This is a genomic window from Sphingomonas sp. EU05-FHT14C10 (genome assembly GCF_058790595.1).
Genome location: NZ_JBYTEN010000008.1, coordinates 113,102 through 157,661, shown reverse-complemented (window position 1 = coordinate 157,661; position 44,560 = coordinate 113,102). Strand labels below are relative to the sequence as shown.

The window sequence follows — 44,560 nt, the reverse complement described above, 5'->3', positions numbered from 1 at the left end:
CTAAACTACTTCGCCAAGGAGTGTCGCCGGCTCGCCGAAGAAATGGCAGCGGCGGCGCCCGCCGAAGCCGACCGCATACTGGCACTATATCATATCCCGGACGAGGGTGATAAACCCTGGCGGTGGCGTACGCGTCAGCTCCGCCGCACCCTTGCATGGTACATCGCCAGCCAGCCCTTCGGCGTGATCGCGGGCATGATACAATATGGGCACGCGAGCGCCATGATGTTCGAAGGCTATGCGGGCACTTCCCAATCCGGCTTCCGTTCGGAGATCGAAGAGGAACGTCGCCTCGCTCAGCTCAGCGATATCGTCGAGATGTACGAGGACTGGAAGGCAGGGATCAATCCAGGCGGCCCCATGCGCTCGAAACTCGTCGCCGAATTTACAAGCATCAGGAGCAAGATTGGTGATCTGCCCGGCACGGTCGTTGATGATCGGCGCCGCGCAAAAATGCTTTCAAACACTGCCGTCACGCTTCATCCGGGTTATATCAACGACTGCTTCTTCTATGCCGACCACGCCCTCTGCTTGAAGGTGAAAGGAGCTGAGGTGCAGCCGGCATTTACGAGGTGCCAGCCTGCTCGTTGTCCGAACAGCGTGGTGGCGAGGCGGCATGTGCTGGCTCTGCAATCATGCATCGCAGATGCCGAGACCATGAAAAATAGCAAGAACATCAGCCCGATCCAGAAACACGCCATTGAGGCACAGATCGTTATTTACAGACAGTTGCTGGAACAGGTCGAACGATGACGAGGAAAGCGAACCCTCCCCGAAAATCGCAAACCACCGTCGCGCTGCTTGACGCCTATAACCGCTTGCGCGACGGCAAAGGCACCGCGACGAATGGCAAGCTGAGCATAACCAATGTTGCCCGCGAGGCGGGGGTCAGTCGAGCGACGGCCTATCGATGCTCCAAACTTCTCGCTTTGTTAGATGAAGCTCCGAAGCCGCCGAAGGCCAAACCACAAATCACGAGCGGTAAGGCCGAGCTGCGCAACGTGATCAACCAGTTGCTCAATCGTATCATCATGCTGGAGGCTGCGTTGGAAGCCAAAGAGGCGGAAATCCGGCAATTGCGTTCAATGCTGCCAAAACCAGGGGCGGCCAGCTCATGATGCGAGCGAGCCCTGAGGACATTACAATCGACGCCACGTTGCACGCTCAATTCGCTCTACGCTACATGGCGACGCGAGCCCGTCACGGGCGGGATACCCATTGAACGCAGATTCAGTTTAGAACCCTCCCCGCTTGCGCAGCACTGATCCTGCCCTGCACAACGCTTGATGGATTTTGGTTGGGCCCATCGCTCGACGAAAAATTCTCTCAATCAACAGCCTGCCTGCGACCAGCAGCTTGAACGGGTATCTCGCATGTAAATGACCGCGATGGGCCGCTTGCTGTCCGACCGGTTCTGGTTTGAAAAACGAAGAAAGCTGCCGTTGGCGAAGTGATGTCGAGCAGGCGCAACTGCTGTGTCTGTGCCGAGAGGGCTATCGTTGAGAGATCTCGGCGCAGACAACAGTTCGCGAACTCAGGCTCAGGTGGACGCGCGCGCCCGCTGTGGCACAGTGTCAGGGAACCAGCGCCGTCCAAACCAGAAGGCAACATTGACCAGCAGGATCAGGACCGGCACCTCGACCAGCGGCCCAATCACTGCAGCGAACGCAACCGGCGACGAAAGCCCGAAAGCCGCAATGGCAACCGCGATGGCGAGTTCGAAGTTGTTGCCTGCCGCTGTGAAGGCAACGGCCGTCGTGCGCGGGTAATCGCTCTCGACGAGCTTCCCCATGAAGAACGCGATCGTGAACTGGACGACGAAATAGATCGTCAACGGGACCGCCACGCGCAGGGCATCACCGGGCAGCGCGAGAATTTCGCTTCCCTTGAGGCTGAACATAGCAACGATCGTGAAGAGCAGCGCGACCAGCGTCACGGGCCCAATCTTCGGCAGGAACGTGTGCTCATACCACTCGTTGCCCTTGGCCTTCGTCAGCACCTTTCGGGTCACGAAGCCGGCGAGGAACGGAATGCCAAGGTAGATCAAGACAGCTTGGGCAATCGTCCAGAAACTCACGTCGATCACGCTACCTTCGAGCCCGAACAACGGCGGCAGGAAAGCCAGGAAGAACCAAGCGTAGACGCTGAAGAACAAGATCTGGAAGATCGAGTTGAACGCGACCAGCGCTGCAACGTACTGGTTGTTGCCCTTCGCAAGTTGGTTCCAGACGATAACCATGGCGATGCAACGCGCCAGACCGATCAGGATCAGGCCGGTCATGTATTCCGGCTTGTCGCGCAGGAACAGGACCGCGAGGGCGAACATCAGGACTGGTCCGATAAGCCAGTTCTGGATGAGCGAGATCACAAGGATGCGCTTGTCGTCGAGGATATGAGGCAGTTCCTCATACCGTACCCGCGCAAGCGGCGGATACATCATGAGGATCAGGCCGATTGCGATGGGGATGTTTGTCGACCCCCAAGACAGGCTGTCGATTGTCTTTGGTAGGCCGGGGAACACGGAGCCCAAGCCTACGCCCAGCGCCATGGCCAGGAATATCCAGAGGGTCAGATAGCGATCAAGGAACGAGAGACGTTCCGGCTTGGGCTCGATGGTCATGGGTCCTGCTCGCTCAGCCAGCTACGCGATTGCCGGCCGCATCGACCACCTGTTCGCCGTCTTCCTTCGCGAAAGCGCCTTGCTGCGCAGCGGGAATGAGGTCGAGCACTTCTTCGGACGGACGGCATAGCTTAACGCCGAGCGGTGAGACGACCAGCGGCCGGTTGATAAGGATCGGATGCTCCATCATCGCATCGATCAATTCGGCATCGGTGAGGTCGGCATTACCCAGGCCCAGTTCGGCATAAGGCGTGCCTTTCTCGCGAAGCAGCGCGCGAGGGGTCATAGCCGCACGCGAGATCAGGCTTTCCAGCAATGCGCGCGAGGGCGGCGTCTTCAGATACTCAATGACGTGCGGCTCGATGCCGGCATTGCGGATCATCGCGAGGGCATTGCGCGACGTGCCGCACTCCGGGTTGTGGTAGATGATGATGTCGGTGGTCATACTGTTTGCTCCAGCTTTGAGGCTCGCACCTTCGCTTTGGCCGATTTCGAGAAGTTTTTGCTGCATCGCCATCTTGTCGATGCTGTCGTGCGGGAGGGTGAGGAACAGCGAGATGCGGTTGTGAAGATAGCGCAGCGCCTTCAGGAACGCCTCGCGCTGGCCTTCGCCTTCAACTGCGGCCGGGTCCTCAATACCCCAATGCGCCGTGATCGGATGTCCGATCCACACCGGGCATGTCTCACCGGCGGCGTTGTCACAGACGGTGAAGATAAAATCGAACTTAGGAGCGCCGGGCTTCGCGAACTCGTCCCAGCTCTTGGAATACATGCCCCGCTTGTCGATCCCCATTTCATCGAGAACCGCAAGAGCCATCGGGTGAACCTTGCCCTTGGGCTGGCTGCCGGCGCTGTACGCCACGAAGCGATCGCCACCGAGCTGGTTCATGAGCGCTTCGCCCAGGATGGAGCGCGCGCTGTTACCGGTGCATAGGAACAGGACGTTGTAGGTTCTGTCGGACATGGAGCACCCTCAAGCTGATGTATCGCAGCGAATCTTGGCGATCAGGTCCGAGCACATCTCCGGCGCCCCCTGGCAGCAATCCTGCATGAGGAACGTGAGCAGCCGCTGCATTCCGGCATAGTTGGCGCGGTAGCGGATGAGGCGGCTTTCCCGTTCGGATTGAACGAGGCCTGCGCGCTCAAGCGTGCTCAAGTGGTGGGACATCGTCGACTGCGGCACGCCCGCGCGCTCGGCAATGGCGCCCGCGACATGGCCTTCCGGCCCTGCCTGGATCAGCATGCGGAACACGGACAAGCGCGTTTCATGCGCCAAAGCGCTCAATGCATCGACTGCCCACACCTGGGAGTTGAGGTCATTCATGATTCGTCGATCCTTCTAGGATTATCGAAATATGGGCGCGCCGAAGGCTCGTCAATCGATATTTCCAAAACCGTGGAAATATGGATTCACCGTGCTATTGCGGTCCTTAGAGGAATGCACGTCGTTCAAAGTTATGCGAGCTCAAGCAAGCTGCTGCGGCGCCAATGCTTTCTCCAGCACTGCCTCGATCCTCGGAATGGGAGCGACCGAATGAAAACGCACGACATCGTCATAGTTGGCGGCGGGCAAATGGGGCTGTCGTTGGGCTATTATCTACGCCGTTCCGGGGCAGATTTCGTGATCGTCGATTCAGAAACCGGTCCTGGCGGCGCGTGGCGGCATGGCTGGGATTCGCTGCGGCTGTTTTCTCCAGCGGGATACAGTTCATTGCCCGGTTGGCTGATGCCCCCGCCCTCACACAAGGGGTATCCGACCCGCGATGATGTGCTCGATTACCTGAGCCGCTACGAGGAACGCTACAAGCTGCCCATCCAAAGGCCCGTACGCGTAGAGACCATCCGCCGGTCCGGCGCTCATCTGGAGGTTGTGACGGAGGATGGGCCCTATTTTGCTCGCTTCGTTGTCAGCGCGACCGGTACTTGGTCGCACTCCTATGTGCCTGAGTATCCCGGTCACGATCTGTTTGAGGGGACGCAAGTCCACTCCGCGCTGTACAACCGCCCGGAGGCCTATGCCGGGCAATCGGTGCTGGTTGTCGGGGGTGGCAACAGCGGCGCGCAAATCATGGCGGAGATTGCTCCGATTGCCAGCGCGACCTGGGTTACAACACATGACCCACTGTTTCTTCCCGATGATGTCGACGGGCGGGTACTCTTCGAAAGGGCCGTGGCTCGGATGAAAGGGCCGCCAGATGGAGAGCCTGTCGGCGGTGTCGGCGACATCGTGATGGTTCCTCCTGTCAAAGCGGCGCGCGATCGCGGCGACCTCTCCTCGGTGCGGCCATTCACCCGAATGACGGCAACAGGCGTAGTTTGGCCCGATGGATCGGAAACAGCCGTGGATGCGGTGATCTGGTGCACCGGATTCAAGCCGGCGCTCGACCACCTGCAATCGCTGAACGTGGTGGAGGCCGATGGCAGGGTCCACGTTGAGGACTATCGCTCGATCAAAGAGGAACGCCTCTGGATGGCCGGATACGGCGATTGGACGGGGCCTGGCTCCGCGACCCTGATGGGCGCTGCACGAACCGCACGCGATGTGTCCGCGCTGCTCACTTCGGCGCTGGCGGAGGCTGCCGACAGCTGAGGCACCGGCCGGCTTTTTATCGGGAATTTCCGATTCAATATTGACGATCGCAATCCAATCGGTAAATTACGATGAATGAACACCGAAGAAGCCCTCGCTCTGCTTTCAGCGCTCGCGCACCCTACGCGACTGGAGGCCTTCAGGCTGTTGATCCGGCATGAGCCCGGTGGGCTTTCCACGGGTGAATTGGTCGAGGCATCTGGGCTGAGCCAGAGCACATTTTCGACGCACCTCGCCGTCATGGTGAAGGCGGGTCTCGTCATCGCCGAAAAGCGCGGGCGACAGCAAATTCAGCGCGCCAACCTGGATTCCTTGCGCGGCGTGATGGTCTTTCTCGCCAAGGATTGCTGCCAGGGTCGAACCGAACTCTACGAGCCGCTGCTGGCTGAGCTGACCTGCATCTGACGGGACGCGAGTGAATCCCGTTCCTGTAAGTGCGCCCGCAGTGCAGCGAACCGGCCAGCGTTTGCCTGCCATGTTGAACCTTAAAAGCCCACTTGGAGTACGCCAGTGACGATCTCTGTTCGAAGCGTGACCGTCGATGACGCGGAAGCCATCGCTGCCATCTACGCCCATCACGTACTGCACGGCACGGCGACCTATGAGATCGTTCCGCCCACGGTTGCCGAGACCACCGTCAAGATTGAGACCATCACCGACCGGAATTGGCCTTTCCTCGTCGCCTGCGAGGGAACGGAAGTTGTCGGCTATGCATACGCGACGCAGTTCCGAGATCGTCCTGCCTACGCTTTTGCTTGCGAGAACAGCATCTACATCGCGCATGATCGACGGGGCTCCGGGATCGGCAAGCGACTTCTCACGGCTTTGCTTGATGCTGCGGAAACTTACGGCTTCCGGCAAATGGTCGCTGTGATCGGAGGCGGCGAACCTGCTTCCGTTGCGCTGCACGGATCCTGCGCCTTCGAACACGTCGGCCGACTGACAGGCATGGGCTGGAAGGCGGGCCGATGGCTCGACACCGTCTACATGCAGATCGCGCTTGGCGGCGGCACGGCTTCTGCGCCGACAGCGGATCGACCGGCCTAGAGCCCAAATACCTGTGCGGTCGGTCAGTGCCGCCCGGTTCTTCGACCGCGATGCCCTGCGATCGTCCCGCGAAGAAGTGGACCGCAGTCGTGCCGGGCGAGGTTCGAACAGACATTTTGCCGCCGAAATGAAGCGGCGTGCAGCCGACTTGAGAAAGGTATTCGAGAATGAGATTGCGTGAACTCGCAGCCCCCGACCATTTGCCGGCGTTGGACAAGGCGTTCGCATTCGAGCGTCCAGCCACCGGCCTCGGCTCAGACCAGCCTCCGCCCCGCATTCTGTTGCTTTATGGTTCGCTCAGGGAACGCTCGTTCTCGCGCCTCGCCGTGGAGGAGGCTGCTCGCCTGTTGCAGTTCTTCGGCGCCGAGACGCGGATCTTCGATCCCAGCGACCTGCCGCTGCCCGATCAGGTGGCCGGAGACGACCACCCGGCCGTGCATGAGCTGCGCGAGCACGCGCTCTGGTCCGAAGGCATGGTCTGGTGCAGCCCGGAGCGACACGGCCAGATCAGCGGCATCATGAAGATGCAGATCGACCACCTCCCGCTTCAGATGCGCGGGATGCGGCCGACGCAAGGACGGACACTTGCCGTCATGCAGGTGTCCGGCGGCTCGCAATCCTTCAATGCCGTCAATTCACTGCGCCTGTTGGGTCGGTGGATGCGGATGTTCACGATCCCCAACCAGTCGTCGGTAGCAATGGCGTACAAAGAGTTCGACGAAGACGGCCGGATGCGGGCGTCGAGCTATTACGATCGGATCATCGACGTCATGGAGGAGCTGGTCCGCTTCACCGTGCTGATGCGTCCGCATGCGGTGCAACTTGTCGACCGCTATTCCGAACGCAAGGAGGCGGGTGTTCCAGTCGATGCCTCCACAGACCATTCTGCGATCGCCATCGCGCCTCAAAGCTGAATCGAAGGTCCTCTTGGCCTGACTGTCAAATGGGAGTGTCGATGAAGCGGTACTCCCAACGCACCAAGTATCCGGAGGAATGGCAGGTTTCGGGGGCGGCACGGCTTGGCCCAAACGGCCGATTTGGGCGCGTACCAGACATTTCCCAATCTGTCGGCGCAATGATCAAGGCCGCATCAGCAACCCGACAGGCAATGGCAAGTTAGTTTCTTCCGCTCAGCAAAGTCATTCCGGATGCCCCCGCGACGAGTCGCGCCGCCTTCGGCGGTTGCGCTCGGGACAGTTGCAAAGTGCAGTAGCGCTTTGCAACTGTCCCGAGCGCTTCAATGGTCTCGAATCGTCTCAAACGGCGGTTAATTTTATAGCGCATAAATAAAGGGTTGTGATGAGACGAGACACCATCTGCAAACATAAGAAGAAGCAGGATGATTTGACGGGGACCGGCAAGCCTTCGCGCTTGATCCGTGCAATGCAATCGTCTCGTGACCAGCCCCATTCCCTGAGCGGATAGCGAAAGGTGAAGCGCGGATCGTCATGACCTTCGCGATGTGCATAGCGCCGGTTGTCAGCGGGTGAACAATCATAGCCGATGAGCTTGACCACGCGTTCACCCCGCGCCCACGCGGCGAGCGCCGGCGGCCAGGTCTCTGCCCACCGATCCTGAGGCGAAATCTTCCACTTCGCCGAGCAAGAATGGCGGTTGAAACTGATTGACGGTAATGTGCCGTTCGTCAGCAGGTTTTCGAGCAACGACCTATAGGGCGGCCAGTGCTTGAAGCGCTTGGGTTCGTAGCGAACGATGTGGTTTTCGACGCCGTATCGGTCGAGCCAATCGCGAAAGAGCGGGATATAGGCAAGTGTCTCGGGACGCTCGCTGCCGGTGTCCGCCATGAGAACGGCGTCAGGCGCCTCACCTCGGGCAACAAGTTCGATAAGCATCTCTGAGCGGAACCGATTAACGCCCTTTGCGGAAGCAGTTATACTGATCCGGCAATTCGAGTCGTTCCCATAAGGAGAATAGCGAATGTCGGCGTGACCGACAAATCAGCCCGTTTGCGTTCTGACGCAACGGTGCGGTTCGCCCGAAACCCGGCAGACCGGCCAGGCCGAAGATCGTGCACGGGTTGGTATCAGTCGATCAAGGCTGGCGATGCGCTGCCTTATGAGAGCCTGCTCGAGCGCGATGCGCTGTTACTTCTCGACTTCGATCCCGATGTTGCGCAGTTCGGGGTGCAACCGGAAACCTTCGTTTGGACGGATGCGGGCCGACAGCGGCGTTACACCCCCGATATCCGGCTGGAGACGGTGGGCGGCGAGGTCATCTACCGGCAGGTGAAACTGGCCACGCGATTGGCGGCTGACCCGACATTGGGCGGACGGTTGCCAGCAATCGAAGCCGAGTGCGCCGCGCGTGGGGCCCGGCACGAGATGTGGCTCGATACCGATATCCGGCGACAGCCACGCTTGTCGAATGCGCGACGCCTGCGCGCAACGGTGGCGGTGCTAGCGGCAGAAAACCTCCACGCGATCCACACCACAATCACCCGCCTCCCCTTTCCGTCGAACCTGGGCGCAGCCGCCGAGGCGCTCGGCGGCCGCCCCGTGCATGTCAACATCGTGCTCGGCCTCGTGGCAGTCGGCGAGTTTGCGATGGATCTCGAGCGACCGCTCGATGACGATACCGTCCTCATGCGGGGGAGGAATGCGAAATGAACGCAACGCCGATGCGCTTCCAGCAAGGCGACACGCTCTCGATCCGAGACGATCAAGGTCAGGTGGCGCTCTGGTTGGTGATTGAGCGCAAGCGCCGTGGCTATCTGATGCGACCGCAGAGCGGCAGCGATGCGCGAACATGGAGCGACGATGAAATCGACATCGTCTATGGTGCCCGGCGGCTGACGCATCATCCTTGCAATGCGGACGGCCTGCCCAAGGCCATCGCCGAGACGCTGGAGAAAACCTGGGAGTTCTGGCCCGAAGAAATCCGCCGCGAGGCCGAGCGCAGGGACACCTATGTACGCATGGTCGACGCGATTCGCGGCGAGCACCCAACACTTATGGGCGCCTATGCCGCTGCTGCTGAGGCCGTGTTCGACGCGCATCATGAACAATGGGAACGCGAGGATACCGCGCTTGCGGCCCGGATGGTCGCGGAGCGGCGAAAAGGGAACGGCGAACCGCGCCGCACCAAGGCAGTGGCCCGGCCCAATCCTTATACAGTACGGGCGTGGTATGGCATATGGAGTCGGCACGGTCGCGATATCCGGCTCCTGATCCCGCACTATCATCGGCGCGGGGCACGCCAACCCCGCTATGCGCGCGCGAACGGCGATTATCCCGATACCTACAAGCTCATGCGGCAAGCCGTCGAAGTCTGGTATCTGGGCATGCCGCGGCGGCGGAAGAACTATGCCTATCGCCGCTATGTCGATCTGTGCCGCGAACAGGATGTTCCTGCGGTCAGCGACCGCACCTTCCGGGTGTTTATCCGCGACAATTATACCGAGCGACAGGAATATGAGCGTCGCTTCGGCCGGCGTGCCGCCTGGCTGAAGTTCGGCATCTTCGAGCGGCGGCGCCCGCCAGAACGGCCGCTCGAAGAAGTGGAGGTGGATCATTGTCTGATCGATCTGGTGGTGGTGCATCCGGAGAGCGGCCGCGCCTTGGGGCGGCCCTGGCTCACCGCGCTTCTCGATCGCGCCACCCGCATGATCATAGGGGTCCATCTGAGCTTCGAGGCGCCGTCCTATGCCTCACTCCAGAGAGCGCTTGCCCATTCCTTGTGGAAGAAGGATCTCTCCGGGTTCGCCGATATCGAGCATGACTGGCCGTGCCACGGCGTGCCCGAATGGCTGATCTGCGACAACGGCAAGGAGTTCCGGTCGCAATCGCTGCAGACGGCCGCCAGGATGCTCGACATCGGCATCGTCAATCTGCCGGTGAAAATGCCATGGTTGAAGGGCGCGGTCGAGCGCGTGTTCCAGACCATCGGCGTGCAGGTGTTCAGCCATGAGGAAGGCACGACATCGTCGCGGACCATGGATCTCTATGATCCGGTGGCGCGGGCAAGGCTGTCGCTCGAGGATGTGCGCAGTCGTATCCTCAAGTGGATCGTCGACGACTATCATCACAGCGTCCACGATACGTTGAAATGCACGCCCTATGAGCGCTGGCGAGAACTCAGCGCACTTTACCCAGTGCGCCCGGTTCCCGACTTCGACCATATTGTACGGCTGACCGGAGAGACCTTCTTCCGGCGCATCTCCAACATCGGCATCCAATATGAGGGGCTACTCTATGCTGATCGGGAGAAGCTCGAACCCCTGCTGGCGCGCCGCGGCGGGTTGGAGAAGGACTGGGAGTTACGCTACGATCCCTATGATCTGGGTGAGGTCTGGCTGCTCGACGACGAGCGTGGCGAATGGCTGATGATCCCGTGTGTCGACCAGTGCATATCGCGGGGCGTCTCCAAATATCAGCACAAGATCCATCGCTCGATCGCAAAGCGAAGCCTGCCGAAGAATGCGCCGGTGACGGTCGCCGATCTCGAAGCGGCGCGCAGCCTTGCCGAACAGACGGCGGGAGATCTGCAAAGTGAGGCGAGTAAAGTCCGCAGCAAGACGCGGGCGGCGCGGTATGAGACCGACGGTCGCTACTTCACGCCGATCGAAGGCCAAGAGCGACCGCCTGAAATAGAAACGCCGGCACCGGCGGTAGAAACCGCACCACGTGCGGCGAAACAGGCACCGGTGCCGTCGCCTCCCGTCATCGATCTCGACGCGGACATCGAGGCTCTGGTTGCACAATGGTCGGACCCGAGGCGATGACACATCGTCGTCGCGCCGCGACGTTACCGGCACGGCCAGCGGTGCCCGACGCCGTGCTTGCGTTCGAGACCACGGTGATCCCGCATACGCGGCACATGGGCGCGAAGGCGGCGATCCGCGAGTTACATGGCCGATACCGCCCGCGCGAGGACGGCCGACGCTTCAAGGCCCGGGCCCTGCTCATCATCGGCTCTGCTGGGTCCGGCAAGACGACGGCGCTCGAGGACTATATGGCCGACTATCCCGATAGCGCGACGGAGGATGCCGATATCCGCCGCATCGTTTATGTTGAAGCACCGGAACGGACGACGCGACGGGCGCTGGTGGGGGCGATCCTCGGCGCCTACGGCTATCGTGCGCGGGACCATTGGAACGCCAGCGAGGTGATCGAGAAGATCGCCTTCTATGCCGAGGAGACGGGCACCGAGATGATCTTCATCGACGAAGGGCATCACATGGTGAACGAGAATAATCCCGACATGACGGCGGAAGTGACCGAGTTCATCAAGTCGTTGCTCAACCGGGTAAAAGTCCAGATCGTGATCGCGGGTCTTCCCCGGTTGCTCGACATCTCCGTGGCGGGCGAGAAGACGATGCAACTGCGCCGCCGGTTGCAACCGACGATCATCCTCAAGCCCTATGACTGGGCGACGCGGAGCGGCCGCACGATGTTCTCTGGCGTGCTCGGCGTCATGGAGAAGATGATGGGGTTGCCGGATGCGTCCGGCCTCGCGAAGCACGAGATGGCAAAACGCATCTACGTCGCGACGGGCGGCGAGATCGGGATCGTCTCCAAATATCTGAGCCAGGCGCTGAGCGTGGCACTGGCGATCAGCCAGCGGTCGATCGATCTGAACCTGTTGGGAGAGGTTCATGCGGGCTGGCATCCGATTTATGAGCCCGACGTCAGGGATATGCTGGACTTCGATGCGATCCTTGAGGATGTACCGTCAGTTCCGAGCGGCGGCCCGGCTCACCACGACAACCCCTTCCTGTGTTCGGCCGAACGCCTGCGCGAGATCTGGCTGCGCGACGCCGTACCTCCGTCGCCCAAGAACATGAGCCGCGTCACAAAGCTGCGCGGAAGGGGCGCGCAACCCCTGCGGCCCTTCGTGCGCGAGGGATTATGACAGCATCGGCAACTCGACTTGCGTTGCGGGTGCGGCCGGCAACGTTCGAGCCAGGCTGGGCACTGTTCAACCGGCTTGCCCTGCGGCATGGCTGTGAAACCCAGCTGGAATTTGCGCGTCAAGTGCCGCTGGTCGACCGGACCGACTTCGTTCGGGATATGGAGCGTGGGCGACGCTTTCACGATATCGCGCGGCTCAGCGGCGTCCCGCTCGAAACATTGCTCCGTAACTCGATACTGCAGACCGAGGGTGGGAGCGTCCTTGCAGGTGAGCTTGTGAGCCGCAGCGGCAATATCAGCTATAGTTGTCACTTCGCCCGTATCTGCCCGGACTGCATGCGATCGGATATCGAGCGGGGTCACGGGCCGGTCGCCTGTCGGCCGTGGCGGCGCTCCTGGTGGGACCTGGCGAAGGTATCGAGTTGTCCTCATCACGGTCGGGCGCTGCTGGCGATATGTCCTGCCTGTCGGCACGTGTTCCGCCGTTCGGACCTCTCACCAGCGCGTTGCACATGTGGGCACGATCTGACGCAGGAATATACTGAAGCGATCACGTCGGACGGCAAGATCGGCGATGCCTATCTTGTCGGCAGGCTTGGTGATGGACCCCGTATCTCCCACGCGTTCCTCGACAGCCTGGCGTTCGCGGACGCCGCCGAGATCATGCAATGGGTGGGCTCGGTCGCACGCTGGGGCAGATCGATCATCAGCTGGCGCCGGCAGGAGCCGGCGGAACGTGCCCGCACCATGGCGGCGGGCTTTGCGGTCTGCGAGGACTTCCCCAACCAGTTCGAAAAGATGCTGGACGGGATGCTGGCGGCATGTCCGCTCAAGCGTCTGACGCCTGTGGGTGTCTATGGGCGTCTGCAATACTGGCTCGGCCTGTCCACCAATCCGACTCTCGACCCGATCCGGGAGGTCGTCAGGAATCATGTGGTGAAGAATGTGCCGATAACAGCAGGCACGATGTTGTTCCGCCAACCCGCAACAGAAGGCGATCTCACCACGCTAGGCGGTCTGGCGAAGCTCTGCGGCGTATCCGCTGAACGGGTCGCGACCGTAGCTGCGGCATTGAGGTTGATCGACTCGCTGCCGAGCAACGCCCGGGGTATGGTCGTGCCGAAATCCCTCGAGGAGCCGTTGACGGCCTTCTTCCGCGAGTCCTGTTCTCCCGAGGACGCACGGCGTTATCTCGGCGTCGGTCTCGGGCTGTTCAAGGCGCTCATAGCGCGACATTATCTTCCCCGCGCCTTCCCGCTTGGTGGAGCGTCGATCCCGGCGCAGTATCGTCTGGCAGATCTCGACCGCTTCCTTATGGCTTTGCACGGCGATGCGCCGTTCGTCACAGCGCCGCCGCCAGGCAGCGAGACGATCCTGCGGGCCGTGCGCATCTGTTATCGCTCTTCGGAGGCGATTATCGGCGGGCTGCTGCGTGGCCAGATCAGGGCTACGGGCCGCTTGCGCGGCGAACGGGGCTTTGCGCAGATACTGGTCGATACCGACGCAGTGATCACCGGCCTCGAATATGAGGACGATCCGATGTTCATGCTCATGGCGCAAGCTGCGCGGCACCTCGGCGTGACCATCCCGACGGTCGCAAAGCTCAAGCAAATGGGATGGCTGACAATCGACAGGAAACAGACACCCCTCAGGATCATGCCCGCCTTACGGCGAGCAGAGGTCGAAGCGTTCGGCGCGCGCTTCGTCAGCGCTGCCGAGTTGGCGCGCATCCCCGGCAAAGCTACGCATGCCGTGAGGGTTCATCAACATCTGCGGAGCGCCGGTCTGGTGCCGGCGATCGCTGGAAGCCGAAAGCTGCAGCCCTTCTATCACCGCGAGAGCGCCGAAAAAGTGATCCGCGGAGTCTACCGTGATCGGTTGCCCGAAACGACTGCAGCAATGTGAACGGATCTGCCGGCACGGATGAAGCGGCGCGGCTGCGGGCCCGGCTCAAGGCGCTGGATGACGAGCGGGCAGCGGTGATCGCAGCGCTGGACGCCGTCGCGACGCAACAATCGACCGAGCACCGAAAAGCTGATGCGATCTCCCTGTTCTCCGACGCTCCGGTGACCGCGACATCGCCGACAGATAAGAAGGTCGCGTTGTTCCGCAGGCTGTTCGCCGGTCGCGAGGATGTCTTCCCACTGCGCTGGGACAATCGCAAGACCGGGCGCGGTGGCTATGCACCCGCCTGCGGCAACGAATGGAAACGCGGACTCTGCGACAAGCCACAGGTCAAATGCGGCGAGTGCGCGCACCAGGCTTTCCTGCCCGTGACGAACGAGGTGATCGACAAGCATCTGCGCGGCGGCGCATCCTCGCGATCGGATGCCGGCGACTTCGTGGCAGGCGTTTACCCGCTGCTTTCCGATGAGAGTTGCCGGTTCCTCGCAGCCGACTTTGACAAGGCAAGCTGGGCCGAGGACGCGCTGGCCATGATGGAAACCTGCCGCCTGCGAGGGGTGCCTGCGGCACTTGAGCGATCCCGTTCCGGCAATGGCGGGCATGTCTGGATCTTCTTCGCCGACGCCGTGCCGGCACGAACCGCCCGCGCTCTTGGCGCATCGCTGTTGACTGACACGATGGAGCGACGTCCGGAGATCGGGTTCGGCTCCTATGATCGCTTCTTCCCGAGCCAGGACACCATGCCGCTCGGCGGGTTCGGCAATCTGATCGCGCTGCCGCTGCAGGGGCACGCCCGTCGGCGGGGAAACAGCCTGTTCGTGGATGAGCAGTTGCGCCCCTATCCCGATCAATGGGCGTTCCTGTCTTCGCTGTCGCAGCTGGATGCGCACGACGCCGCGCGCATGGTGGCCGACGCGGAAATGCGCGGGCGGGTGCTGGGTGTGCGGATGCCGGTGGAGGACGAGCATGCCGCCGAGCCCTGGCGGATGACACCGTCCCGGCGGCCGCCCTTGTTGCCTGTGGCCGAACCGCTGTCTGGGACACTCGATATCGTGCTGGGCGATCAGGTCTACATCGACCGGACTGGGTTGCCGGCGGCGCTAACCGCGCAGATCGTCAGGCTCGCGGCGTTCCAGAATCCCGAGTTCTATCGGGCGCAGGCGATGCGCCTGCCGACGTTCGGCAAGCCGAGGATCATCTCCTGCGCGGAGCTTCACCAGAAACATATCGGGCTGCCGCGAGGATGCCTCGACGAACTGGTCGCGCTTATCGCTGCTCATGGAAGCACTGTCAGGATCGACGACCAGCGAATGGCAGGGACTCCGCTCCCGGACGGTCTGTCGTTCCAGGGTGATCTCGAAGAACCCCAGCAAAAGGCGGTCGACGCGCTCGATCCGCATGATGATGGGGTGCTGGCCGCGACAACGGCGTTCGGCAAGACGGTGGTAGCCGCACACCTCATCGCAAAGCGGCAGGTCAATACACTCGTGCTCGTCCATCGCAAGGAACTGCTCAGCCAATGGGTCGAACGGCTGCGAACGTTCCTCAATATCGATCCGAAGCTGATCGGGACGATCGGCGGCGGCAAGCGGAAGCCTACAGGCGTGATCGACGTGGCGCTGATACAGAGCCTCGTAAGGCACGGCGAGGTCTCGGATCTGGTTGGCGATTATGGTCACCTCATCGTCGATGAGTGCCATCACCTGTCCGCGGCGAGCTTCGAGCTTGTGGCTCGGCGCGCCAAGGCCAGGTTCGTGCTCGGCCTGTCCGCAACGGTTGCGCGCAAGGATGGGCATCAGCCGATCATCTTCATGCAGTGCGGCCCGATCCGCTATCGGGTGGATGCGCGAACCCAGGCTGCCCGCCGCGGGATCGCCCATCGCACACGGCAACGACGCACGGCATTCCGGCTGCCGCAGCCGCTCGCGATCATGGACAGACCGCCGATGCCGGCGGTTTATGCCGCGCTGGCGCAGGACGTGGCCCGAAACGATCTTATCTTCGATGACGTGCTGCGTGCCTTGGAGGCGAAGCGGTCGCCGGTAATCCTGACAGAGCGCAAGGACCATCTCGAATATCTGCAGGGCCGGTTATCCCGGTTCGTGCGGAACCTCGTGGTGTTGCGGGGTGGAATGAGCGCGGCGGAACGCAAGGTAGCGGACGCCGCACTGCGTGTGCCTGACAGCGAGGAGCGGCTTATTCTCGCAACGGGCCGCTACATCGGCGAAGGGTTCGATGACGACCGTCTCGACACGCTGTTCCTGACCATGCCGATCTCCTGGAAAGGGACGCTCGCCCAGTATGTAGGGCGCCTGCATCGCCGGCACGCGGGGAAAACTGACGTGCTCGTCTATGACTATATCGACGATGCGGTCCCGATGCTCTCGCGCATGGCCGCCAAGCGCCAGGCCGGATATCGCGCGCTCGGCTACAGCATCGAGTAATCTGGGGGTGGAATCATTTATCGATTCTCGGAAGCCGCCGGCGAATCGAGAACCGATTCTGCGAATGAGATTAATGGTTCTCGACGGTCGCCGGACGCCGCCCGCAACCGTCAACGTCATATGCGCTTATCGATTCTCCACAGAGCATCGCGGTCGAGTCCACGCCTGCGCCCCAGGCGGCGAGGACAGGAGCGGTGTCGGCTGATCTGGACATCAGACCACCAGCGCCAAAAGCTGGTCGCTCGACGCAGGAGCGAGCGGGGTCACCTTCACCGGCTGGAGGGGATCGCCAGTACGCACGACAAACTGGTGGTGACCGGTCTCAGTGCGACGGCGGATCGCGACCACGTAGGCGTGTTCGAAGCATGTGAGGCGCGCGCGGAGGGGCGAGAGCGTCTGCATGAGGTCTTCCCATCGGTTCAAGGTTGAGGGGACCGGAGGTGGTCGCCCGGTCCGTTGATCGCGCGCATGATCATGAGGAGCGCCGCTGCGAGATGTTGCTCGACCTCGGCCGCGTTCATCTCGAGGCGGTCGGCGATTTCGGTGATCGACAGGTCGTGGACGCGGTGAAGCGTGAAGACGGTGCGCTGTTCCGGCGGCAGCGCGTCGACGGCGTCCCGATACCGCTGACGACACGAATCGACCGGATCATCGCCGCTCCGGCGGCCAAGATCGATAAACGGGAGCAGACGTGAAAGCGGACCGCGCAGGGATGTAAAGCGAGGAAGGAGCATGGTTGAAAGCCTGAAGGACCGTGGGAGCGCATCGCTGCCGATGCCCTACCCCACTCCCTGCTCCGCTTCCTCCGATCGCTACCAGGGAAAGGTCGGAAGATCGTTTTCCATGGGGCCATCGGAATCGAGCAGCACATAATCGCAGTTATTGACCCGACCGAGTGCCAGGATCGCGGGCAATTCCCTGGGAAGGTGGCGCTGGGCTTCGGTCGGCAATTCGCGGGTGCCGAGGAACCAGCCATAATGGGTCGGGGCGACCAGCAGAGGCTGCTTGTGAGGTGCAAGGTCCGCCCAGGCAGTAAGGATGGTGCCGGTCGCACAGCGGATATGGGCGGTGCTGAGCACCAGATATTGTCCGGTCTCCATGGCGATATCGTCCTTTCGACGTCAGAATTGGGGGATGGCGGCGGCGAACGCGCGAAGCATGACGGTCATTTCGCGGCGCAGGTGGTGGCGGTTCGAGATGACCTGCTCGGGCGCCAGCGCATTGCCACGGACTGTTGCGAACCCGGTGGCGGGACGGCCATCGGGCAGTTCGATCAAGATGATGTGGCCGCGCGGTTTCGCAGGGCCGCCATAACGCGCGGTGAACTCGCCAAGCCGGCCGGTCAGTCCCCGGGCAACCTTGCCCCATCGGATGTGGCCGGCGCCGCGCATGTCGTCGCCGTCCAGCCCGCGCGCCAACCAGAGGCGGAATTGGGACCGTTGCTGGATGGCCGAATTGCGCGTCCGCTCCATGGTCCGGCTGAGCGGAATCGCATCCGCTTCAGCATCGATACGGGCAAGATCGTCGCCGCCGGCGGCAACGAGGGCGTCCTCGAATTCCGCCCCTTCGAGCAATGCGGCAAGTGGCAGGCGCAGATCATCGCCGCCGGCGGGGAATCTCGCAAAACCACTCTGGGCATCGACCGTGATGACACAGGCGTCCACATGGCCCGGAAATAGGGACAGTTCTGCGCGCAGCATCGCTGTAACCGGGTCGTCGGATCGGTTGCCCAGGATCAGAAGCCGCGATCGCCAACGGACGGGGCGCGGACCATCGGTGGGGCTTGGCCATTCGCTCGGCAGCGGCCGGCCCCGGCGCGCGAGGTTGTCGTGCGCTGTCCACCGGGGCACGATGGACTGGGCAGCATAGGCGCGACGCGCCGTGTCGAAGAGATCGTCTGGACGGCCACCGCCATCGCCAAATCCGAGGTCATAGGCGCGCATGCGCGCTTCGCCTTCGGCCCTCCAGATCAGCGGGCGGTATTCCCAGCCAGCCGGCGCGGCATGGTCACCGTCGGCATAGGCGACGGCCTCGTCCCAGCCGAGCCCATGACGATCGCGGGCCCGAAGAATCGCAGCGTAGCGATCACCGCCGAGACCCAGGGCGCATTGGGCTTGTGCGAAGGCAAAATTCGCAGCCATGCGTGCGCGTTCCGTCTCGACGCGGATCGCCTCGTGCACGGGCCGCATCGCCGCGACACGGGTTCGCGTTCGAGCCATCCGGGCTTCCAGCGCCGCATCTGGCGGGAGATCGGGATAATCTCGCCAAGCGGCGGCGATCGCGGCGGCATGATCGGCTTGCCGCCCGCGCGCAAGCCAGCACGCCGGGTCCGCCGGGTTGAACGGCTCATCCGTCATGACGACGGCTGGTCACGCGCCGTCCAGGCCTCCGCAGCCTCGACGGCGGAATGATCGAGGAACTTGGCTAAGCAGAACGGCTCGAAGCTGGGATCCGATAGGAGGCCAAGCGTGCCGAGCAGGTCCGCAACTGCCGCGATATAGAGCTCGGTCGCCGTCACCTGTCTAGCCGGCACCCAATGGGCCAGATCATCGCTCTCGGCGCCGCAGAGATTGCAGGTCGTGGAATCATATATGCCCGAAACCTCCCATGTTTGGGTCTCGACCTCCCAGCGCACGCAAGCGTCGCGGACCAGTTCGTCTGCCCCGCAATGGGGGCAGATCGGTTTGACCTGGGCGGCTGGCGGCGGGGGATTGGGATCCTCGGGATCAATTGGCGTGATCACCAATTGATAGGTGAGGTCGGGGACCCGCGGGTCATAATACACGCTGGCTTCGGCTGCGGCCCTGGCGGCGGCCTCGATGTCGCAGCCTTCGATTTCTTCGAGCCGGATCGTCTCGACGGCGAAGGTCTCGCCGCCGCTCAGATAGTCGATGCGCACCTCAAAAGTGCGCGCCAGGAAAGGCGTGGTGGCCATATTGGTTCTCCATGGAAGAACAGGAATCCCGGATGGGGCGAGCGGCAGTCAGGCCGCCTGCCTGCGGGTCACGGGCGGGATCACGGGATCCGGATCGGGCACGATCTCCGCGCGCATGTTGGAATAGCGGTTCGTCGCCATCCAGCGCTCGGCGCTCGCCATGTCCGGCGCGAGGTGTCGCAGCTCGTCGCGATCGTCGAAGCTGGTGAGGACGCGGACCATGCCAGGCTTCAGCGTTTCGAGAATCTCGAACTGCTTGGCGCCCTCGGTGCTGAACGTCTGGCGCACGGACAGGACAATCGTGCCCTCCGCCCCGAAGTCACCGAGATGCAGGGTGAAGGTCGGCGCGTGTCGGGTCATCGTGCCGAGATATTCCCCATGCCGCTCGACGAGGCGGCCGGTGCCATTATCATTCTTCCAGGCCCGGAGTTTGCGTGTGAAGCGCTCGGGCGGACAAGGCTCGCCGGATGAAAAACGAATGAGGCTACCCAAAGGGGCGGTGGCGTAGATCTGCTGGGCGGAAAGCATGTTGTGGTCTCCTGAAAATGAAAAGCCCGGCGCTTGGCCGGGCTCATTGGCGTTGGTTGAGAAGATGAGGTGGGCGGTTATTCGCGAAGGCCCCCACCCAAGATTTCGGTAATCCAGTGCGAGGCCTCGTCGAAATCCATGTCGCCATCATCGACCAATCGGGCGAGCGCGACGGCGCCGGTGCGGCCAAGTTGGCCGAGACGTTGGATGGCGGCGAGCAGCACTGGCGCCAACTCATCGGCATTTGCGGTTTCGATGTTTGGAATTGCCTGGGGTTCTCCGTTCCTGGGTTGCTGAAGCTGTCGGTCAGTGCGCGCGCTGCAAGAGGCTGCGGGCTTTGCCTTCGAGATCGAGGCGGCTGTCCTGGTGGGACTTCGATCGTGCGACCGCGGTGATCCCGTTCACGAAGTCGAAGAGTGAGGCCGGCGGATGCCCCTCCTCGTCAAGAACGGTCGCGATGATCTGCTGCGTATCGGACTTGGAAAAGCCGCGCGTTCGCAGGAAGGTCGTGCGATCCTCATCGGTCCTGGCGACGATGCGCTCGCGCGCCGTCTTGATGCCGTTCACAAAATGGGCCGGTGAAGAGTCGGCAAAGTGGATCAACGCGGGCTCGGCTTGATGGGCGAAGCGATTGGCCGCGAATTTCGAGTGACGGATGTTGATTTCCTCGAAATTTTCCACGCCCCACAGATTGCGATTCATGCACACCGCGCGTAGATAAAATGTCGCTATTCCCAGAGTCTTGGAGCCCACTTCTGAGTTCCAGCAATAGAAGCCCCTGAAGAAAAGATCGGGGTCTCCGTTTGGCAGCCTGCCGGCCTCGATGGGGTGGGTATCATCGACCAGGAACAGGAAGACGTCGCGATCCGAGGCGTAGAGCGTGGTGGTATCGCGGCTGACATCGACATAGGGGTTATAGTGCATCGTCCCCCAGTCGAGGACGCCGGGCACCTTCCAGCGCGTGTCACCCGTGCCGTTGCCGGCGATGCGCATCACCGCCGCCACGAGTTCGTGGTCCCAGATCCGTCCGTAGTCTGGGCCGGTCACGGCACGCAGCTCAGTGCGGCCATCGCTGGTCTCAAGGAATTTCACCTGCTCGCCGCGATGCGCGATCAGGCCATGCTGCATGTTGATGCCGGCCAAGGCTGCGGGAAGATTGCGCAGATAGGAAGCCGGCGCGCCGACCAGGCTGCAAAGCTGGCCGAAGGACCAGTTGGTCGGTGCAATAGGTTGCTCGCAGCCAGGAACAGTCAACGTCAGCCGTTCGGGATTGTCACTGCGGGCCTCGACCCGAACCGCCCGGCTTTCGACGATGCGCGTCGTCGCGGATTCGGCCCTCTCCCTCACCCGCTCGTAAAGCTCGGGCAGCGAGAGAAAACGCTCGTCGTCGGGCCGCGAGAACCATTCGGAGGAGACACGGCCGATATTGCGGCCACGGCTGATATCGACCTTATAGGGCACCTTTGCCGGGCGCACTGCGGGAGCCATCATGTTCATGGAAGCTTCTCCTGGGATGAGGACAGAGCAGCGCTGCTGCTTGCTGCTCAGCCCAATCCCCGCCCCCTCCCTTCCGGTGGTTGGCTGCCGCGATCTATGAAGGATTGCTTGTTTGTAGCGCCTTCCTGACCCCCTCGCTCGTGCTCTCAATGGCGACGCGGTCAGGGAACACCACGCACCAACCGCCGCCGAACTCCCCGACGCGCTGGCGGCTGCACGTCACGCTCCACTCGAAACCGACGGGCGTTGCGGCCAATGTCGACTGGCAGCAGCGCTGGATAAGCCGTGCGACCGGATCGGGCTGAAAATCCTGTTCGGCAGAGATCAGCGCCATACATCCACCCTGGTCGGGACCGCCGGCGAGGTCGGCTCCGAAATCGGGGAAATCGGGATCGTCGAACAAGTCGAGAAATCCGTTCCATCGGCCTTCCCCGTCTGATGGAAACAGCGCCATGAACTCAGCGGACGGTGGATCCGGCTCAAGCCCCCGCCGACAGGTCCATTGCCAGGAGAAAAGCCTCGCGAAGGCGTTCCCATTCGTCGGGATGACACACAAAGGCAAAACATGCGGAGATGTAGGTGTCAGCCATGACGATGCTCCTCCTCGATGAACCGAAGAGGCGGAAAATCGGCTTCGGCGGAAGCAAAATAGGCGTCGATTGCAGCGAGCGAACCCAAGGACCGGGCCTCGGGCGCCGTGATGACGACAAGGTCGTTACTGGTCACCATGTAGGATCGGGGTTCACCGTTTCCGTCGAAGACGAGGCGTTCGGCTTCCCATGCACCGGGACAGACATCGCACCAGCGGGCGAACCGCAACCCATTGGCGATGCAGAAAGCTTCGAGGTCGTCGAGGCGGCCCCAGGCAACTTCATGTGCGCCGAGCTCGAGAGGGTCGGCGCCGGTGATCATGGAAGGATCGAACAGAGCGCCGTCCAGGCTGGTGAGGGCATAGGAGCCGGCGATGGAGCAGAATTCTTCCAACAGCGCGGATGGCAGCGAGCCACCGATCTTGATGGTCACGGAAACACGATCGGCCATTTTCGGCCTCCTTGAGATGATCGGAAGGGAGGGCGCCGCACAGCGGCGCAAGACGCGCGAGGTCAGGCGTCGGGATCGGCCGCGGCCGCGCCGATCAGATGGCGCAGTTTCGCCCAGGCGGCAGCCTCGCCGGCACGGACGCCCAGATTGAGACCGCGTCCGTACATCCGATAGGCGATTGCGGCCATTTCGGGAGAGGCAGACACTGGAATGAAATCGAGGAAGTTGCCCTCATCGTCCTGCAGTTCGACGACATCGCTGTGCTGCGGCGGCGGAAGGGCAACACGCGCCCATGAGCCGAGATTGGCGAGGTCAGCGTTGAAACTGTCGACGAAGAGTTGGGACAGGGTCGGATCGGACGACATGGAGCATCTCCGGAATAGGCCGGCAGACCATCCGCCGGCTCTCTCCAGCCGCTCCCCCTCCCTTCCATATCGACGGAAACGAGGTAGCCATTCATATATGCGCCTGTGCCCGCAGGCCCATGGCGCTGCGACTTGCCGGGTGGCTGTCAGGCGAGTAAGTTGGGAATAGCCCCGTCGGCTTGAGATAAGGCGGGTGTCAGGGCGCCGCCGCGTATTTGAGAGCGTGGCGGCGTCCCGTCTCAGTGGGCATTCCCAGGCGGAAAATAGCCGCGTGCGGCCCAAGGAGGCGCCTTATTTTCAAGACTGGAACTCGGCGCTCAAGACTTCGCTATCCGGTCGAACGCAAATCCTGCGCTGCCATCGCGTGAAGTATATCGACAGCGCGGTTGGCCGGAACGAATAGCCGGGTCTTGTAGGCAATGATCTCGGTAAAGCAGCCAAGGGACTTGAGCCATGGGAGCTTCCCGGCTGGAAAATCCTTGATCTCCAATCTCGCCTCGTCATTGACGTAGCAGCGCAGCAGCCGCGCACCGGGAAGAAATGGTATCGTAACGCCGCCGTTGCCGCGGGCGCCGGCTACAAGTTCGGCCGGTGAGAGCGAGATCGACATGGAGACCCCGAAAGCCGAGGCGACCTTCTCGAAACCCGCGGGAGAGATGATTCGGCCAAGGATGGAATTGCCCGCCCTATCGCAGATCCGCCAGACACGGACATCATCGTCCGGCAGGCGGTTCCAGACTGGGAGTAGCAGCCCCGTCGCGATGTTGATTGTTTCGATATCGATCCTGGCTTCGATCTCGGCGCACTCCGTTTCCCAGGCCGCGCAAAAGCTCGGCTCGTCCGTCTCGATCCAGTTGCTTTCCTGTAGGCGGCTGCCCCGGATGCGTTCCGAGCCCGACGGGCGGACCAGCTCCCAGACTTCGATCGCCTCCCCCTCATTGTCGAGGATGGACCAGGACGGAACCTTGAGAGCGACCCGGCCGGATCGAGCGTTGCGCAAATAGGCAATGTCGGGCGTGCCCGACCAGTGCGCCATGGTTTGCGCCAAAGATGTCGCATGGCGCTGCCGGTGCAACTCGAGCCGCGACAGCCTTGTCTCGGCGCCGGTATCGGGATCACGGCGCAGCACCTGTTCCTCAAGCAGCACGATGCGCTCGACCGCGATGGTCTCGACGCCGATGTCGAGGGTGCCACGCTCGCGCGCCGCGTCGATGCGCGCCTGGATGAGGGCCATATATTCCTCGAAAATCGCATTCTGCGTTCCGATCCGCAGCGCCAGCAGCCGATTGAGCCACCGCTGGATGGGCGGCAGGTCTTCGAGCAGGCCGCCATCGTCGTCATTGAGCAGTTTCAGGCCCGTCATATGGACGAAATCGCTGAGGTTCGTGCTCGTGAGCTTGCCTCGGTAGAGCAGCTGATACCATTGGTGGAGCGCATCGCGGGCATAGTCGCTTTCGAGATTGTCGGCCGGATCGAAGAGATTCTGCCCGCCCGTCTGGCGCTGCCCGCGTGTCAACGCGCCCAGGCTATCGAGGCGGCGGGCGATGGTCGAGATGAAGCGCCGCTCGCCCCGGCAATCGGTGGTGACCGGCCGAAAGATCGGCGCGCTCGCCTGGTTGGTGCGGTTCGAACGTCCGAGCCCCTGGATGGCACTCGACGCGCGCCACCCCGGTTCAAGCAGATAGTGGACGCGCCGCCGATCTGCGCTGGGGCAGTTGCGGTCAGCGTGATAGCTTCGCCCGGTCCCGCCGGCGTCGGAAAAGGCGAGGATCGACTTCTGCCCGGACATGAACGCCTGGGCCTCGGCGATATTGCTCCGCGCCGTACGCCGTTCGATCCGCTGACGGCCGGCCGCATCGACGACGAGCCGCCGGCTGCGGCCCGTGACCTCGGCAACGGCATCGGTGCCGAAATGCCGCAGGAGCTCGTCGAGGGCGGCGGGAATGGCCGGCATGGCGCAGAGCTGCTCGATGAGATCGCTGCGTGCGCGCATCGCTTCCTGCGAGTGGACGGGGTTTCCATCGCCATCGATCATCGGCTCGGAACGCGGTTCACCATCCTCGCCCTTGAAGACCCGCATCTGACGGGTGGGAAAGGCATTTTCGAGATACTGCACAAGATATTCGCGCGGACTGACCTCGATATCCATCTGGGCGCGCTCATCGGCCGAGAGACCGGCCAATTGGCGTTCGAGCATAGCTTCGGCGGTGGTGACCAGCTGGACGAGGACGTGGCGGCCTTCGGCGACATCTTGTTCGATCGCCTTGATCAGGGTCGGAAGCTTCATCCCGATCAGAAGCTGGCCGAAGAAGCGCTGCTTGGCCGATTCGAACCGCGAAAGCACCGCGCCCTTGGCCTGGGCGTTGAGCGTCTTGCCGGACATCTTGTCAACGATGTTGGTGGCTTCGAGGACCGCATCGAGATTGCGGTGGATCAGCGCTTATCGCGAGGTCGCGGTAATGCGCAGGAACGCGGCGTAGCCACCGAATTCCCGTGATAGTGGGCGCAGTTGCTGCGCATTATACTGGTTGCGAACCTCGGCGGTCCCTGGACCAGCTGAGGAGGCAAGCATGTTGAAGTTGCACGACGAGTTGATCGCCAAAATCACGAATTTTCTCGAAATCCAGAATTACAACCCCGTGGTCGTGGCGAACCACCGTCTCTACGCCCGCGCATTCCTCGATTATCTGGCCGAGTGCGACATGCCGGTCGAGACGGTGACGCCGGCACAGGTCGATCAGTATTTTTGCTATGCGGTTCAGGATTTTGAGGTCCAGTACGGCCGACCTCCCAGTGCGCGATGGCATATGTTGCCACGCGCCGTAATCGCCAAGTTACTTCGGCTTGCTCAAGGCAAATGGCCACCGGATGCAGAGATGATCGGCCCCGACGCCGTGCATCGACATGGAATTTGCCTCGAATACGAGGCATGGCTGCGTGAGGAGCGCGGCTTGGCAAGCGCGTCCATTGAGGCGCTGATGTGGGAGGCGCGAAACTTCCTGCGATGGCAGTTCGACCGCGGCGGTGCTGCCAGCCTCGAAGCTTTGAGTATCGTGGACGTCGATCTCTACATGGACGTGCGCGCGCCTGGCTTACGGCGCAAATCATTGGCCGATGTCGCTGAGCGGCTCCGCTCGGTGGTCCGCTATCTCCACCGGACGGGGCGCATCCCGTCCGATCTCACACCTCACATCATCGGCCCTATGCTCTATGCCTACGAAGATGTGCCCTCCACGCTGGATAAAAGCCAAATCGCCGCATTGTTGGCCGCGACGAAGGAGGACGGATCGCCGCGGGGTCTGCGCGATTATGCGATCCTTCAAATGCTTGCCACATACGGTCTGAGACAAGGCGAGATCTGCCGCCTTCGGCTTGAGGACGTAAACTGGCGCGAAGAATCCCTGCGCATCCGTCACACGAAGACCAATGCTTACTCCTACATGCCGCTTATGGCGCCGGTTGGTGAGGCGCTGCTCGATTATCTGCGCCTTGGTCGCCCCCAGGTTGATGTGCGGGAAATCTTCGTCCGATCCTGCGCACCCTATATCGCAATGACGAACCTGTACGGCATGATCCGCGGGCGGTTGGCAACTGCAGGCGTCGAGCTGCCAGGAAAACGAGGGCCGCATGTGTTCCGCCACGCGCGGGCGGTCGAGTTGCTGCGGGCGTCGGTTCCGCAAAAGATCATCGGCGACGTACTCGGGCATCGATCCACCGAATCCACCAACGCCTATCTCAAGCTGGCCACCGAAGATCTCCGAGCCGTGGCGCTCGAAGTGCCCGGATCGGAGGTGCTGTCATGAGCGCCTGGCACGATCCCGAACACACCGTCATCGACGCCTTCTTGGAAATATCGCAGTTCCGGCCGGCAAGCAGACCCACCTATCGCTGGTTCCTCCGCAGCTTTGAGGAAGCCGCTCTGCGGCATACAGCAGTAGATCGACCAATGCTGGAGGCTTGGCTGAAGGACATGGAAAAGCGTTGGCGACTCTCGGCTTTGCTGAACCAGGTCTGCATTGTCGACCGCTTCCTCGACCACCTCGTTGAAATCGGGCTGATCGCCAACAACCCCATCGCCTTGTTGCGCACTCAGTACAACGTCAAACAGAACAAGCCGATCTGGCGGGCGCTGGCTTCGGCCAATCCCGACGAGGCCCTTTCCGCATTGCGACGGCCTGCGCCCTACGGCAGCGTTCTTGGCAACTTCATGCGCGATCATGTCGCGTTGATGCGCAGCCGAGGCTACCAGTATGAGACGCAGGCTCATTGGCTGTTACGGTTCGATCGGTTCCTTCAGGCGAATCCCGAACTTGCCGGAGCGTCGCTTGAAACAATGCTGGCGCGCTGGGAAGCGGCCAAACCAACCCGCAATCACGCGGCTGAATGCCAGAAGCTCGGGCGCCTCCTGACCAAGGCACGGTATCGCCTTGATCCCAGCATCCCACCGAAACGCTTCAACGCCCGGCTGGAGCGGGAAGTAGCACGTGAACATCGGCGGCCCCATATCTTTAGCCCGTCCGACGTTCAGCAGATGCTCGACACTGCCCGGTCCTATCCGTCACCGGATGCGCCGCTGCGGCCGATGGTTCTCTACACCATGGTGGTCCTGGCCTATTGTGCCGGACTGCGCCGCGGCGAACTCGCTGGGCTCGATCTGGGCGATGTTGACCTTCAATCGGGCACAATCACGATCCGGGAAACGAAGTTCTACAAGACCAGAATCTTGCCGCTGAACGCAAGCGTCGTGGCCGAGTTACGCAACTATATCGATGAAAGGCGGTGCGCTGGTGCGCCGCAGAATCCCCAATCCGGGCTCTTCTGGCACGAGCACTTCAATGATCGCTATACCCCGGTGTCGGTCTCAACGATGATCACCAAGGTCATGCGCCGCGCCGGGTTCAAGCCCCCATCCGGGCGGACGGGGCCGCGCGTTCATGACCTGCGCCATTCGATGGTCGTGAACCGAATCCTCCAATGGTATCGATCTGGCGTCAATCCGCAGGACAAACTGGGCTTCCTATCCACCTACATGGGCCACCGGGACATCCACTCCACGCTGGTTTATATCACTGTCACGCAGGACCTGCTGCAGGAAGCAAGCGAGCGGTTCCGTGCCGTCGGTGCCCGATGCCTCACCATGGAGGTGCGGCCATGACCAAGGGCAATCCGTTCCCCGCGTTGTTGCGGGCGTTCTTCCAGGAATGGTTGGCCGAGCAACGCAGTGCTTCGATCCATACGATCCGATCCTATCGCGACACCTGGCGGCTGCTCCTGCGGTTCATCGCGGAGCGAAATGGCTGCGGCGTCGCGCGGATCAAACTGGCCGACATCTCGGCCGGAGAGGTTCGCGCGTTCCTTCACCATGCCGAGCATGAGCGCGGGGGCACGATCGGCACACGCAACTGCCGTCTTGCCGCGATCCGCAGCTTCTTCAGCTTCGTGGCAGACAAAGATCCTGAATACGTCGCGCAATGTACCGAGGTCCTGACCGTCCCGCTCAAGCGGGAACCGACATCAGCACCTTGCTATCTCGAGCCGAGCGAGGTCGAGGCGATCCTCGCCCGGCCCGACCGGACGACCCTCGTAGGGATGCGCGACCATGTGTTGCTCTCATTCCTGTACAACAGCGGCGCGCGCATCCAGGAGGCCCTCGATCTGTGTTCCAACGCGATCCGGTTCGATGCGCCGTACTGCGCGCGCCTCTATGGCAAGGGACGCAAGGAACGGATCTGCCCACTCTGGCCGGAAACTGTGACGTTGCTCAGGAAGTTGCTGGAACGCCACCCGCGTGCGCCAGACGAGCGGATCTTCGTCAATCGATACGGTAAGCCGCTGGGGGCTTCGGGAGTGCGGTTCAAACTTGCCGCCTATGTAGAAGAAGCTGCCAAGTCCGTGCCGTCGCTTCTGACCAAGAATGTGACTCCGCACAGCTTCCGGCACGCGACCGCCGTCCACCTTGTCGCGGCCGGGGTGGACATCACCGTCATCCGCAGTTGGCTGGGGCACGTCAGCCTCGATACCACCAACCACTACGCACAGGCCAATCTGGAGACCAAGCGCAAGGCGCTGGAACAAGTGGGTGCGCCAGTGGCGAGCAACGTGCCACCGTCGTGGAAACGGGATGCCAGTCTGATAGAGTGGCTCGACACCCTATGAAATAATGTGAAGGACGTGGCGAAATGTTCCCCGGTATTACGGGCGTTCGCCGCGTTCCTGCGCATTACCGCGACCTCGCGATAAGCGATCTTATGCGCAGCTGCGCATAAGATCGCCCAGGCATCGGCATAGGCATCGTAGATTGCGATCTGGTCCGGCGTCAGCTTATGTTCGAGCGGATCATATTCGACGCCGCTGAAGGTGAGCGCGCGGGCGGTATAAAGACCAAGGGCTTTCAAGTCCCGCGCGACGATTTCCATGGCCGCAATCCCGCCCTCGCCGATCGCCCCCATAAAGGCTTCGCGAGTTTCGAAGGCGCCATGCCCCCAGAGGCCGAGACGGCTGGCATAGCAAAGATTGGATGGGGCGGTGGCTCCGGTGGCACTGTTGTAGAGGATGCAGGCGCGTGGCAGCAGGTTTTGCAGCCTGACCCCGGCAAGCCCCTGCTCCGAGCCCTTTTGGGTGCCATATTTGGTGTCTGTGCCCGCGGCGTTGGCAAGCTCGTGCGCTTCGTCGAGCGCGATGAGACCGTCAAAGTCCGACCCCAGCCAGGCGAGGATTTGCTGCAATCGTGATTGCGCGTCGTCGCGCTGGGACCGCAGCGTCGCGAATGTGAGGAACAGGATGCCGCTGTCCATGGTGATCGGAGCGCCGAGCGCGAAGGCGTCGAGCGGCTGGATATCAATGGGAAGGCCGCCAAGCGCCGCCCAGTCGCGGCGGGCGTCCTCGAGCAGGCTGGCACTCTTGGAAATCCAGACGGCGCGGCGCTGTCCGCGACACCAGCGGTCGAGGATGCAGGCTGCGATCTGTCGTCCCTTGCCGACACCGGTCCCGTCACCGACCATATAGCCCATCCGGTAATTGTCGCCGTCGGCGTGGGAGAAGAGTAAGGTGCCGGCATCGTTCGGCCGATACCGGCCCGGCACGTCGCGCTCGAAGGACTGGCCGGCATAGATGACCGTTTCGAGCTGCGCGTCCGACAATGTTTCGATCGCCCGCTGCGGCAGCAACGGACGATAGGATGGCTGGGGCGGCAGGATCGAGGACATGGCGACAGATTCGACCAGTTGATCCGGATGCGGCCTCGGATTGGGAAAGGACATGCGGGTCAGACGCCAGGGAACGTAAATGCCGATCTGCTCGTCGGCGGCGGGCGGCGTCTCCAGGATTTCGTAGGAGACCGGCTCGGGTTCGCCGGCGATAACGGGCGCGGCGGGCGGCGCGACCAGCCTGGATCCGCAGGATCGGAGCAACAGACCACCCGACCGCTTGAGCGCCGGCAATGCAGGTCGGGCTGGAATGGCCGAGCTCTGTGGTTCGGGCGGCGGAATACGGTCACCGAGCCGCTGGGGCACGTCGAGGACGAAGGGGAGCGCGGCGCTAAGAGTGTCGGCGACATATCGCTCGGTCTGGCCCGACCAGCCATTGTCGAAGACAAGCAGCCGGATCGATATCGATGTGCCGTGCTTGGCGTATGGAGCGCCGTTGATCGTGAGTTCCCAGCGCGGCGGCACGACTTCGGCAACGGCATCATAGCCTTGGGCGCCGGTGCCATCACGTGCGAACGCGGGCGACATGATCGCGACACAGCGTCCGCCCTGGGTAAGCCGCGTCAGTGCGGAGCGGAGATGGCGGGCGCCGGCATATCGGTCGCGGCCTCGGCTCTCGCTGCGCGAGAAGGGCGGATTGATGAGAACAACGTTCGGCCGGCTGCCAGAATCGAGGAGATCGCCGATGAACTCGCCATCATGCTGGCTGACGGGCTGATCGAAGACGAGCGAGAGCAATTCGGCGCGGAGCGGGTCGCGTTCATTGAGGATCAGAGCCGCGCCGAGATGGCGGGCATGGACGGCCAGCATGCCGGTTCCAGCCGAGGGTTCCAGCACGCAGTCAGAGGCACAGAGCCGGGCCGCGCAGGCGGCGAGCCAGGCCAGTGGCAACGGTGTCGAAAATTGCTGCAGGTCGACCTGATGCTCGGTGCGATAGCTTTGGGTCGGGAGAAGCAGCGACAGTCGTTCACGCGCCGCAAAGGAGGCCGCCGGATTGTTCCAATCGATTAGCCCATGGTCGGCGCGAAGAGTGAGCAGGATCTGGGCTGTCTCGAGAGCCTCATAGGCATCGCGCATCGACCAGTCGCCCCATGCGTCCGAACCGCCGAACTGCTGCTGCATCAGAGACTTGAGCACTTGCCGCGAAAGGGACGTGCCCCTGACGATACGATCGGCAATGGCGCGGGCGACCGCGACGAGCGACACGGCTTTGGCATTGGAAGCTTGGGACGCCTCGGCAGGGGCGAACAGAGGAATGGTCATGAAAGAACTCCGCAGGCTGATCGAGGGCTCTGAGCCCCTCACCTGCTGTTCTCCCGCTCCCTCCTTCAGCTCATGCCGACACGGTAGATGTCGGCCGCCCACTGCTCGATCCAGCCGGTCGTAATCTCGTCATGGGCCAGATCCCCGCTTTCGATGAGATCACGGACTTCGGTGCGGGCTTGCGCGATCGCCAATTCCCATGGATCGTCCGGCGTTGCGCGCGCAGAGGGAGACGGATCCGGTTGAAGATGGCGGGTGGGTTCACGCAGACGCCGAAACTGGGCCCGGACCCACCGTTCCATATGCTCGGCAACCAGTTCGTCGGTTTTTGGAACCTGCCGCCGCCACGCATCACGGCGAGATGCGACGCCATAGGCTTGACTGTCGATCGATGCGACACGCGTGGCGAAAGGCTTGAGATAAGGGAGCGCGGCGCCCTTTACGCCAAAGAGGTGGAGCGTGACACCGGCAGGTAGCGTGCGATCGAGATGCTCGACAACCGCCACCAATCCTTCTGGGCCCGCAATGGGGCGGCGGCACATGCTGCCCACGCCGAGCACCGAACCAGGGCGGAGCGATAGCCAGAGCGCTTCGGCGCAGCGCTCATAATCCTCCGGGCGTCGTCCCTGAATGACGGGCATGAATTGTCCAAGCAGACCGAGATCCTCGGCATGCTGGCGGCAATCACGATTTGCGCGGATCGTGCGCGAGATGCGGTCGAGAACCTCGTCTCGATCCGCGGCGATCTCATGCTCGGTGCAATAGTCGAGGCTAGAGATACGCCGGAACGGATGCGACGCGGCGAGACGGAAATAATCGTCCACGCTCCATGGGAAACCGCCATAGCGGGCCATGGCGACGAAGCCGGCGCTGTCGAGGTCGAGGGACACGAGGCCATGGGCATTCACCAGCTGTGTGAGCCGCCATCCGACCCATTCGGGCCAGCCACGGCGTCTGGTCCACCGCGACAGGGCATTGGCCGAGATCAGCATGGGTTGCTGAAGACGACGGGCCCGCATCAGGACCGGCCCTTCATTGAGATGGGGCAGGCCTATGACGATCTCGATCGGCATGCCGGGAATGTGCGATGAGGCCGCAACCGGGATTGCGGCCCCATCGCACTTCAGTGTCGATTAGGCCGCTTCCGGCAAATCGACGTCATCGACGACTGGAGCCTCACCCGCCGGAGCCGGGGTGAACTCCTCCACCTCGAGATCAACCGCTTCCTCTTCGGCGACGAAGCGCATCGGCCCAGGGAGCCAGGCGAGCGCCCGGTCCTTGACCTCGCTTTCGACGATGACTTGTCCGGCGAACAGCTTTTCGGCGGACGCGGCAAGATCGAACTTGCGCGATGCGGCATAGCGGCTGCTGAGCTCGACGCCGCCGATCGCCTTGAACAGCGTCAGGATGCCGGGCTTGGTGATGCGATCAAAGAAGTTGCGCGCGGTCGGCCGCCACCAGGCCGCGACATCGATCTTGAGCTTGGCGCCGAGGTGATTGAGGAAGCTGCTGCCGCCCGCGCCTTCAGGAACGGCGTGAAGCGTCCTGGCGATCGCCCAGCCAAGCCAGGCCGCCCGGGCCGCATCGTCCAGTGCGCAAAAGGCATCGTACCGCGCTTCCATGTCCTTGTGGTTGACCCAGCTGCGATCGAGCTCGGCGTCAAGTTTGGCCCAGGCTTCGGCGGCGGGCGTGCCGCTCTCGAATCCGCCGACCCGCGGACTCGGAGCGTTCGCGCGCAATTCGCTCGGCATGCCATGATAGCTCATGGTCCGCATCGCATTGTCGACCATGATGAAGGTGCCAAGATCGAGGGCGAAATGCGGATCGCTGGCGACATGGACGGCGAGCAGCTCGGTCTTCATCATCGCAAGTTCATCGCTGAGGCGCAGGCTGTATTTGATGGCCTGCTCCTGCTCGTCTTCCTCTGATTCCGGTTCCGTGGGATCAGCGGGCGCGTCATCTCCGCCATCCTCATCGTCCGAGTCATCCGCAGCGGCGGGTTCGACATAAAGCTGCTCGTGGAGACGCGGCTGGCCGTCGGCGCCGATGACGATATAGGCGATCGCCGATGTGCGCTGTTCGTCATTGAGGACAGTGCCCGTGTCGGTCAGTTCCTCAAGCTCCTCCTGGAGCGCCTCGACGCGCTCGGATTGTTCCTCGCTATAGTCGCCCGCTTCCTCAGCCACCTCGTCGATCGCGGCAAGCTCGGTTTCGATCTCGATCCTGCGTGCGTCCGCCTCCGGCGTCAGCGGCACGGGTTCGCCAGCGAGATGATCGAGTTCGCAGGTCTCCATGTATGGCACCTTGAGCGCGGGAATGGCACGGACCTCGGCAAAGCCTTCGCGGTCACGCAGGGCCAAGGCCGCGGCGACGAGCTTCTCCTCGGCGAGGCGGTCCACGATATCGGCGTCGATCCAGCTTTCCGTCTCGGCATTGGAGAAGAGATCGCCATCGATGCGCCCACCGGCGGCTTCATAGGCCTCGCGGCCGACAAAGATCACCTTGGGATCGGAACCCTTGTAGGAACCGGCGGCCAGCATGCGGCGGATCTCGTTCACATTGTTGCCGTAATAGCTATCGGCCATCTGCGCGAAAACGGCAGCCTGGCGCGCCGTGTCGGACGTGCTGCCATAGGCCATGGCGATATCGAGCGTAATCTCCTCGGCGCGGAGCGCCTCGAAGATGGGCTCGGCGAGATTGGCGAGGCGCAGGCGACCTTCGACGAAGCGCTTGGCGAGGCCGAGCCGTTTCGCCACCTGCTCGACGGTCTTGCCTTCCTTCTCGATCATGTTGCGGAAGGCTTCGCAAGCGTCGGCGGGATTCATCGCAAGATTATAGTAATTCTCGCTGAGGCTCATCTCGATCGCATCATCGGCGTTGGCCATGACCATCACGGGCACCTGGAAGTCACGTGGCAACTTTCCCGCCTCGATCTGGTCGAGCACGGCGCGCAGGCGTCGGCCGCCGCCGATGATGCTGTAATGGTCCTTCTTGCGCTTGACCGCGACGCCGATCAGATTCTGCAGAACGATGCCGGTTTCGCCGACATTGGCGGCGAGCTCCGCGTCAGCATCGGCATTGCTGCTCTTGCGGACATTGAGGGGCGAGACCGAGCAATTGACGGCCAGTGCATAGACAATGGGATTGTTCATGGAATGGGACTCCGTTCGCGGAGCCGCCTGACCTTCAGGCCGCTTGCCGCAACCGGCTCCTTCCCTTCTCCCCTTCCCGCCGCAGCACGTCGTTCCAGTCGTTGAGCCCGTACCAGGGGAACATCGTCTCGATCACCCTGCCCTTGCATGCATATGCGCCTCGGGCCAGTTTCGCGGCGCGGCGTCCGCCCGGATCATTGTCGGGCAAAAGCACGAGGCGATCGACACCGGCGGGAATTGTTACGCGGGCAAGACGTTCGTTTCCGAGCGTTGCCCATACCGGAATGCCGAGCAGCATGGCCGCGGACTGCGCGGTTTCGACGCCCTCGGCAAGCCCCAGGCAAGCGCCTGCCCGATGGAGCCGAACGGCACCCGTGAGCGGCCTGCCAAGGGCGAGCTTCGCTTTGGCGAGATCGGGGGCGAGACGCGGTTGATCGCGATCGAGGAATATCCGCTGGATCGCGATGATGCCTGTGTCGTCGTGGACGGCCGCGATCATCGCGGGTCTGAATGATGCTGTCCGTCCCTTGCCCAGCGGCGTACGGGGATGAAAGCGCAGCGCAGGCGACGAACGGATTATTCCTCGTGCGGCAAGATATGCCTCGGCGGGGGTTCCGATTATGGGGGCGGCGTCGCACCAGATAGCGCGGGCGCGTTCGGCCAATGCGAAGTCGCGCCCGCGACGGGGTTGAACCACGGCCTCATCGTCAACCGGAACGTCCAGTTTCAAGCGCCGGACCGCGCGCAGGATTTCGAGCCCGGTGCAGCCGGCGAAACATTTGAAGAGCAGGCTGCGGTCTCCCACCCGCACCGACAGGCTGGGCGTGCGATCATCATGGGCAGGGCAATGACACATGCCACCGCTCGGCCGCCAGACACCGCCGAGTTTTTTGACGATCTGGGCCGCTGCGGTTTCAAGAGGAAGATTCCGCGTTGGGATGTTCATGGAGAGGAGTCCGTTGCCGGGAAGAGCCGATCATTGGCGCTGTTCCCCGCCCCCTCCCCACTCCGGTTCCAGCCCCGAAACCGGTCGGGCCGGCTCACTCGGGCAACAACAACTGGTGAAATTGCACCAAAATGGATGCTCAGGGGTCCGGCGCGATTTCAGGGCAAGATGTTACAAGAAGGCGACAGGCAAAGTGCGATTCTCGCTCCTTCACGAGAAGGAGCATCTCATGACAAGACGTTTCAGCTTCAAGATAATGATTAATGGCTTCATCAGCGCCCATAACGAAGAAGAACTATTCGTTCATTTGGAACGCTGCGCCGTCAATCTTGGATTTCGCCAATTCGCGATGGGCCATCATGTTGATCTGATCGGACCGCCGCAAGATGCGATTCGGGTTACCAACTATCATCCCGGATGGATCGACCAGTCGCTCGGCGAGGGCTATTTCGTGCATGATCCTGTACATCGCGCCAGTACACGCACCGCAACGGGGTTCCTTTGGTCGGACGTCCCGGGGATGATCCGGCTGACAGACAAGCAGCGGACTATCCTTAGTGCCGCTCGGCCCTATGGCCTGAGCGAAGGCTATACCATTCCCGTGCATGTGCCCGGCGAATACCGCGGCACCTGCTCTTTTGGCGCCGATACGCTCGAACGCCTTCGGCCCAATGCGCTTCTGCTAGCAAACATGATCGGCCCCTATGCGTTCGAAACCGCGCGGCGCATCATGCGAGCGCGCCGCGCGCATATCGAGCCCCGAAATGAGGTGCCGGCGCTGACCGAGCGCCAGCGGGACTCACTTGTCCTGGTGGCGCGCGGCAAAGGCGATTCCGAGATCGGGACGTTGCTGGGCATCTCGGCGAAGACGGCGCACGAGCATGTCGAGAACGTCCGGAGGGCTTATGGCAATGCCCAGCGGCCGCTGCTGATCGCTCGCGCCCTGTTTGACGGCCAGATCTCCTACGATGAGGTGTTCGGCCGCTGACAACCCGCTGATCAGCGGGTGGCGACCGGTTGATGTTTGATTGAGCTGTTCTTCCGCCAAGTAGCGGGAGAAAGCTCCATGATCCAATATTATACGGGCCATGCTGGCCCGGGTTTATCGCCGGCGCTCGACAATATGCATCGCGACCGCAAGCGCGTGTTCGTCGACATGCGCAAGTGGAATGTGCCGGTCGTTGATGGGCAATATGAGGTCGATCAGTTCGACGGCGAGCATGCCGTTTATCTGATCAGCGCCGGCGACAATGGCGAGCATTTCGGCTCGATCCGCCTGCTGCCCACCGAGCAGCCGCATCTGCTCGGATCGGTCTTCCCGCATCTGTGTGACGGATCGCCGCCAAGCGGGCCCGGCATCTGGGAAATCACCCGCGGATGCCTGTCGCCGCGATTGCGTGCAGCTGAGCGGTTGCGCGTCCGCAATCGCCTGACGACGGCGGCCGTCCAGTTCGCATTGCTCTTCGGCATCGATCGCTTCGTTTGCGTCGCCGATTCTGGATGGCTCACGCAGATCCTGACGCTCGGCTGGAGCTGCGATCCTTTGGGTGATCCAAGGTTGATCGATGGTGCCATGACTGGCGCCTTGCAGATCCATATCTCCGGCCGAACGATCGATCTGCTCCGCGAGGCGGGCAACTACGCGCCCGTTCGGCTCCAGCTCGGCGACGCCGCGTCACCAATTGCCGCATAGGGAGGCGTCCATGTTCATCGATACGATCTCCGACGCGGAAGACAGGCTGGCCATGCCGTGGGTAGCAGCGCTTATGGCGGACGGATATTGCATCGTCCCCGATGCGGTGCCGGCTGGCATGGTCGAGGCCCTTCATGCGGATCTCGCGGAGGATTTTACGAATGCGCCTCGCGCGTCGGGAGCCTTTTACGGCGAATGGACGAAGCGCTTTCACAGCCTGCTCCGCCGTTCGCCCCATATGGACGGCTTCGTCCGGCATCCGCTGGTTCTGGGCGTCGTGGAAAGCATCCTGGGATCGGGCTGCGACTCCATCCAGTTGAACTTGACCCAGGCGATCGAGATTTTGCCCGGCGGGCGCATTCAGCCGCCGCACCGCGATCAGGACATGTGGCCGGTCCGCGTTCCCGGTGTCGAATATCTCGTCAACGTGATGTGGCCGTTCACGCCCTACACCGCGGCCAATGGCGCCACGCGCCTATGGCCGGGCAGTCACCGGCGCCAAGATGAGATTCTGATTGACCCCGCGGAAGCGATCACCGCCGAGATGGAACCTGGTTCCGCTCTCCTGTTCCTGGGCTCAACCTTGCACGGCGGGGGGGCGAACCTGACGCAATCGCCTCGGCGAGGCATGATCGTCAGCTACAGCCTGGGATGGCTCAAACCCTATGAATTGCCGTGGCTCGCCTATCCGCCAGAGATCGCCAGGCACTTCCCGGCCGGGCTTGCTGCTTTGGCGGGCTACCGTGCCCACCGGCCCAATCTCGGAACCTTCGAGGGCCGCTGCCCCTCGATGCTCCTCGACGCCGACCGACCCGAAACGGTTGGCGCGGTCGATGCGCTTCGGCCCGAACAGGAAGCCCTTATCGCGCAATTCTACGCAGGTGCGCTTCCGGCGAACCTCACCGTTCAGTCGGACAGGTGACCTATGTCCTGCGACCTGCCCCGCGTCAGTGCGACGTTCGACCGATGTGTGATGATCAGCCTGGCCGCCCGCGCACACCGTCTGATTTCCCATCAGTTCGGCCGCGATCTCTTCTCGATGCCTGCGCTCGACATGCTGCTCGACCTCTATATGCGCAAGGACCGGCAGCCGAGATCGCTGACGAGTCTTTGCGCGGCGTCAGATGCGTCCGAGCGCAATTGCCAGCGGATCATTCACCGCATGGTCGAGCGCGGCTTGCTGCTCCGCTCGCGCGATCCATTTGACGGCCGCCGTATCAACGTCGAACTGGCTCCAGAGGCGATCGAACGGCTCAATGGCTTTTTCGACAGGTTGGTCGAGTTGCTGTCGGGCTCTGAACTGCATGGCCGGCCGCCGGGCCATATATGCTGAGAAGAGGGAGGCGCCCGCACCAGCGGCGGTCTCGTCATGACGGCTTGCAACCGGAAGCGATGTAATGCACATTTTGCAGGCAGCGCGGATGATGAGGCCGGGGACCGCCTGCAGGATTGACCTACCAGGCATGACAGGCGCCCATCCATGAAGGCTGGGCACACGCATTGGATATTGAAGCCCGCCCCCAATGGGTGGTCCTGTCGTGACAGCATTTTCGAAAGCATTCGCCGGTGCACGTGATCGTGCGCCCGTTCGGGGCATTTCTTGAAGCCATGCTCCGGTCAGATGGTGGCCAGCACCGTGCGGCTGGCGGCGGAATCGATCGCGAGCAACTCGACGCCGTTTACCGGCTCGAGGCACCGAGGCTCAGGCAGCTGCTCAAGCGCAAGATCTGGCTTGAGGACGAACGGAACGATATCGTCCAGGAAGCCTTTGCGCGGCTTGCGGCCTCCACATCGGGCGCCGCGCGCTATAATCCTGGCGCCTATCTGCAGGGGATCGTCCGACATCTGCTGGCCGATCGCGTGCGGAATTGGGTCAGAATGCGATCGGTTGACCCGCTCGATTTCGCGGTCGAATGTGAACCGCTTGGCCCGGACACGGCTGCTGAGATAAGCGAAATGCGGGAGAGGTATCGAGCGGCCGTAGACGCCCTCCCGCCAAAAACACGCGAGGTCTATTTGCTACATCGAGGGGATGATCTGGGATACAAGCAGATCGCTGAGCAGCTTGGCATCAGTATCCGTACAGTGGAATGGCATGTGGCGCAGGCCATCATCCGGATCGGCAAGAGTATCAGCACTGATGGTTGATCGCGGCAGTCCCGACGACATGGGCCGACAGGACCAACTGCTGGAGGAAGCCTCCCTCTGGTTTGCGCGCATGCGCGGCCCCGACGCAGAACAGTATCGCCCTGCCTTCGAGGCCTGGCTTGCGCTCGGAGCGGTGCATCTTTCGGCCTATAACCGCGCAGGCGAGATTTTCGCCATGGGGCGATTTCTCGAACATGAAGCGGAAGCGGCATCCCACGACGAAGCGGACGCCCCTGCCCGTTGGCGCGGCTACGCGCTGGCGGCGAGCCTTCTGCTGGTGGTCGGAGCCAGCGCATGGTTCGGCAGGGATTTCCTCAGCTCTTTCGTTGGCCTGAGCGAAGGAACGCCGGCGTCATCTGTCATCGCCTCAGCGGGGAATGAGCGCTGGACGGCGGATGGCGCCCGCCGGACGATCCGGCTTTCCGACGGCTCGCTTGTGACGCTGGACGACGGCGGCGCGCTCAGCGCCCGTTTCGACCCAAAGCGGCGCGAGCTGCGTCTCGAACGCGGGCGCGCCCGCTTCGACGTCGCGCATGATGGCCGACCATTCATCGTATTTGCCGGCGATGGAAGCGTGACTGCGCGGGGAACCATCTTCGATGTCATCATCAACCGCGACCAGCTGGTGACCGTGCGGCTGCTGCGCGGCGCGGTGGATGTGGAGCGGCCAGCCACCGGCACAGGTGATCGCAGGACCGTTGCCCAAGCTATAACCCGTCTGGTCCCCGGTGAGGAATTGAGCTTCGGCCGTGCGACGTTCCCCGACCTCGCCACACCGAGCAAGTCGCCGGGAACCGAATTGATCGCTTCGATGCCGCAAATCCCTGCAGTGCAGGAATTCGACAAGGCTTCGCTGTCGGCGGTGGTCGCCGAGGCGAACCGGGGATCAACGCTTCCGATCCGCATCGCCGATCCGGCCGTGGGAGCGTTGACCGTCTCGGGACGATTCCGGGTGGATGACCCGGAACAGGTCGCGGACCGGCTTGCGGCGCTGTTCGATCTTCAAGTCGATCGAACCCGGCAGAATGAAATTGTGCTTCGCGCCCGATGATCCGATAAAAAATTTGGAAGACCGACCCCGTAGATTGCACTTTTGTTGCGATGCCCTCTGAAAGTCCCGCCAAAATGGCGGAATTACAAGGGGGCAAGTCATGGGGTTTATGCGTAGCCAGGCTCGGAATCATCTACTCGCGGCAGTGGCAATGGGTGTCATGGCCGTTGCCACACCTGCGCAGGCGCAAGGCGGACTCACCCAGGACTATAGCATTGAGGGCGGGGATCTCGGTGACGCGCTACGCCGCGTCAGCCGCCAGTCGGGCCGCGAGATAATCTTCAGTGCCGAGGCGGTCAGCGGCAAGCGTGCTCCGCCGCTTCGTGGGACCTATAGCGCCGACGACGCCGTTCGTGCCCTTATAGCGGGAAGCGGCCTCGCGGCCGAGTTCAGAAAGGATGTGATCCTCATCCGGGGGCGATCGGAGCCGCCGGGCGCGGTAGATAGCCGTTCGGCGGACAGTCCGGAGATCGTGGTTACGGGATCGCGCATCAGGGGCGCTCCACCTGCATCCCCCACGATCGTCCGCCGTCGTGACGAGTTGCTCAGTGCAGGGCAAACGGACCTTGGCGAATTCATTCGCAGTCTTCCGCAAAATTTCTCAGGCGGGCAGAATCCCGGCGTTGCCGGAGGCGGAAATCAGGGTGGAAACGAAAACATCAGTGGTTCGTCAACGCTGAACCTGCGTGGTCTCGGCCCCTCGGCTACCCTCACACTCATAAACGGCCACCGCGTCGCCTATGACAGCCTCAGTCAAGGCGTGGACATATCGCAAATTCCGGTCGCTGCGATCGACCGCATCGAGTTGGTCGCGGACGGAGCCTCGGCTCTTTATGGCTCGGATGCGGTCGGCGGTGTCGCCAATGTGATTCTTCGCAAGGACTATGACGGACTTTTGACAAGCGCTCGGTTCGGTGCATCGACGGACGGAGGCAACGAGCAACAACAATATGGCATTCTCGGCGGTTCGACTTGGGCCGGAGGGGGCTTCTTCGCCAGTATCGACTATAGCAAAAATACACCGATCACGGCGCGCAACCGGGATTATACGCGAATTCTGGACGACTCGGCGAGCTTGTTGCCAGGCCAAAGGCAGGTGGGCGTTCTTGTCGCCGGGCATCAAAGTCTCGCTGAGGGTGTAGAGCTGAAGCTCGATGGCCAGTTCAATGATCGCAAGACCAGGCGGGTTCAGCCTTTCCTGATAACGTCAAACGCCGAGACGAACGGTCTGATCTCGCATCCTCATGTTCAATCCTTCTCTGTTTCCCCGTCGCTGGAGATTTCTTTGCCCGCCAATTGGCAGGCAAGCCTGTCGGGGACATATTCGGAGAGCAACAATCATGTGTTCTCACGCCGATATGCTGCCGGGGTACAGACCTTATCCGGCAATATTGACTACGATAACCGATTGAAATCGATCGAGGCATCCGCCGAGGGACCTACATTCAGCCTGCCGGGTGGCACGGCCCGCCTCGCGATCGGCGGCGGTTTCCGCGAGGCGGGCCTCGGTGCGCGGGTCACGACGGTGAGTTCCACCGGCGTCACGGCTACCACGACCAATTTCAACAAGGCACGCCAGGTCTATTATGCGTTTGCGGAAGCATCCCTGCCGTTCGTCGACAGCGCTGACGCCGTCCCGCTTATAGATGAGCTTTCGGTAAGTGCTGCTCTTCGCTACGAAAATTACAAGGATGTAGCCGACCTCTTCACTCCCAAATTTGGCGTCATCTATCGCCCCTTCCCAGGTGTGACGCTCCGAAGCGCCTGGGGCCGTGCGTTCAAGGCACAGACGCTCTATCAGGAATTCCAAGTCCGACAGGGCGTGCTGTTTCCGGGGTCCATCTTTCCGGGAGCTGCATCCACGAAAACGGTGTTCGTAGCTGCGGGCGGCAATGACAATTTGAAGCCCGAAAAAGCTACGACTTGGACCGCCACATTGGAGGTGGAACCAAAATTTCTACCCGGTCTGACGCTCCAGGCGAGCTATTTCCACGTCAACTACACTGACCGTGTCGTCCAGCCGCTGGGAAACAACCTCTTTCAGGCCTTCTCGGATCCGATATACAGCGCCTATATCCTCTTGAATCCATCGTCGCAGTTCCTGGCGGACCAGATCGCTCGCCTACCGCAGGGACTGTCAAACGCGACGGGACAACCCTATGATCCGGCCAATGTCGGAGGCTATCTCGACGCATCGCTGCAAAATGCCGCTGTCCAAAAGGTCCAGGGGATCGATCTTTCAGCCGAGTATCGCACGCACTTCGAAAACGGCGATCAGCTGAGTTTGTCGGCGTCGGCAAGCTACCTCAAGAGCGAGCAACAATTGAGCGAAGGGCAACCGACGGTCCAGCTTGCAGGCCTCATTTTCAATCCGCCGCATTTGCGCTGGCGCGCGGGCAGCAATTGGGAACATGCCAATGTCACTCTGTCGGGATTTGTGAGCTACATCGGCGGAACGACCGATAATCGGTATGTCCCCTCTCCTCACGTCGGCTCGTTCACCTCCGTCGACCTGGTTGGGCGGATCAAGTCCACCGCAACCAATGGCCTTTTTAGCGGCATCGACGTAACGCTGAGTTTGCTGAACATATTCAATGAAAAGCCGGCGACGATCACAAATACAAACCCGGCTGATCCGCCCTATGACTCGAGCAATTACTCCGTCGTCGGACGCATTGTCAGCCTGACTCTTATCAAGTCCTGGTGATGTTTGGGATGGACCGGCGGCGCATCGGCGCCGCCGCATTGCTGCTACTCGTCGGCGCTTGGGCCCCGCAGTCAAAGGCTGCGTCCTGCGAGGGAATGGTTCCGCCACAACGGCAAATATCAATCCCTCGTCCCCTGCAAAGCGCCGACCTCCTCCGTCTGAGGGATATCGGGTCTAACGGAGAAATGTCCCAGGCGCCGATGTTTAGCCTGTCACCGGACAAGCTGAGCATCGCCTTCGTGTTGCGGCAGGCAAACGTTGAAAGGAACAATTATTGTCAGGCTTTGATCGTGGTCCCGCTGAAGCGCGCCGGTGTTCCCAAGATCATCGATGACGTAGGCACTTTGATAAGGGCCACCTATGATTTTCGAGGCAAAGCAGACTTTCCCACCGGCATTGCGAAGGTCATCACACCGCATTGGCTGCCGGATGGGCGGCAGATCGCATATCTCAAACACCTCGCGGGAACTGCGCAGGTCTGGGTGGCGAATGTCGCGACGGGCATCAGCAAGCCTTTGACCCATGCGACCGCCGACGTGGAGGATTTTGTGATATCGTCGGATGGGCGCTTCATCGTCTACAGTACCCGGCACGCCCTTGTGACCGCGCTCGCCCAGATCGATCGGGAAGGGCGAACCGGTTTTTTGTACGATGATCGCTATGCACCTGCATCGAGCAATCGTCCTTTTCCCAGGACTCCCGTCCCCCTATCCTACTCGACGATCGAGCTGGCGTCCGGCAAGAGCCGAGAAAGCAGCATCGCGGAGATTCAGCTACTCACCAACAGATCTCCAGCGATACCAGGAACGCTTGCAATGGCGCGTTCTGTGCTCGGATGGAATGCTCGGATCATGGTTCCCAAGGACCAGGCACTTCCGCTTGTGACATCGCTGGTTGCGGATAACGGCCGTGGGATGGATTATCCCTGCACTGCTCCCGCTTGTGCCGGCAGGCTGGTCTCGGTCTTCTGGTCCGCTGCCGGAAATGTGGTCTTCTTCATGCGACGAGAGGGATGGGCTTCGGCTTCAACTGCGATCTACGCATGGATGCCCGACCAGGGGGCGCCTCGGCGCATTTTCTCGACCGACGACATTCTGGCCGATTGCAAAACGACAAGCATTTCACTTATTTGCGTGCGCGAGGGATCGATACGACCGCGCGAGATTGTCGAAATCTCGCTATCCAGCGGCAAGCTTCGTGTGCTGTTCAATCCTAACCCGGAATTCCAATCACTTCGTCTCGGCCAGATTGAGCGTCTGCATTGGAAAAACGGCTTCGGGATAGAAAGTCTTGGAGATCTCGTGCTTCCCGTCGAGTATCGAATGGGCCAGAGCTATCCGCTGATTGTCGTTCAATATGATACGCGCGGTTTTCTGCGTGGCGGCACAGGTGACGAATATCCCATTCAACGGTTCGCTAATCTGGGCTTCGCCGTGCTGAGCGTCAGCAGGCCGCGCGATATCGGTCTCATACGCGGCGCAAAGTCGATCAACGAGGCAGAAAGGCTCAATCTGGAGGATTTTGCGGACAGGAAGAGCGCCCTGTCCACGGTC

41 protein-coding genes and 2 pseudogenes (1 of these 43 only partly in view) are annotated in these 44,560 nt (G+C 62.0%); 22 read left to right on the top strand and 21 right to left on the bottom strand.

Annotated features, from left to right (window positions below; genetic code table 11):
• Nucleotides 1-753 (top strand): site-specific integrase (locus tag AC3WT0_RS10520; RefSeq protein ID WP_492753461.1); only part of this gene is annotated, 753 nt, incomplete at its 5' end.
• Nucleotides 750-1,118, top strand: a complete 369-nt coding sequence (locus tag AC3WT0_RS10515; RefSeq protein WP_052076616.1) for a TetR/AcrR family transcriptional regulator — start codon at nucleotides 750-752, stop codon at nucleotides 1,116-1,118. The genes AC3WT0_RS10520 and AC3WT0_RS10515, both read left to right, overlap by 4 nt.
• A gap of 422 nt (nucleotides 1,119-1,540) precedes the next feature.
• Here the strand turns inward: AC3WT0_RS10515 and arsB are convergent, their stop codons facing one another.
• From arsB to AC3WT0_RS10495, 4 genes and pseudogenes are all read right to left on the bottom strand, one after another.
• Nucleotides 1,541-2,620, bottom strand: coding sequence for an ACR3 family arsenite efflux transporter (gene arsB, locus AC3WT0_RS10510; protein ID WP_037509304.1), 1,080 nt, complete (start codon nucleotides 2,618-2,620; stop codon nucleotides 1,541-1,543).
• Nucleotides 2,621-2,633: 13 nt separating this feature from the next.
• Nucleotides 2,634-3,065 (bottom strand): arsenate reductase (glutaredoxin), encoded by a 432-nt coding sequence (gene arsC, locus AC3WT0_RS10505; protein WP_037509366.1) that lies wholly within the window; start codon nucleotides 3,063-3,065, stop codon nucleotides 2,634-2,636.
• Between the two features lie 12 nt (nucleotides 3,066-3,077).
• A pseudogene (locus tag AC3WT0_RS10500) lies at nucleotides 3,078-3,584 on the bottom strand (arsenate reductase ArsC); the annotation flags it as partial.
• Nucleotides 3,585-3,593: 9 nt separating this feature from the next.
• Nucleotides 3,594-3,944, bottom strand: coding sequence for an ArsR/SmtB family transcription factor (locus tag AC3WT0_RS10495; protein WP_037509303.1), 351 nt, complete (start codon nucleotides 3,942-3,944; stop codon nucleotides 3,594-3,596).
• Nucleotides 3,945-4,154: 210 nt separating this feature from the next.
• Here AC3WT0_RS10495 and AC3WT0_RS10490 point away from each other — a divergent pair, with 210 nt between their 5' ends.
• From AC3WT0_RS10490 to arsH, 4 genes are all read left to right on the top strand, one after another.
• On the top strand, nucleotides 4,155-5,210 hold the full coding sequence (locus AC3WT0_RS10490) for an ArsO family NAD(P)H-dependent flavin-containing monooxygenase (RefSeq protein WP_037509361.1): 1,056 nt from the start codon (nucleotides 4,155-4,157) through the stop codon (nucleotides 5,208-5,210).
• Between the two features lie 75 nt (nucleotides 5,211-5,285).
• Nucleotides 5,286-5,615, top strand: coding sequence for an ArsR/SmtB family transcription factor (locus AC3WT0_RS10485; RefSeq protein ID WP_037509301.1), 330 nt, complete (start codon nucleotides 5,286-5,288; stop codon nucleotides 5,613-5,615).
• A 105-nt stretch (nucleotides 5,616-5,720) separates the two neighbouring features.
• Nucleotides 5,721-6,257 (top strand): GNAT family N-acetyltransferase, encoded by a 537-nt coding sequence (locus tag AC3WT0_RS10480; protein ID WP_037509299.1) that lies wholly within the window; start codon nucleotides 5,721-5,723, stop codon nucleotides 6,255-6,257.
• Nucleotides 6,258-6,424: 167 nt separating this feature from the next.
• A complete protein-coding gene (arsH, locus tag AC3WT0_RS10475) occupies nucleotides 6,425-7,171 on the top strand; it encodes an arsenical resistance protein ArsH (RefSeq protein WP_062069117.1) in 747 nt (248 codons plus the stop codon).
• A gap of 342 nt (nucleotides 7,172-7,513) precedes the next feature.
• Here arsH and AC3WT0_RS10470 read toward each other — a convergent pair whose 3' ends face one another.
• Entirely contained in the window at nucleotides 7,514-8,110 is a 597-nt protein-coding gene (locus AC3WT0_RS10470; RefSeq protein ID WP_492753458.1) for a hypothetical protein, read from the bottom strand.
• 93 nt (nucleotides 8,111-8,203) lie between these two features.
• Between AC3WT0_RS10470 and AC3WT0_RS10465 the strand changes: the two genes are divergently transcribed.
• From AC3WT0_RS10465 to AC3WT0_RS10445, 5 genes are read left to right on the top strand one after another with little or no spacing between them, the layout of a single operon-like run.
• The gene (locus AC3WT0_RS10465) at nucleotides 8,204-8,884 is read left to right on the top strand and encodes a hypothetical protein (RefSeq protein WP_492753457.1); all 681 of its coding nucleotides are present in this window, start codon (nucleotides 8,204-8,206) and stop codon (nucleotides 8,882-8,884) included.
• The gene (locus tag AC3WT0_RS10460; RefSeq protein WP_492753456.1) at nucleotides 8,881-10,998 is read left to right on the top strand and encodes a TnsB C-terminal domain-containing protein; all 2,118 of its coding nucleotides are present in this window, start codon (nucleotides 8,881-8,883) and stop codon (nucleotides 10,996-10,998) included. Before AC3WT0_RS10465 ends, AC3WT0_RS10460 begins: the two co-directional genes overlap by 4 nt.
• Nucleotides 10,995-12,128, top strand: a complete 1,134-nt coding sequence (locus AC3WT0_RS10455) for a TniB family NTP-binding protein (RefSeq protein WP_197057719.1) — start codon at nucleotides 10,995-10,997, stop codon at nucleotides 12,126-12,128. Before AC3WT0_RS10460 ends, AC3WT0_RS10455 begins: the two co-directional genes overlap by 4 nt.
• Nucleotides 12,125-14,032, top strand: a complete 1,908-nt coding sequence (locus AC3WT0_RS10450; RefSeq protein WP_492753455.1) for a TniQ family protein — start codon at nucleotides 12,125-12,127, stop codon at nucleotides 14,030-14,032. The genes AC3WT0_RS10455 and AC3WT0_RS10450 overlap by 4 nt, the downstream gene beginning before the upstream one ends.
• Nucleotides 14,029-16,476 carry a TOTE conflict system archaeo-eukaryotic primase domain-containing protein gene (locus tag AC3WT0_RS10445; RefSeq protein WP_231472241.1) on the top strand — a complete coding sequence of 816 codons (2,448 nt, stop codon included), beginning with the start codon at nucleotides 14,029-14,031 and terminating at the stop codon, nucleotides 16,474-16,476. Before AC3WT0_RS10450 ends, AC3WT0_RS10445 begins: the two co-directional genes overlap by 4 nt.
• Before the next feature lie 213 nt (nucleotides 16,477-16,689).
• Here AC3WT0_RS10445 and AC3WT0_RS10440 read toward each other — a convergent pair whose 3' ends face one another.
• The 12 genes from AC3WT0_RS10440 to AC3WT0_RS10385 form a co-directional block, all read right to left on the bottom strand.
• Nucleotides 16,690-16,878, bottom strand: coding sequence for a hypothetical protein (locus tag AC3WT0_RS10440; protein ID WP_492753454.1), 189 nt, complete (start codon nucleotides 16,876-16,878; stop codon nucleotides 16,690-16,692).
• A 17-nt stretch (nucleotides 16,879-16,895) separates the two neighbouring features.
• Complete coding sequence (locus AC3WT0_RS10435; protein WP_492753452.1) at nucleotides 16,896-17,210, bottom strand: RNA polymerase sigma factor; 315 nt, start codon at nucleotides 17,208-17,210, stop codon at nucleotides 16,896-16,898.
• 78 nt (nucleotides 17,211-17,288) lie between these two features.
• Nucleotides 17,289-17,576 carry a DUF5983 family protein gene (locus AC3WT0_RS10430; RefSeq protein WP_492753450.1) on the bottom strand — a complete coding sequence of 96 codons (288 nt, stop codon included), beginning with the start codon at nucleotides 17,574-17,576 and terminating at the stop codon, nucleotides 17,289-17,291.
• 21 nt (nucleotides 17,577-17,597) lie between these two features.
• Nucleotides 17,598-18,833 (bottom strand): hypothetical protein, encoded by a 1,236-nt coding sequence (locus AC3WT0_RS10425; RefSeq protein WP_492753448.1) that lies wholly within the window; start codon nucleotides 18,831-18,833, stop codon nucleotides 17,598-17,600.
• Nucleotides 18,830-19,411: a hypothetical protein gene (locus AC3WT0_RS10420; RefSeq protein WP_492753446.1), complete on the bottom strand. Its 582-nt coding sequence runs from the start codon at nucleotides 19,409-19,411 to the stop codon at nucleotides 18,830-18,832. Before AC3WT0_RS10420 ends, AC3WT0_RS10425 begins: the two co-directional genes overlap by 4 nt.
• Before the next feature lie 48 nt (nucleotides 19,412-19,459).
• The gene (locus tag AC3WT0_RS10415; RefSeq protein WP_492753444.1) at nucleotides 19,460-19,939 is read right to left on the bottom strand and encodes a UCP036055 family protein; all 480 of its coding nucleotides are present in this window, start codon (nucleotides 19,937-19,939) and stop codon (nucleotides 19,460-19,462) included.
• A gap of 77 nt (nucleotides 19,940-20,016) precedes the next feature.
• Nucleotides 20,017-20,163: a hypothetical protein gene (locus AC3WT0_RS10410; protein ID WP_492753442.1), complete on the bottom strand. Its 147-nt coding sequence runs from the start codon at nucleotides 20,161-20,163 to the stop codon at nucleotides 20,017-20,019.
• Between the two features lie 82 nt (nucleotides 20,164-20,245).
• Nucleotides 20,246-21,436 (bottom strand): DUF932 domain-containing protein, encoded by a 1,191-nt coding sequence (locus AC3WT0_RS10405; RefSeq protein ID WP_492753441.1) that lies wholly within the window; start codon nucleotides 21,434-21,436, stop codon nucleotides 20,246-20,248.
• A gap of 94 nt (nucleotides 21,437-21,530) precedes the next feature.
• Nucleotides 21,531-21,839 carry a hypothetical protein gene (locus AC3WT0_RS10400; protein WP_492753439.1) on the bottom strand — a complete coding sequence of 103 codons (309 nt, stop codon included), beginning with the start codon at nucleotides 21,837-21,839 and terminating at the stop codon, nucleotides 21,531-21,533.
• Nucleotides 21,840-22,018: 179 nt separating this feature from the next.
• Nucleotides 22,019-22,477, bottom strand: a complete 459-nt coding sequence (locus tag AC3WT0_RS10395) for a hypothetical protein (RefSeq protein WP_492753438.1) — start codon at nucleotides 22,475-22,477, stop codon at nucleotides 22,019-22,021.
• 62 nt (nucleotides 22,478-22,539) lie between these two features.
• Nucleotides 22,540-22,842: a hypothetical protein gene (locus AC3WT0_RS10390; RefSeq protein WP_492753437.1), complete on the bottom strand. Its 303-nt coding sequence runs from the start codon at nucleotides 22,840-22,842 to the stop codon at nucleotides 22,540-22,542.
• Between the two features lie 328 nt (nucleotides 22,843-23,170).
• On the bottom strand, nucleotides 23,171-24,796 hold the full coding sequence (locus AC3WT0_RS10385) for a strawberry notch C-terminal domain-containing protein (protein WP_492753473.1): 1,626 nt from the start codon (nucleotides 24,794-24,796) through the stop codon (nucleotides 23,171-23,173).
• Between the two features lie 616 nt (nucleotides 24,797-25,412).
• Between AC3WT0_RS10385 and AC3WT0_RS10380 the strand changes: the two genes are divergently transcribed.
• The 3 genes from AC3WT0_RS10380 to AC3WT0_RS10370 are packed head-to-tail and all read left to right on the top strand — an operon-like array spanning nucleotide 25,413 to nucleotide 28,998.
• The gene (locus AC3WT0_RS10380; protein WP_194917735.1) at nucleotides 25,413-26,645 is read left to right on the top strand and encodes a site-specific integrase; all 1,233 of its coding nucleotides are present in this window, start codon (nucleotides 25,413-25,415) and stop codon (nucleotides 26,643-26,645) included.
• Entirely contained in the window at nucleotides 26,642-27,997 is a 1,356-nt protein-coding gene (locus tag AC3WT0_RS10375) for a tyrosine-type recombinase/integrase (RefSeq protein ID WP_492753436.1), read from the top strand. The genes AC3WT0_RS10380 and AC3WT0_RS10375 overlap by 4 nt, the downstream gene beginning before the upstream one ends.
• Nucleotides 27,994-28,998 (top strand): tyrosine-type recombinase/integrase, encoded by a 1,005-nt coding sequence (locus AC3WT0_RS10370; protein ID WP_194917584.1) that lies wholly within the window; start codon nucleotides 27,994-27,996, stop codon nucleotides 28,996-28,998. Before AC3WT0_RS10375 ends, AC3WT0_RS10370 begins: the two co-directional genes overlap by 4 nt.
• Before the next feature lie 107 nt (nucleotides 28,999-29,105).
• Here the strand turns inward: AC3WT0_RS10370 and AC3WT0_RS10365 are convergent.
• From AC3WT0_RS10365 to AC3WT0_RS10350, 4 genes and pseudogenes are all read right to left on the bottom strand, one after another.
• Nucleotides 29,106-31,310 (bottom strand): annotated as a pseudogene (locus tag AC3WT0_RS10365) (strawberry notch-like NTP hydrolase domain-containing protein); the annotation flags it as partial.
• A 65-nt stretch (nucleotides 31,311-31,375) separates the two neighbouring features.
• Nucleotides 31,376-32,383 carry a deazapurine DNA modification protein DpdA family protein gene (locus tag AC3WT0_RS10360; protein WP_492753435.1) on the bottom strand — a complete coding sequence of 336 codons (1,008 nt, stop codon included), beginning with the start codon at nucleotides 32,381-32,383 and terminating at the stop codon, nucleotides 31,376-31,378.
• Nucleotides 32,384-32,443: 60 nt separating this feature from the next.
• On the bottom strand, nucleotides 32,444-34,462 hold the full coding sequence (locus AC3WT0_RS10355; RefSeq protein ID WP_492753434.1) for a ParB/RepB/Spo0J family partition protein: 2,019 nt from the start codon (nucleotides 34,460-34,462) through the stop codon (nucleotides 32,444-32,446).
• A gap of 34 nt (nucleotides 34,463-34,496) precedes the next feature.
• Nucleotides 34,497-35,408: a DUF7146 domain-containing protein gene (locus AC3WT0_RS10350; protein WP_492753433.1), complete on the bottom strand. Its 912-nt coding sequence runs from the start codon at nucleotides 35,406-35,408 to the stop codon at nucleotides 34,497-34,499.
• 229 nt (nucleotides 35,409-35,637) lie between these two features.
• Between AC3WT0_RS10350 and AC3WT0_RS10345 the strand changes: the two genes are divergently transcribed.
• The 8 genes from AC3WT0_RS10345 to AC3WT0_RS10310 form a co-directional block, all read left to right on the top strand.
• The gene (locus AC3WT0_RS10345) at nucleotides 35,638-36,396 is read left to right on the top strand and encodes a helix-turn-helix transcriptional regulator (protein ID WP_492753431.1); all 759 of its coding nucleotides are present in this window, start codon (nucleotides 35,638-35,640) and stop codon (nucleotides 36,394-36,396) included.
• Nucleotides 36,397-36,474: 78 nt separating this feature from the next.
• On the top strand, nucleotides 36,475-37,101 hold the full coding sequence (locus tag AC3WT0_RS10340; RefSeq protein ID WP_492753430.1) for an acyl-homoserine-lactone synthase: 627 nt from the start codon (nucleotides 36,475-36,477) through the stop codon (nucleotides 37,099-37,101).
• Nucleotides 37,102-37,111: 10 nt separating this feature from the next.
• The gene (locus AC3WT0_RS10335; protein WP_492753429.1) at nucleotides 37,112-38,023 is read left to right on the top strand and encodes a phytanoyl-CoA dioxygenase family protein; all 912 of its coding nucleotides are present in this window, start codon (nucleotides 37,112-37,114) and stop codon (nucleotides 38,021-38,023) included.
• 51 nt (nucleotides 38,024-38,074) lie between these two features.
• Entirely contained in the window at nucleotides 38,075-38,434 is a 360-nt protein-coding gene (locus tag AC3WT0_RS10330; RefSeq protein ID WP_492753428.1) for a hypothetical protein, read from the top strand.
• 233 nt (nucleotides 38,435-38,667) lie between these two features.
• Complete coding sequence (locus AC3WT0_RS10325) at nucleotides 38,668-39,249, top strand: RNA polymerase sigma factor (protein ID WP_492753427.1); 582 nt, start codon at nucleotides 38,668-38,670, stop codon at nucleotides 39,247-39,249.
• Entirely contained in the window at nucleotides 39,242-40,300 is a 1,059-nt protein-coding gene (locus AC3WT0_RS10320; RefSeq protein ID WP_492753426.1) for a FecR family protein, read from the top strand. Before AC3WT0_RS10325 ends, AC3WT0_RS10320 begins: the two co-directional genes overlap by 8 nt.
• A 160-nt stretch (nucleotides 40,301-40,460) precedes the next feature.
• Nucleotides 40,461-43,007 (top strand): TonB-dependent receptor domain-containing protein, encoded by a 2,547-nt coding sequence (locus AC3WT0_RS10315; protein WP_492753425.1) that lies wholly within the window; start codon nucleotides 40,461-40,463, stop codon nucleotides 43,005-43,007.
• Nucleotides 43,007-44,560 carry the 5' portion of an Atxe2 family lasso peptide isopeptidase gene (locus AC3WT0_RS10310; RefSeq protein ID WP_492753424.1) on the top strand. It continues 558 nt past the right edge of the window, so the window shows 1,554 of its 2,112 coding nt (coding positions 1-1,554); its start codon is at nucleotides 43,007-43,009; its stop codon lies off the right edge, out of view. The genes AC3WT0_RS10315 and AC3WT0_RS10310 overlap by 1 nt, the downstream gene beginning before the upstream one ends.

Coding starts and splice junctions, on each gene's coding strand:
- AC3WT0_RS10355 (WP_492753434.1), bottom strand. CDS start 34,462: ATGAACAATCCCATTGTCTATGCACTGGCCGTCAATTGCTCGGTCTCG.
- AC3WT0_RS10495 (WP_037509303.1), bottom strand. CDS start 3,944: ATGAATGACCTCAACTCCCAGGTGTGGGCAGTCGATGCATTGAGCGCT.
- AC3WT0_RS10370 (WP_194917584.1), top strand. CDS start 27,994: ATGACCAAGGGCAATCCGTTCCCCGCGTTGTTGCGGGCGTTCTTCCAG.
- AC3WT0_RS10470 (WP_492753458.1), bottom strand. CDS start 8,110: ATGCTTATCGAACTTGTTGCCCGAGGTGAGGCGCCTGACGCCGTTCTC.
- AC3WT0_RS10340 (WP_492753430.1), top strand. CDS start 36,475: ATGATCCAATATTATACGGGCCATGCTGGCCCGGGTTTATCGCCGGCG.
- AC3WT0_RS10515 (WP_052076616.1), top strand. CDS start 750: ATGACGAGGAAAGCGAACCCTCCCCGAAAATCGCAAACCACCGTCGCG.
- AC3WT0_RS10430 (WP_492753450.1), bottom strand. CDS start 17,576: ATGGAGACCGGACAATATCTGGTGCTCAGCACCGCCCATATCCGCTGT.
- AC3WT0_RS10435 (WP_492753452.1), bottom strand. CDS start 17,210: ATGCTCCTTCCTCGCTTTACATCCCTGCGCGGTCCGCTTTCACGTCTG.
- AC3WT0_RS10460 (WP_492753456.1), top strand. CDS start 8,881: ATGAACGCAACGCCGATGCGCTTCCAGCAAGGCGACACGCTCTCGATC.
- AC3WT0_RS10450 (WP_492753455.1), top strand. CDS start 12,125: ATGACAGCATCGGCAACTCGACTTGCGTTGCGGGTGCGGCCGGCAACG.
- arsH (WP_062069117.1), top strand. CDS start 6,425: ATGAGATTGCGTGAACTCGCAGCCCCCGACCATTTGCCGGCGTTGGAC.
- AC3WT0_RS10350 (WP_492753433.1), bottom strand. CDS start 35,408: ATGAACATCCCAACGCGGAATCTTCCTCTTGAAACCGCAGCGGCCCAG.
- arsB (WP_037509304.1), bottom strand. CDS start 2,620: ATGACCATCGAGCCCAAGCCGGAACGTCTCTCGTTCCTTGATCGCTAT.
- AC3WT0_RS10420 (WP_492753446.1), bottom strand. CDS start 19,411: ATGGCCACCACGCCTTTCCTGGCGCGCACTTTTGAGGTGCGCATCGAC.
- AC3WT0_RS10415 (WP_492753444.1), bottom strand. CDS start 19,939: ATGCTTTCCGCCCAGCAGATCTACGCCACCGCCCCTTTGGGTAGCCTC.
- AC3WT0_RS10375 (WP_492753436.1), top strand. CDS start 26,642: ATGAGCGCCTGGCACGATCCCGAACACACCGTCATCGACGCCTTCTTG.
- AC3WT0_RS10385 (WP_492753473.1), bottom strand. CDS start 24,796: ATGCCGGCCATTCCCGCCGCCCTCGACGAGCTCCTGCGGCATTTCGGC.
- AC3WT0_RS10360 (WP_492753435.1), bottom strand. CDS start 32,383: ATGCCGATCGAGATCGTCATAGGCCTGCCCCATCTCAATGAAGGGCCG.
- AC3WT0_RS10440 (WP_492753454.1), bottom strand. CDS start 16,878: ATGCAGACGCTCTCGCCCCTCCGCGCGCGCCTCACATGCTTCGAACAC.
- AC3WT0_RS10455 (WP_197057719.1), top strand. CDS start 10,995: ATGACACATCGTCGTCGCGCCGCGACGTTACCGGCACGGCCAGCGGTG.
- AC3WT0_RS10345 (WP_492753431.1), top strand. CDS start 35,638: ATGACAAGACGTTTCAGCTTCAAGATAATGATTAATGGCTTCATCAGC.
- AC3WT0_RS10315 (WP_492753425.1), top strand. CDS start 40,461: ATGGCCGTTGCCACACCTGCGCAGGCGCAAGGCGGACTCACCCAGGAC.
- AC3WT0_RS10490 (WP_037509361.1), top strand. CDS start 4,155: ATGAAAACGCACGACATCGTCATAGTTGGCGGCGGGCAAATGGGGCTG.
- AC3WT0_RS10335 (WP_492753429.1), top strand. CDS start 37,112: ATGTTCATCGATACGATCTCCGACGCGGAAGACAGGCTGGCCATGCCG.
- AC3WT0_RS10485 (WP_037509301.1), top strand. CDS start 5,286: ATGAACACCGAAGAAGCCCTCGCTCTGCTTTCAGCGCTCGCGCACCCT.
- AC3WT0_RS10395 (WP_492753438.1), bottom strand. CDS start 22,477: ATGGCCGATCGTGTTTCCGTGACCATCAAGATCGGTGGCTCGCTGCCA.
- AC3WT0_RS10320 (WP_492753426.1), top strand. CDS start 39,242: ATGGTTGATCGCGGCAGTCCCGACGACATGGGCCGACAGGACCAACTG.
- arsC (WP_037509366.1), bottom strand. CDS start 3,065: ATGACCACCGACATCATCATCTACCACAACCCGGAGTGCGGCACGTCG.
- AC3WT0_RS10380 (WP_194917735.1), top strand. CDS start 25,413: ATGTTGAAGTTGCACGACGAGTTGATCGCCAAAATCACGAATTTTCTC.
- AC3WT0_RS10390 (WP_492753437.1), bottom strand. CDS start 22,842: ATGTCGTCCGATCCGACCCTGTCCCAACTCTTCGTCGACAGTTTCAAC.
- AC3WT0_RS10425 (WP_492753448.1), bottom strand. CDS start 18,833: ATGACGGATGAGCCGTTCAACCCGGCGGACCCGGCGTGCTGGCTTGCG.
- AC3WT0_RS10405 (WP_492753441.1), bottom strand. CDS start 21,436: ATGAACATGATGGCTCCCGCAGTGCGCCCGGCAAAGGTGCCCTATAAG.
- AC3WT0_RS10330 (WP_492753428.1), top strand. CDS start 38,075: ATGATCAGCCTGGCCGCCCGCGCACACCGTCTGATTTCCCATCAGTTC.